At 71.4% G+C, this 56,078-nt stretch carries 53 protein-coding genes and 1 pseudogene (2 of these 54 running past the window's edge); 35 read left to right on the top strand and 19 right to left on the bottom strand.

Annotation, left to right across the window (positions count from 1 at the left end; translation table 11 throughout):
• The 8 genes from ald to IE226_RS20630 form a co-directional block, all read left to right on the top strand.
• On the top strand, positions 1–154 hold the 3' end of the coding sequence (ald, locus tag IE226_RS20665; RefSeq protein ID WP_190082815.1) for an alanine dehydrogenase. Its footprint begins 962 nt before the window's first position; only the last 154 of its 1,116 coding nucleotides appear in the window; its start codon lies off the left edge, out of view; the stop codon is at positions 152–154.
• A gap of 366 nt (positions 155–520) precedes the next feature.
• Positions 521–1,663, top strand: coding sequence for a ParA family protein (locus IE226_RS20660; protein WP_190082769.1), 1,143 nt, complete (start codon positions 521–523; stop codon positions 1,661–1,663).
• Complete coding sequence (locus IE226_RS20655) at positions 1,648–2,259, top strand: hypothetical protein (RefSeq protein WP_190082768.1); 612 nt, start codon at positions 1,648–1,650, stop codon at positions 2,257–2,259. The genes IE226_RS20660 and IE226_RS20655 overlap by 16 nt, the downstream gene beginning before the upstream one ends.
• A 17-nt stretch (positions 2,260–2,276) precedes the next feature.
• Positions 2,277–3,278 carry a segregation and condensation protein A gene (locus IE226_RS20650; protein WP_190082767.1) on the top strand — a complete coding sequence of 334 codons (1,002 nt, stop codon included), beginning with the start codon at positions 2,277–2,279 and terminating at the stop codon, positions 3,276–3,278.
• Positions 3,275–3,931, top strand: coding sequence for an SMC-Scp complex subunit ScpB (gene scpB / locus IE226_RS20645; RefSeq protein WP_190082766.1), 657 nt, complete (start codon positions 3,275–3,277; stop codon positions 3,929–3,931). Before IE226_RS20650 ends, scpB begins: the two co-directional genes overlap by 4 nt.
• 10 nt (positions 3,932–3,941) lie before the next feature.
• The gene (locus IE226_RS20640) at positions 3,942–5,162 is read left to right on the top strand and encodes a pseudouridine synthase (protein WP_190082765.1); all 1,221 of its coding nucleotides are present in this window, start codon (positions 3,942–3,944) and stop codon (positions 5,160–5,162) included.
• Between the two features lie 126 nt (positions 5,163–5,288).
• Entirely contained in the window at positions 5,289–6,026 is a 738-nt protein-coding gene (locus IE226_RS20635; RefSeq protein ID WP_190082764.1) for an NUDIX hydrolase, read from the top strand.
• The gene (locus IE226_RS20630) at positions 6,023–7,024 is read left to right on the top strand and encodes an ADP-ribosylglycohydrolase family protein (RefSeq protein ID WP_190082763.1); all 1,002 of its coding nucleotides are present in this window, start codon (positions 6,023–6,025) and stop codon (positions 7,022–7,024) included. Before IE226_RS20635 ends, IE226_RS20630 begins: the two co-directional genes overlap by 4 nt.
• 65 nt (positions 7,025–7,089) lie before the next feature.
• Here IE226_RS20630 and IE226_RS20625 read toward each other — a convergent pair whose 3' ends face one another.
• From IE226_RS20625 to IE226_RS20610, 4 genes are read right to left on the bottom strand one after another with little or no spacing between them, the layout of a single operon-like run.
• Positions 7,090–7,842 carry a nucleotidyltransferase domain-containing protein gene (locus IE226_RS20625; RefSeq protein WP_190082762.1) on the bottom strand — a complete coding sequence of 251 codons (753 nt, stop codon included), beginning with the start codon at positions 7,840–7,842 and terminating at the stop codon, positions 7,090–7,092.
• A gap of 22 nt (positions 7,843–7,864) precedes the next feature.
• Positions 7,865–8,347 carry a Rieske (2Fe-2S) protein gene (locus IE226_RS20620; protein ID WP_229871318.1) on the bottom strand — a complete coding sequence of 161 codons (483 nt, stop codon included), beginning with the start codon at positions 8,345–8,347 and terminating at the stop codon, positions 7,865–7,867.
• Complete coding sequence (locus IE226_RS20615) at positions 8,344–8,937, bottom strand: DUF6529 family protein (protein WP_190082761.1); 594 nt, start codon at positions 8,935–8,937, stop codon at positions 8,344–8,346. Before IE226_RS20615 ends, IE226_RS20620 begins: the two co-directional genes overlap by 4 nt.
• 29 nt (positions 8,938–8,966) lie before the next feature.
• A complete protein-coding gene (locus IE226_RS20610; RefSeq protein ID WP_190082760.1) occupies positions 8,967–9,665 on the bottom strand; it encodes a hypothetical protein in 699 nt (232 codons plus the stop codon).
• Positions 9,666–9,866: 201 nt separating this feature from the next.
• On the opposite strand from IE226_RS20610, the gene IE226_RS20605 reads away from it, so the two are divergent.
• The 6 genes from IE226_RS20605 (at position 9,867) to der (ending at position 14,920) form a co-directional block, all read left to right on the top strand.
• Positions 9,867–10,334, top strand: a complete 468-nt coding sequence (locus tag IE226_RS20605) for a YidB family protein (RefSeq protein ID WP_190082759.1) — start codon at positions 9,867–9,869, stop codon at positions 10,332–10,334.
• A 131-nt stretch (positions 10,335–10,465) separates the two neighbouring features.
• Positions 10,466–10,828 carry a chorismate mutase gene (gene aroH / locus IE226_RS20600; protein ID WP_190082758.1) on the top strand — a complete coding sequence of 121 codons (363 nt, stop codon included), beginning with the start codon at positions 10,466–10,468 and terminating at the stop codon, positions 10,826–10,828.
• Positions 10,825–11,910 (top strand): prephenate dehydrogenase, encoded by a 1,086-nt coding sequence (locus tag IE226_RS20595; RefSeq protein ID WP_190082757.1) that lies wholly within the window; start codon positions 10,825–10,827, stop codon positions 11,908–11,910. The genes aroH and IE226_RS20595 overlap by 4 nt, the downstream gene beginning before the upstream one ends.
• Before the next feature lie 112 nt (positions 11,911–12,022).
• Entirely contained in the window at positions 12,023–12,724 is a 702-nt protein-coding gene (gene cmk / locus IE226_RS20590) for a (d)CMP kinase (protein WP_190082756.1), read from the top strand.
• A 56-nt stretch (positions 12,725–12,780) separates the two neighbouring features.
• The gene (locus IE226_RS20585) at positions 12,781–13,368 is read left to right on the top strand and encodes a lysophospholipid acyltransferase family protein (protein WP_190082813.1); all 588 of its coding nucleotides are present in this window, start codon (positions 12,781–12,783) and stop codon (positions 13,366–13,368) included.
• A 70-nt stretch (positions 13,369–13,438) separates the two neighbouring features.
• Positions 13,439–14,920 carry a ribosome biogenesis GTPase Der gene (gene der, locus IE226_RS20580; RefSeq protein ID WP_190082755.1) on the top strand — a complete coding sequence of 494 codons (1,482 nt, stop codon included), beginning with the start codon at positions 13,439–13,441 and terminating at the stop codon, positions 14,918–14,920.
• Between the two features lie 74 nt (positions 14,921–14,994).
• Here the strand turns inward: der and IE226_RS45080 are convergent, their stop codons facing one another.
• Both IE226_RS45080 and IE226_RS20570 read right to left on the bottom strand, forming a co-directional pair.
• A complete protein-coding gene (locus IE226_RS45080) occupies positions 14,995–15,246 on the bottom strand; it encodes a hypothetical protein (protein ID WP_308429501.1) in 252 nt (83 codons plus the stop codon).
• Positions 15,247–15,424: 178 nt separating this feature from the next.
• Positions 15,425–16,228 (bottom strand): DUF8842 C-terminal domain-containing protein, encoded by an 804-nt coding sequence (locus IE226_RS20570; RefSeq protein WP_190082754.1) that lies wholly within the window; start codon positions 16,226–16,228, stop codon positions 15,425–15,427.
• Positions 16,229–16,750: 522 nt separating this feature from the next.
• Here IE226_RS20570 and IE226_RS20565 point away from each other — a divergent pair.
• Both IE226_RS20565 and IE226_RS45075 read left to right on the top strand, forming a co-directional pair.
• Entirely contained in the window at positions 16,751–17,368 is a 618-nt protein-coding gene (locus IE226_RS20565; RefSeq protein WP_190082753.1) for a LysM peptidoglycan-binding domain-containing protein, read from the top strand.
• Positions 17,369–17,495: 127 nt separating this feature from the next.
• The gene (locus tag IE226_RS45075; protein WP_308429500.1) at positions 17,496–18,410 is read left to right on the top strand and encodes a LysM peptidoglycan-binding domain-containing protein; all 915 of its coding nucleotides are present in this window, start codon (positions 17,496–17,498) and stop codon (positions 18,408–18,410) included.
• Here IE226_RS45075 and IE226_RS20555 read toward each other — a convergent pair.
• The 3 genes from IE226_RS20555 to IE226_RS20545 are packed head-to-tail and all read right to left on the bottom strand — an operon-like array spanning position 18,397 to position 22,248.
• Positions 18,397–19,104, bottom strand: coding sequence for an ATP-binding cassette domain-containing protein (locus IE226_RS20555; RefSeq protein WP_190082752.1), 708 nt, complete (start codon positions 19,102–19,104; stop codon positions 18,397–18,399). The two genes, IE226_RS45075 and IE226_RS20555, sit on opposite strands and share 14 nt — an antisense overlap.
• Positions 19,101–21,719 carry an ABC transporter permease subunit gene (locus IE226_RS20550; RefSeq protein ID WP_190082751.1) on the bottom strand — a complete coding sequence of 873 codons (2,619 nt, stop codon included), beginning with the start codon at positions 21,717–21,719 and terminating at the stop codon, positions 19,101–19,103. Before IE226_RS20550 ends, IE226_RS20555 begins: the two co-directional genes overlap by 4 nt.
• A gap of 4 nt (positions 21,720–21,723) precedes the next feature.
• Positions 21,724–22,248: a hypothetical protein gene (locus IE226_RS20545; protein ID WP_190082812.1), complete on the bottom strand. Its 525-nt coding sequence runs from the start codon at positions 22,246–22,248 to the stop codon at positions 21,724–21,726.
• Positions 22,249–22,383: 135 nt separating this feature from the next.
• Here IE226_RS20545 and IE226_RS20540 point away from each other — a divergent pair, with 135 nt between their 5' ends.
• From IE226_RS20540 to IE226_RS20520, 5 genes are all read left to right on the top strand, one after another.
• The gene (locus tag IE226_RS20540) at positions 22,384–22,992 is read left to right on the top strand and encodes an MTB12 C-terminal domain-containing protein (protein ID WP_190082750.1); all 609 of its coding nucleotides are present in this window, start codon (positions 22,384–22,386) and stop codon (positions 22,990–22,992) included.
• Positions 22,967–24,253 (top strand): ABC transporter substrate-binding protein, encoded by a 1,287-nt coding sequence (locus IE226_RS20535; protein WP_190082749.1) that lies wholly within the window; start codon positions 22,967–22,969, stop codon positions 24,251–24,253. Before IE226_RS20540 ends, IE226_RS20535 begins: the two co-directional genes overlap by 26 nt.
• A gap of 164 nt (positions 24,254–24,417) precedes the next feature.
• The gene (locus tag IE226_RS20530) at positions 24,418–25,698 is read left to right on the top strand and encodes a glycosyltransferase family 4 protein (RefSeq protein WP_190082748.1); all 1,281 of its coding nucleotides are present in this window, start codon (positions 24,418–24,420) and stop codon (positions 25,696–25,698) included.
• Positions 25,695–26,567, top strand: a complete 873-nt coding sequence (locus tag IE226_RS20525) for a FixH family protein (RefSeq protein WP_229871311.1) — start codon at positions 25,695–25,697, stop codon at positions 26,565–26,567. The genes IE226_RS20530 and IE226_RS20525 overlap by 4 nt, the downstream gene beginning before the upstream one ends.
• Positions 26,568–26,669: 102 nt before the next feature.
• Positions 26,670–27,740, top strand: a complete 1,071-nt coding sequence (locus IE226_RS20520) for a helix-turn-helix transcriptional regulator (RefSeq protein WP_190082747.1) — start codon at positions 26,670–26,672, stop codon at positions 27,738–27,740.
• A 1-nt stretch (position 27,741) separates the two neighbouring features.
• Here the strand turns inward: IE226_RS20520 and ctaD are convergent.
• Positions 27,742–29,313, bottom strand: a pseudogene (gene ctaD, locus IE226_RS20515) (aa3-type cytochrome oxidase subunit I); the annotation flags it as partial.
• Positions 29,314–29,728: 415 nt separating this feature from the next.
• Between ctaD and IE226_RS20510 the strand changes: the two are divergent.
• Positions 29,729–29,944, top strand: coding sequence for an I78 family peptidase inhibitor (locus IE226_RS20510; protein WP_190082746.1), 216 nt, complete (start codon positions 29,729–29,731; stop codon positions 29,942–29,944).
• 101 nt (positions 29,945–30,045) lie between these two features.
• Here IE226_RS20510 and IE226_RS20505 read toward each other — a convergent pair whose 3' ends face one another.
• Both IE226_RS20505 and IE226_RS20500 read right to left on the bottom strand, forming a co-directional pair.
• Entirely contained in the window at positions 30,046–31,065 is a 1,020-nt protein-coding gene (locus IE226_RS20505) for a phosphatase PAP2 family protein (protein WP_190082745.1), read from the bottom strand.
• Between the two features lie 237 nt (positions 31,066–31,302).
• Positions 31,303–32,463 carry a glycosyltransferase family 39 protein gene (locus IE226_RS20500; protein WP_190082744.1) on the bottom strand — a complete coding sequence of 387 codons (1,161 nt, stop codon included), beginning with the start codon at positions 32,461–32,463 and terminating at the stop codon, positions 31,303–31,305.
• Positions 32,464–32,693: 230 nt separating this feature from the next.
• Here IE226_RS20500 and IE226_RS20495 point away from each other — a divergent pair, with 230 nt between their 5' ends.
• Both IE226_RS20495 and IE226_RS20490 read left to right on the top strand, forming a co-directional pair.
• Positions 32,694–34,319: an MFS transporter gene (locus IE226_RS20495; protein WP_190082743.1), complete on the top strand. Its 1,626-nt coding sequence runs from the start codon at positions 32,694–32,696 to the stop codon at positions 34,317–34,319.
• Positions 34,320–34,450: 131 nt separating this feature from the next.
• A complete protein-coding gene (locus tag IE226_RS20490; protein ID WP_190082742.1) occupies positions 34,451–35,647 on the top strand; it encodes an acyl-CoA dehydrogenase family protein in 1,197 nt (398 codons plus the stop codon).
• Between the two features lie 13 nt (positions 35,648–35,660).
• Here the strand turns inward: IE226_RS20490 and IE226_RS20485 are convergent, their stop codons facing one another.
• A complete protein-coding gene (locus IE226_RS20485; protein WP_190082741.1) occupies positions 35,661–36,104 on the bottom strand; it encodes a cell division protein SepF in 444 nt (147 codons plus the stop codon).
• A 288-nt stretch (positions 36,105–36,392) separates the two neighbouring features.
• On the opposite strand from IE226_RS20485, the gene IE226_RS20480 reads away from it, so the two are divergent.
• The 5 genes from IE226_RS20480 to IE226_RS20460 all read left to right on the top strand — a co-directional run bounded on the left by IE226_RS20480 (position 36,393) and on the right by IE226_RS20460 (position 42,221).
• Positions 36,393–37,691, top strand: a complete 1,299-nt coding sequence (locus tag IE226_RS20480; protein ID WP_190082740.1) for a DUF5685 family protein — start codon at positions 36,393–36,395, stop codon at positions 37,689–37,691.
• A gap of 79 nt (positions 37,692–37,770) precedes the next feature.
• The gene (locus tag IE226_RS20475; protein ID WP_190082739.1) at positions 37,771–38,598 is read left to right on the top strand and encodes a DUF1684 domain-containing protein; all 828 of its coding nucleotides are present in this window, start codon (positions 37,771–37,773) and stop codon (positions 38,596–38,598) included.
• 248 nt (positions 38,599–38,846) lie between these two features.
• Entirely contained in the window at positions 38,847–39,740 is an 894-nt protein-coding gene (locus IE226_RS20470) for a S1 family peptidase (protein WP_190082738.1), read from the top strand.
• 172 nt (positions 39,741–39,912) lie between these two features.
• Positions 39,913–40,860, top strand: a complete 948-nt coding sequence (locus IE226_RS20465; RefSeq protein ID WP_229871292.1) for a slipin family protein — start codon at positions 39,913–39,915, stop codon at positions 40,858–40,860.
• A 275-nt stretch (positions 40,861–41,135) separates the two neighbouring features.
• Positions 41,136–42,221: a S1 family peptidase gene (locus tag IE226_RS20460; RefSeq protein WP_190082737.1), complete on the top strand. Its 1,086-nt coding sequence runs from the start codon at positions 41,136–41,138 to the stop codon at positions 42,219–42,221.
• Positions 42,222–42,366: 145 nt separating this feature from the next.
• Here IE226_RS20460 and IE226_RS20455 read toward each other — a convergent pair whose 3' ends face one another.
• Both IE226_RS20455 and IE226_RS20450 read right to left on the bottom strand, forming a co-directional pair.
• Positions 42,367–43,554, bottom strand: a complete 1,188-nt coding sequence (locus IE226_RS20455) for an AAA family ATPase (RefSeq protein ID WP_190082736.1) — start codon at positions 43,552–43,554, stop codon at positions 42,367–42,369.
• A gap of 67 nt (positions 43,555–43,621) precedes the next feature.
• Positions 43,622–44,668 carry a DUF3533 domain-containing protein gene (locus IE226_RS20450; RefSeq protein ID WP_190082735.1) on the bottom strand — a complete coding sequence of 349 codons (1,047 nt, stop codon included), beginning with the start codon at positions 44,666–44,668 and terminating at the stop codon, positions 43,622–43,624.
• 164 nt (positions 44,669–44,832) lie between these two features.
• Here IE226_RS20450 and IE226_RS20445 point away from each other — a divergent pair, with 164 nt between their 5' ends.
• Entirely contained in the window at positions 44,833–48,288 is a 3,456-nt protein-coding gene (locus IE226_RS20445) for a DNA polymerase III subunit alpha (RefSeq protein WP_190082734.1), read from the top strand.
• Positions 48,285–49,259 (top strand): DNA polymerase Y family protein, encoded by a 975-nt coding sequence (locus IE226_RS20440; protein WP_190082733.1) that lies wholly within the window; start codon positions 48,285–48,287, stop codon positions 49,257–49,259. The genes IE226_RS20445 and IE226_RS20440 overlap by 4 nt, the downstream gene beginning before the upstream one ends.
• An 18-nt stretch (positions 49,260–49,277) precedes the next feature.
• Here the strand turns inward: IE226_RS20440 and IE226_RS20435 are convergent, their stop codons facing one another.
• Together IE226_RS20435 and IE226_RS20430 are read right to left on the bottom strand one after the other, a co-directional pair.
• Positions 49,278–50,141, bottom strand: coding sequence for an ABC transporter permease (locus tag IE226_RS20435; protein ID WP_190082732.1), 864 nt, complete (start codon positions 50,139–50,141; stop codon positions 49,278–49,280).
• Positions 50,138–51,046 carry an ABC transporter ATP-binding protein gene (locus IE226_RS20430; protein ID WP_190082731.1) on the bottom strand — a complete coding sequence of 303 codons (909 nt, stop codon included), beginning with the start codon at positions 51,044–51,046 and terminating at the stop codon, positions 50,138–50,140. The genes IE226_RS20435 and IE226_RS20430 overlap by 4 nt, the downstream gene beginning before the upstream one ends.
• A gap of 133 nt (positions 51,047–51,179) precedes the next feature.
• On the opposite strand from IE226_RS20430, the gene IE226_RS20425 reads away from it, so the two are divergent.
• Positions 51,180–52,469, top strand: coding sequence for a sensor histidine kinase (locus IE226_RS20425; RefSeq protein WP_190082730.1), 1,290 nt, complete (start codon positions 51,180–51,182; stop codon positions 52,467–52,469).
• Positions 52,466–53,179, top strand: coding sequence for a response regulator (locus IE226_RS20420; RefSeq protein ID WP_190082729.1), 714 nt, complete (start codon positions 52,466–52,468; stop codon positions 53,177–53,179). The genes IE226_RS20425 and IE226_RS20420 overlap by 4 nt, the downstream gene beginning before the upstream one ends.
• Positions 53,180–53,270: 91 nt before the next feature.
• Here IE226_RS20420 and IE226_RS20415 read toward each other — a convergent pair whose 3' ends face one another.
• Positions 53,271–54,299: a lytic polysaccharide monooxygenase auxiliary activity family 9 protein gene (locus IE226_RS20415; RefSeq protein ID WP_190082728.1), complete on the bottom strand. Its 1,029-nt coding sequence runs from the start codon at positions 54,297–54,299 to the stop codon at positions 53,271–53,273.
• A gap of 322 nt (positions 54,300–54,621) precedes the next feature.
• On the opposite strand from IE226_RS20415, the gene IE226_RS20410 reads away from it, so the two are divergent.
• Positions 54,622–54,903, top strand: a complete 282-nt coding sequence (locus tag IE226_RS20410) for a hypothetical protein (protein ID WP_190082727.1) — start codon at positions 54,622–54,624, stop codon at positions 54,901–54,903.
• Between the two features lie 48 nt (positions 54,904–54,951).
• Here IE226_RS20410 and IE226_RS20405 read toward each other — a convergent pair whose 3' ends face one another.
• Complete coding sequence (locus IE226_RS20405; protein WP_190082726.1) at positions 54,952–55,638, bottom strand: response regulator; 687 nt, start codon at positions 55,636–55,638, stop codon at positions 54,952–54,954.
• A gap of 230 nt (positions 55,639–55,868) precedes the next feature.
• On the opposite strand from IE226_RS20405, the gene IE226_RS20400 reads away from it, so the two are divergent.
• A protein-coding gene (locus IE226_RS20400) for a Bug family tripartite tricarboxylate transporter substrate binding protein (RefSeq protein ID WP_190082809.1) crosses the window boundary here: on the top strand, positions 55,869–56,078 show its start. 774 nt of this gene lie beyond the right edge of the window; the window shows 210 of its 984 coding nt (coding positions 1–210); it begins with the start codon at positions 55,869–55,871; its stop codon lies off the right edge, out of view.

Genomic DNA, 56,078 nt, shown 5'->3' with positions numbered 1-56,078 from the left:
CGTCGAGCTGGCGAACCGCGGCTGGGCCGAGGCGCTGCGCCGTGACAAGGCCCTTGCCCTGGGCCTCAACACCCATGACGGCAAGGTCGTTTACAAGGAGGTCGCCGAGGCGCACGGTCTCGACCACGTCGAGCTCGAGGCGCTCATCGGCTGAACCGGACCTCTTTCGTCAACGAAAGTCGTCAATCTCACGCCACCGGCCGGACCTTGAGAGGGGTCCGGCCGTATGCGTATGTCCATGGACATGGTCAACTCGCCTTGAACGTAACCCTTTAACCGATTCGCGCCCCCCGGAATTATGCCGACGGCACGCCGCACACCCTTGACACGGGGGCGTTCGATTGCCGACACATCGGGCCGGGTCCGGCGGATTGTGTTGCTGCGGAGCGGTGACACGCCATAGAGTCGCCAACCGTCGGCATGGTGCCACGCTGACCTATCGAGAAATTTCCTGGTCACCAAGGAGGTAAGACGACTTGTGAATGAGTCGACATTTGCTCCCGGGGGTGGTCAACCAGGAATGTCTGAGCGGGGCCAAGGACCCGTGGGGCTCGAGGTTGTCGGCTCCGTCGCTGTCCGCACCTTCGAAGCCCGTCAGGGAACCCAGTCGACGCTGACGACACCGTCTGCACCCCAGAGCATGGATGGCCATCACGTGAACGCCATGGCCGGCGACCGGAGTGGCGAGAACACCACCCACACCCAACTCGCCGACTACGAGGAACTGCCCCAGGGGCACTTCTACGACCCTGACGCCGAGTACGAGCCCGATCCCGAGTACGCGGCCACGCTGGCCCCGGACGCGGCCCGTCAGCGCCGTGAGCGCATCGGTCCCACGGGACGCCCGCTGCCGTACTTCCCGATCCCGGGTCCGCTGACCGATCACGGTCCCGCGAAGATCATCGCGATGTGCAACCAGAAGGGCGGCGTGGGCAAGACGACGTCGACCATCAACCTGGGTGCCGCCCTCGCGGAGTACGGACGCCGGGTCCTGCTCGTCGACTTCGACCCGCAGGGTGCCCTCTCCGTGGGCCTCGGGGTGAACCCGATGGAGCTGGACCTCACGGTCTACAACCTGCTCATGGAGCGGGGCATGTCGGCGGACGAGGTGCTGCTGAAGACGGCTGTCCCGAACATGGACCTGCTGCCCAGCAACATCGACCTCTCCGCCGCCGAAGTGCAGTTGGTGAGCGAGGTCGCGCGCGAGTCCACGCTGCAGCGGGCGCTGAAGCCGCTGATGCAGGACTACGACTACATCGTGATCGACTGCCAGCCCTCGCTCGGCCTGCTCACCGTGAACGCCCTGACGGCGGCCCACAAGGTGATAGTGCCGCTCGAGTGCGAGTTCTTCGCGCTGCGCGGTGTGGCCCTGCTGACGGAGACCATCGAGAAGGTCCAGGAGCGGCTCAACCCCGACCTGGAGCTCGACGGCATCCTGGCCACCATGTACGACTCCCGCACGGTGCACAGCCGTGAGGTGCTCGCGCGGGTGGTCGAGGCCTTCGACGATCACGTGTACCACACGGTGATCGGACGCACGGTCCGCTTCCCGGAGACCACGGTCGCCGGTGAGCCGATCACGACGTACGCATCGAACTCGGTCGGCGCGGCCGCTTATCGCCAGCTCGCCAGGGAGGTGCTCGCCCGGTGTCACGCCGAGTGAGTCTGCCGGGGGCCGACGAACTGTTCCGCACGACCGGGGGGATGGCGCTGCAGTCGTCGTCCCCGCGACGCCAGGCCAACGGCGAGACGCGGGTGCCCGCGCCCGCTGGCGAGAGTGACGAGGCCGCTGCCGTCGACGCGCACGGCAGCGTCTCCTCGACGGACGCGACGGACGGCGGTGACACCGCCGAACACGGCGCCGCCGACGCGGAGTCGGGCGAGTCCCGCAGCCGGTCGGCCGCCGCCGAAGGCGAGAAGGACGGGCGCGGTCCGGCCCGGGGCCAGGAAGGCGCCGCGGCACAGAGCGGCGGCCGGTCCGCGAACTCGAACTCCTCCTCCACGGCACAGGCGCGGCGGCGCGCGCGGGCGGCCAACCGGCGGCCCAGCGGGCGCGAGCGGCACGACGAGAAGATCACTGTCTACGTCTCCGCCGAGGAGCTGATGGACCTGGAGCACGCCCGTCTCGTGCTGCGGGGCGAGCACGGCCTCGCGGTCGACCGCGGGCGCATCGTGCGTGAGGCGGTGGCCGTCGTTCTCGCGGATCTCGAGTCGCGCGGGGACGCGAGCATTCTCGTACGACGGCTTCGCGGGCGGTAGCGGTAGCGTTCCCGCCGATGCCCCTGAACGACGAATCCGCACCGGCCACCCGTCGGCGTGCGCTGGGGCGCGGCCCCGGGGCGGCTCCCGCGGAGCCCGCGCCGGAGCTGGAGTCCGCGTCGCCGGAGGCGGTCCCGGAGCCCGAGTCCGAGCCTGTGCCGCAAGCGCCGGCCGAGCCGGAAGCGGCGCCCGAGCCGGACGACGGGCGGTTCAAGGTCCGGCTCGCGAACTTCGAGGGTCCCTTCGATCTGCTGCTTCAGCTCATCTCGAAGCACAAGATGGACGTCACCGAAGTCGCGCTGTCCACGGTGACCGACGAGTTCATGGCGCACATCCGTGCCATGGGACCCGACTGGGACCTGGATCAGACCACCGAGTTCCTCGTGGTCGCCGCAACCCTGCTCGACCTCAAGGCGGCCCGGCTCCTGCCCTCCGCCGAGGTGGAGGACGAGGCGGATCTGGCGCTGCTCGAAGCGCGGGACCTGCTCTTCGCGCGGCTGCTGCAGTACCGCGCGTACAAGGAGATCGCCGACATCTTCAGCGGACGCCTCGACGAGGAGGCGCGGCGCTACCCGCGCACGGTGGGCCTTGAGGCCCACCACGCCGAGCTGCTGCCCGAGGTCGTCATCAGCATCGGCGCCGCGGGATTCGCCGCGCTGGCCGTGAAGGCGATGCAGCCGCGGGCGAAGCCCCAGGTGTACGTCGACCACATCCACGCCCCGCTGGTCTCCGTGCAGGAGCAGGCCGGAGTGGTCGTGGCCCGGCTCAGGGAACAGGGCGAGGCCAGCTTCCAGGTGCTCGTCGAGGACGCGGGGGACACCCTCACCGTCGTCGCCCGCTTCCTGGCGCTCCTGGAGCTGTACCGCGAGAAGGCCGTCGAGCTTGACCAGGACGAGGCCCTCGGCGAGCTGATGGTGCGGTGGACCGGCGGGGACGGCGACGGGCAGCCGACGGTGACGGACGAGTTCGACCGCGCACCCGATGCGCCGGGTGCGACGAGTGAGGAGAAGGTCACATGAGTGCGGAGAGCCCTGCCGGTGATCTGGTGGGTGCCGTCGCCGATCTGGAGCTGCGGCCCGCCCTGGAGGCCGTACTCATGGTGGTCGACGAACCGGCGACCGAGGAGCACCTCGCCAAGGTCCTCGACCGGCCCCGGCGGCAGATCGCCGACGCGGTGCGGGAGCTCGCCGACGAGTACACCGTGCAGCGCAGGGGCTTCGAGCTGCGGCTCGTGGCGGGCGGCTGGCGGTTCTACACGCGCCCCGAGTACTCCGCCGCCGTCGAGCGCTTCGTGCTGGACGGGCAGCAGGCACGGCTCACCCAGGCGGCCCTGGAGACCCTCGCGGTCGTCGCGTACCGCCAGCCGGTCAGCCGATCGCGGGTCTCCGCGGTGCGCGGAGTGAACTGTGACGGGGTGATGCGCACGCTTCTCCAGCGGGGTCTGGTGGAGGAGGCGGGCGCGGAACCCGAAACAGGTGCGATCCTGTACAGGACGACGAACTACTTTCTGGAGCGGATGGGCCTGCGCGGCCTGGACGAGCTCCCGGAGCTCGCGCCCTTCCTCCCCGAGGCGGAGGCGATCGAGGCCGAGACGCTGGAAGGCGTTCCGTCGTTCGATCCGGACGCACCCGATGCGCCGGGTTACGAGTACACCGAGGACAAAGCCGACTAACGGAAATTTGATGCGAAGCAGCAACGGCAGGAACAGCAGCGGAAACAACGGCGGGAGCCGTGGTGGCAACAGCGGCAGCCGTGGCAGCAGCGGTGGTCGCGGCAGCGGAGGCGCCCGCGGCAGCGGTGGCGGTGGCGGTCGCGGGAACTACCGCGGTGCCGGCAACAGCCGGGACGACCGTCGTGACGACCGTCGTGACGACCGGCGCGACGACAAGCGGGATGACAGGCCGAGCAGGCCGAAGAACCCGCGCCCCGAGGAGCGTCGCTACGACGTGGGCCCCGGCGGCAACCAGGACGGCCCGAAGTCCGGACGCGGTGCCTCCGCGCGCGGAGGCGCCAAGGGCGGCCCCAGGGCGCCCCAGGGCCAGGCGCGGGGCAACAACCGGCGCGGCGCGGGAGTCCCCGCGACGTCCCGTGAGTACGACGCACGGCAGGAAGAGCGCAACCGCGAGCGCTACGCGGGCAAGCCGAAGGTGAGCACGCCCAAGACCTTCCCCGGTGCCGAGCAGGAGGGCGAGCGCCTGCAGAAGATCCTCGCCCGTGCGGGCTACGGCTCGCGCCGCGCCTGCGAGGAGCTGGTCGACGAGGCGCGTGTCGAGGTCAACGGCGAGATCGTCATGGAGCAGGGCCTGCGCGTCGACCCCGAGAAGGACGAGATCAAGGTCGACGGCCTGACGGTCGCCACCCAGTCGTACCAGTTCTTCTCGCTGAACAAGCCCGCCGGTGTCGTCTCCACCATGGAGGACAACGAGGGCCGCCAGTGCCTGGGCGACTACGTGACCAACCGCGAGACGCGGCTCTTCCACGTGGGTCGGCTCGACACCGAGACCGAGGGTGTCATCCTGCTCACCAACCACGGTGAGCTGGCCCACCGCCTCACGCACCCGAAGTACGGCGTGAAGAAGGTCTACCTCGCGCACATCGTCGGCCCGATCCCGCGTGACCTGGGCAAGCAGCTCAAGGACGGCATCCAGCTCGAGGACGGGTACGCCCGCGCGGACCACTTCCGCGTCGTCGAGCAGACCGGCAAGAACTACCTCGTCGAGGTAACGCTGCACGAGGGCCGCAAGCACATCGTGCGGCGCATGCTCGCGGAGGCGGGTTTCCCGGTCGACAAGCTGGTGCGGACGTCCTTCGGGCCGATCACGCTGGGCGACCAGAAGTCGGGATGGCTGCGCAGGCTGTCCAACACCGAGGTCGGCATGCTGATGCAGGAGGTCGACCTCTAGGCGAGTCCGGTTTCGGCGAAGGCGGCCGGTCCCTGCGGAAGCGGGGGCCGGCCGCCTTTTTGCGCCTTGCGGAGCTCACCTCACCACCTTTATAGTCGCACTGACCATAAATGGAAGGGGGGAGTCATGCAGGGCTACGACAAGTACGCGTTCGAACCGTTCGCCGTCACCGTCGACCTCGCCGTCTTCACCGTCCGCGCGGGCCGCCTGCACGTATTGCTCGTCGAGCGCGGCCAGGAGCCGTACGCGGGACAGTGGGCACTGCCCGGCGGATTCGTGCTGCCGGACGAGTCCGCAGAGACCGCGGCCGGACGCGAGCTCGCCGAGGAGACCGGCCTCGCCGACAGCACCGGCAGCGTGGGGCTGCACCTGGAGCAGCTGCGCACCTACAGCGAACCGGACCGTGATCCGCGGATGCGGGTCGTCTCGGTCGCCTTCGCGGCACTCGTCCCCGATCCGCCCGCCGTGCACGCGGGCAGCGACGCCGCCCGCGCGGAATGGCTGCCGTACGGCACGCCGGGGCCGCTCGCATTCGACCACGACCGGATCCTCGCCGACGCCCACGACCGCGTGTGCGCCAAGTTCGAGTACACCGGCCTCGCCACCGCCTTCTGCCCGCCCGAGTTCACGCTCGGCGAGCTGCGGCAGGTCTACGAGACGGTGTGGGCCGCCGAACTCGACCCGGCCAACTTCCGCCGCAAGGTGCTCGGCACGACCGGCTTCGTCGAGGCGATCCCGGGCGCCGCGCGCCTGACCGGCGGCCGGGGCAAACCGGCCGCCCTCTACCGCGCCGGTCCTGCCACCTCCCTGCACCCGCCCCTGCTGCGCCCCACGACCGTTTCCCCGGAAGGAAAGCCCTCATGAAGCGTGCCGCCACCGGATCCCTGATCGGCCTCGCACTCGGGGACGCGCTCGGTTTCCCGACCGAGTTCAACGACGTGCCGTCGATCCTGGCCAAGTGCGGGCCCTGGCGGGACATGGAGCTGCCCCGGCCCGCGATCGTCACGGACGACACGCAGATGACGCTGGCCCTTGCCCGCGGCCTGCGTACCGCCATGGACCGCGGCCTGCTCGTGCCGAAGCGGATGGAGCGGCCGGTGCGCGAGGAGTTCGTGGAGTGGTACCAGTCGCCGGAGAACAACCGTGCGCCCGGCAACACCTGCCTGAAGGCCTGCTACCTCCTCAAGACCGGCAAGCCCTGGGAGGAGGCCAGCCAGGTGCACTCCAAGGGCTGCGGCGCCAACATGCGCGTCGCGCCCGTCGGGCTCGTCCCCGGTCTCAGCGCCGGGCAGCGGGCCGGCGCCGCCCAGCTCCAGTCCGCCCTGACCCACGGCCACCCCACCGCGCTCGCCGCCGGCGACCTCACCGCGTACGCGGTCAAGCTGCTCGCCGAGGGCGCGGAACCGATGGGCCTGGTCGGCCTGCTCCGCTCGTACGCCCTCGACAATCGCGCCCACTACCGGCACGACTGGCTCGGCGACCTGTGGACCCGCTCCCAGGACCCGACCCCCGAGCACTTCATCACGCGCGGCTGGGACGAGTGCCTCGCCGTCCTGGAACGCCTCGCGACAGCGCTGCGCGACGCCAACCCGGAGACCGATCCCTGCCTGGCCACCGGCGCGGGCTGGATAGCCGAAGAGGCGCTCGCCACCGGCCTGCTCTGTTTCCTGATGTTCCCCGACGAGCCCCTCACCGCCCTGCGCCGGGCGGCCTGCACCTCGGGCGACTCCGACTCGATCGCCTGCCTGACCGGCGCGTTCGCGGGCGCCCACCTGGGCGCGGACGCCTGGCCCGCCGAGTGGGCCGAGCGGATCGAGTACCGGGACGAGCTCCTTGCGCTCGGCGCGCTCTGGGACTCCTGAGCCGCGACTGCCGGCCCCGGCCCCGACCTCTACGCCGGTCCCGCCTCCGTCTGCTCCGACATGTTCTACGCGTGCGGCTCCAATGCTGACGCCCGCCGTACGCGGAACAGGAAGTCCGCCACCCGCTCACGGTCCGGCTCGGCGGGAAGCGGGCTGCGGGCGGCCGCCCCTTCCGCCTCTTCCGCGAGGCGCCGCATCCAGGACTCGACCTCGGGCCAGGACACCTCACCGCGTCTGACCGCGAGCAGCGGCTCGCGCCGGTCGCCGACGTCGATCGTCAGGCTGCCGGTGCGCAGGAGGTCGCGGCAGCTGGTCAGGAGGCGCAGGAGGTGCATGGCGTGCTTCCAGCGGGGCGCGCCGTGCAGTCGTACGTCGTCCTTGAGCTTCTTGTGCTGGCCCAGGGCGTAGCGCGCGAACGTGTCGTGGGCGTGGCGGGAGAGGAACGCGTCCCGCAGGGCGAGGAGTTCACGGCCGGTGTCCGTGACGTGTTCCACCAAGGGGGAGTGCAGGCACTCCAGGATGTTCGGGTTGGCGCGCAGGGCCAGCTCACAGAAGCGCTCCACCTCCCAGCTGAATTGTTCCTCCGCCGGTCCGTCCACGTGCGTGGGCGGCTTCTCGAAACGCCAGAAGAGCGGTGTGGGGGCCAGGAAGACGCCCCGGCGGTCGGTGTCGCTGCCGTCCGTGGCCAGTCCGAAGGCGCGCGAGCCCATCACGCAGGCGTAGATGGTGTGGTTGCCTACGAGGTCCAGGGCTGGGCCCTCGGCGTTCTTGGTGTCCTTGGCGTCCTTGGCGTCCTTGGCGTCCGTGGGGCTGTGCATGCGGGGAGCGTACGGCCAGGGGCTAGGCGAGGGTGATCGAATTTCCGGTGACCGTGATGTTCTGCGGGGGGAGCGGGCGTGGCGCGGGGCCGCCCGCCACCGAGGCGTCCGCCACGTTGTACTTGCTGCCGTGGCAGGGACAGTTGATCGTGCCGCCCGCGACCTCGCCGACCAGGCAGCCCGAGTGGGTGCAGACCGCGGAGAAGGCCTTGAAGTCACCCTTCTCGGGCTGGGTCACGACGACCTTCTCGTCCTTGAAGATCTTGCCGCCGCCGACCGGTATGTCGGATGTCCTGGCCAACTCGTCGCCCTTGGGCGGCGGTTGCTTCTTCCCGTCGGATTCCGACGGCGCGGCCGAGGTGGGCTGCGACTTCGGCGGCGGCGCGGGGTCCGCGCCCTCGTCGCCGTACTTGCTGCACCCCGCGGTCAGCGCGACCGCGCCGCCCGCAAAGCCCGCGGCGCCCGCGGCGAGGACAACGCGCCGACACGGCCGTGTGCCGCTCATGTCGTCACCCCGAACGTACGGAAGAACCACAGCGCCGATGTCCACCAGACCACCGTGAGGACCACGAAGACCAGGCCGCCGACCACCGGAAGCAGCCAGCCGGGCAGCTTCTCCGAGCGGAGCAGCAGCATCTTGGCGCTGAACGCGCCGAAGAAGAAACACCCGAGCAGCGAGTGCCACATGACCCGCGTCGAGTACGTCTGGTAGCCGAGGGCGTAGAGACAGTGGACCGCCACGGGAACCGAGACCAGGAACGCGATCCGGCCCGACCAGCGGTGCAGCACCGAGGCCCAGGACGGCCCCGGCAGACGTCCGTACACCATGAGCGCCGAGACGATCTGGAGGAGCGCGAAGGCGAACGCCGTCGTGCCCAGCCAGGCCTTGACCGCGCTCGTGCTGCTGAACCCGGCGAGGTTGAAGGCCGTGCCCGCGGGGTCGTGCGACTTGCCGTACACCCCGAGGCCCACCGCGACGGCCGAGGCGACCAGGGCGGGGACGAGATAGCGGGCGGGGTGCGGGCGGCGGTGCTCGCCCGCACCGGGGGGCGGGCCGAATCCGCCCTGTGTGGCGGCGTTCGGATCGACGCTCATGGCGGCTCCCTGGTCGGGGCGGAGCGGGGTCAGGGCACGACGGGACGGGCGGTGAGTTCGCCGCCGTCGTACGGGACGGCGCCGGTCTCCGGGTCGAGGCGCGGGGCCGGCCGCGGCTTGCCGTCCGCCTTGAGGATCCCGACCTGCCGACCGTCGGGCAGGACGATCCAGCCGCCGTCGATCTCGGCGCCGCGCACCTCGGTGGTCGCGCGGTACAGGCCGGAGGGCTTCTTCGCCCTGGCGGCGGTGAAGTCCCGCGGCTGTTCGTTGATCTCGACCTTGCCGCGCACCGCGTTGTCGGCGAGCGTGGCGTCCAGCTTCGCGCCGTTCTTGCCGGTGAGGCGCATGGAGCCGTCGTCCTCGACGTCGCCCTTCAGCCAGGACTCGGCGTCACGGCCGTTGCAGTAGTACGCGATGGCCTTGTCGTCGCGGATCGAGACGGAGACCGCTGCGGCGTCGTCGGCCGTGCGGCCCGCGTACTCGGACTTCCCGGCAGGCCTCTTGGACGGGCTCTGGGACGGGCTCTCGGACGCCCTCTCGGACGGGCTCTTGGTGGGCGCGGGCGTGCTTCCGGTGGGCTTCGCGGACGAGGGGGCCGGCGACGCGGCGCCGGGTGAGTCGTTTCCGTACGACGAATTGCCCTCCCCTGTCGTCGCGTTGAGCGACAGCATGAACAGGGCGAGCAGCAGTCCCCCCAGAAGCGTGTACAGCGGTCCCGAGCGCTTCATGCGGCCTCCCCCGAGGCGTGGGCCGTGACGGCCCCTCCATGCAAGCGGACCCGTGCCCCGGCGTCCATAGTTGAACGCCCACCAATCGGCCCAAGTGGCGACAGAGGGCGATTCGGGTGACATTGACAGGGTCTGAGGCCCGCGCCCCCGGCGAGCGGGATCCGGTGCGCGGGACCGGCCACTCACTCGAAAGGCGCGACCATGGCGGGCAATGATCTGGGAAGCCTTCTCGGCGGTCTCCTCGGCGGTCGGGGAGGCCAGGGAGACCTGGGGAGCTCCGAGGGCGGCAACATCCTCGGCTCGCTCCTCGGCGGTCTGCTCGGCGGCGCGGGCGGCGTCGCCGGGGCGAACGGCGGTCAGGCCGGTTCCGTGGGCAGTAATCCGCTGGGCGGCCTCCTCGACATGATCACGAAGTCCGGCCTGGTCAGCCAGGAGCAGCTCGACTCCTGGGTCGGCAAGGGCGACAACCAGCCGCTGAGCCCGGACCATGTCAAACAGGCCGTCCCCGGCGAAACCCTCGAGAAGGTCGCCGAGGAAGCGGGCGTCAGCCGTGACGAGGCCGCCGACCGGATCGCGCGGCAGCTGCCGCAGGCCGTCGACCAGCTGACCCCGCAAGGGCAGGTCCCGTCCGGGTCGCTGGAGGACATCATCAAGGACCAGCGGCTCTGACCCCTCCGTGACCCCACCCCGGCGGGGCACGCGGCGTCCGTCTCGGCAGGCGGGCGCCGCGCACTCGTCCCCGGGGCCCTGACTACCCTTGTCGGTACATCAGTCGACGTACGCGAGCGAGGAGCAGCACTGTGGCGGTACGAGCGGTCCGGGGCGCCGTCCAACTGGAGCGGGACGCGGCCGACCACATGGACGAGCAGGTCAGCGAGCTGCTCACCGCCATCATCGAGCGGAACGGACTGACGCAGGAGGACCTGATCAGTATCTGGTTCACCGCGACGCCCGACCTGCACAGCGACTTCCCCGCGGCGGCGGCGCGCCGGCTCGGCATCGTGGACGTCCCGCTGATCTGCGCCCAGGAGCTGCAGATCGAGGGCGCCATGCCGCGGGTCGTCCGCGTCCTCGCGCACATCGAGTCCGACAAGCCCCGCGCCGACATCACGCACGTCTACCTCGGCGCCGCGGCCACCCTGCGCAAGGACATCGCCCAGTGAGAACCGCCCTCGTCATCGGCACCGGCCTGATCGGCACCTCCGCCGCCCTGGCCCTGTCCTCGCGCGGCGTGGTCGTGCACCTCGCCGACCACGACCCCGGCCAGGCCCGTACGGCCGCCGCCCTCGGCGCGGGCACCGACGAAGCGCCCGAGGGACGGGTCGACCTCTGCGTCGTCGCCGTACCGCCCGCGCACGTCGCCGGAACGCTGGCCGACGTGATGCGGCGCGACGTTGCCCGCGGCTACCTCGACGTGGCGAGCGTCAAGGGCGGCCCGCGCCGGGAACTGGAGGCCCTCGGCCTCGACCTCACCCCGTACATCGGCACGCACCCCATGTCCGGGCGCGAGCGCAGCGGCCCCCTCGCCGGCACCGCCGACCTCTTCGAGGGCCGGCCCTGGGTCCTGACGCCCACCCGCGACACCGACACCGAGGTCCTCAACCTCGCCCTGGAGCTTGTCGCCCTCTGCCGCGCCGTGCCGGTCGTCATGGACGCGGACGCCCACGACCGCGCGGTCGCCCTCGTCTCGCACATGCCGCACCTGGTCTCCAGCATGGTCGCGGCCCGTCTGGAGAACGCCGAGGAGACGGCGGTGCGCCTGTGCGGGCAGGGCATCCGGGACGTCACGCGCATCGCCGCGTCGGACCCGCGGATGTGGATCGACATCCTGTCGGCCAACCCCGGCCCGGTCGCCGACCTCCTTTCCGCCGTCGCCGGCGACCTCGACGAGACGGTGACGGCGCTGCGGGCCCTGCAGTCGGCCGACGAAGCGAAGCGGCACGAGGGCGCCGCCGGGGTCGAGAGCATGCTGCGGCGCGGGAACGCGGGACAGACCCGGGTGCCCGGCAAGCACGGGGCCGCGCCGACGACGTACGAGGTCGTCGCGGTGCTCATCGACGATCAGCCGGGACAGCTGGCCAGGATCTTCGCCGACGCGGACCGGGCCGGCGTGAACATCGAGGACGTGCGCATCGAGCACGCGACCGGCCAGCAGGCGGGCCTCGTCCAGCTCACGGTGGAGCCCAAGGCGGTCCCGGTGCTCACGGCGGCGCTGCGGGAGCGCGGCTGGGCGATCCGGCAGTAAAGGCCCGGGGCATCCGGCAGTAAGAGGTGCGCGCGGGAGCCAGTAACCTTGTGCGGGGCGTGTCCGCGCCCCGCACCCCTGCCCCGCGTCCTGAGAAAGGTGTCCGCACCCCGTGGAAACCGTGGAAACCGCCGGTTCGGCGCCCGCAGCAGTGATCGTCGCCATCGACGGGCCCTCCGGCACGGGCAAGTCGAGCACCTCGAAGGCCGTCGCCGCCCAGCTCGGCCTCAGCTACCTGGACACCGGCGCCCAGTACCGCGCGATCACCTGGTGGATGGTCCACAACGGCATAGAGCTGTCGGACCCCACCGCCATCGCCGCCGTCGCGGGCAAGCCCGAGATCGTCTCCGGCACCGACCCGCTGTCCCCGACCATCACGGTCGACGGCACGGACGTCGCCGGGCCGATCCGCACCACCGAGGTCACCTCCAAGGTCAGCGCCGTCAGCGCCGTCCCCGAGGTGCGCGCCCGCATCACGGAGCTGCAGCGCACGATCGCCGCGTCCGCCGAGAAGGGCATCGTCGTCGAGGGGCGCGACATCGGTACGACCGTGCTGCCCGACGCCGACCTGAAGATCTTCCTCACGGCTTCGCCCGAGGCCCGCGCCGCCCGCCGCAGCGGGGAGCTCAAGGGCGCGGACGTCGCCGCCACGCGTGAGGCGCTCATCAAGCGGGACGCGGCCGACTCCAGCCGCAAGACGTCGCCGCTGGCCAAGGCCGGCGACGCCGTCGAGGTGGACACCACCGAGCTCACGCTGCAGCAGGTCATCGAGTGCGTCGTCACCCTCGTCGAGGAGAAGCGGGCGGGTAAGTGACCGCGGCGCCGTCGGAACGGGGTGCGGAGGTCGGCCGCCGCATCGGCGTCGGCCTCATGTACGGCCTGTGGAAGCCCCGCGTCCTCGGCGCCTGGAAGGTCCCCGCGACCGGCCCGGTGATCCTGGCCGTGAACCACGCGCACAACGTCGACGGCCCGATGGTGATGGGGACGGCACCGCGGCCGACGCACTTCCTCATCAAGAAGGAAGCGTTCATCGGGCCCCTCGACCGCTTCCTGCACGCCATCGGCCAGGTCAAGGTGGACCGGGAGATCGCCGACCGCACGGCGATCACCAAGGCCCTCGGCGTCCTCGCCGACGGCGGCGTCCTCGGCATCTTCCCGGAGGGCACCAGAGGCGAGGGCGACTTCGCCTCGCTGCGCTCCGGCCTCGCCTATTTCGCCGTACGCAGCGGAGCGCCGATCGTGCCCGTCGCGGTTCTGGGAAGCACGGAGAGGCGCGGACGGTTGATAAAGGGGCTGCCCCCGCTGCGCAGCAGGGTCGACGTCGTCTTCGGAGATCCCTTCGAGGCGGGCGACGACAGCGGACGGCGTACGCGCAAGGCGCTCGACGAGGCGACCGTGCGCATCCAGGAACGGCTCACCGCCCACCTGGAGAACGCCAGGCGCCTGACCGGGCACTGAGCGAGACTTTCAGTAGTGGATCGTCGCGAGACAATCCACCGATCACGAATACGACAGAGGTACGGACTTCATGAACGACCAGATCCAGCCCGAAGGCTCGGCTGAGCCGGAGCACGGGGCGCTTGGCGACGCTGATGCCACCGAGTATGCAGCGTTCATGGAGCTCGCCGCGGAAGAGGGCTTCGACGCCGAGGAAGTCGAAGGCGCCATCGGCGAGGCGGGCCACGGCCCGCTGCCCGTCCTCGCGGTGATCGGCCGCCCCAATGTCGGCAAGTCGACCCTCGTCAACCGCATCATCGGCCGCCGCGAGGCCGTCGTCGAGGACCGCCCCGGCGTCACCCGCGACCGCGTGACGTACGAGGCCGAGTGGGCGGGCCGCCGCTTCAAGCTCGTCGACACCGGTGGCTGGGAGCAGGACGTCCTCGGCATCGACGCCTCCGTGGCCGCCCAGGCGGAGTACGCGATCGACGCGGCCGACGCGGTCGTCTTCGTCGTGGACGCCACGGTCGGCGCCACCGACACGGACGAAGCGGTCGTACGGCTGCTCCGCAAGTCCGGCAAGCCGGTCGTCCTGTGCGCCAACAAGGTCGACGGCCCGTCCGGCGAGGCCGACGCCACCGCCCTGTGGGCTCTCGGCCTCGGCGAGCCGTACCCCGTCTCCGCGCTGCACGGCCGCGGCACCGGCGACATGCTGGACGCCGTCCTCGACGCCCTCCCCGAGGCGCCCGAGCAGTCCTTCGGCACCGCCATCGGCGGCCCGCGCCGCATCGCGCTCATCGGCCGCCCGAACGTCGGCAAGTCGTCGCTGCTCAACAAGGTGGCGAACGAGGACCGCGTGGTCGTCAACGAGATCGCGGGCACCACCCGCGACCCGGTCGACGAGCTGATCGAGCTCGGCGGCGTCGTGTGGAAGTTCGTGGACACCGCCGGCATCCGCAAGCGCGTCCACCTCCAGCAGGGCGCCGACTACTACGCCTCGCTGCGTACGGCCGCCGCCGTCGAGAAGGCGGAGGTCGCGGTCATCCTGATCGACGCGAGCGAGTCGATCAGCGTCCAGGACCAGCGCATCGTCACGATGGCCGTCGAGGCGGGCCGCGCCATCGTCATGGCGTACAACAAGTGGGACACCCTCGACGAGGAGCGCCGCTACTACCTGGAGCGGGAGATCGACACCGAGCTCCTCCAGGTCGCGTGGGCCCCGCGGGTCAACGTCTCCGCCGCCACGGGCCGCCACATGGAGAAGCTCGTCCCGGCGATCGAGACCGCCCTCGCGGGCTGGGAGACGCGCGTACCGACCGGGCGGCTCAACGCCTTCCTCGGCGAGCTCGTGGCCTCCCACCCGCACCCGATCCGGGGCGGCAAGCAGCCCCGCATCCTCTTCGGCACGCAGGCGGGCACGAAGCCGCCGCGGTTCGTGCTCTTCTCCTCCGGCTTCATCGAGCACGGCTACCGCCGCTTCGTGGAGCGCAGGCTCCGTGAGGAGTTCGGCTTCGAGGGCACGCCGATCCACATCTCGGTGCGGGTGCGCGAGAAGCGCGGCCGCAAGAAGTAGGCACGGACGGACCAAAGGGCCGGGGCCCGCCTCCTTTCAAGGAGGCGGGCCCCGGCCCTTTCCGCGGCGGACTCTCAGTGTCCTCGGCGTGGCCCCGGCGGCAGCGCGGCCGGGAACTGCTGGTGTCCGTAGCGGGAGACGTGCAACTGGCCGAAGGTGTAGGACGCGCTGCCGTACGGCGTGCTGCCGAATGAGGTGAAGCCCAGATCCTCCTCGCCGGTCCGGTCTCCCGGGAGGGCCTTGAACGACCTGCGCCACTCCGCGTAGAGAGCGTCGTAGATCGGCGTGGCCGAGCGTTCGGTCCCGGTGTCCTGCGACGAGCGCATGGAGGGGATGGGGGTCTGGTACGCCGGCCGGGGGCGGGAGGGGTCGTATGTGTGCACGTATGTGCCAACGACCCCGTGCGCATACGGATGCGGGGGCCGCGCCGCTTTCACGGGGCGCCGGGGGAATGACCCGCGCGGCCGGGAACCGGGGCGTCCGTACGGCGCGGCCCGCACGGGCTCAGGTGCCGGCGAGCGGCATCGCCGCCGCGACCAGGCGCCCGTGTGCCGCCGCCTTGTCCAGGGCCCCGCGCAGCAGGTCCTCGCGCGGCTGGCGGCCGATGGAGCCGACCGGCGCCGCGAACAGGAGCACCGTCTGCAGCTTGTTGGCCGCGGTCCGCCAGGCCTCGGTGACCTGGAGCGGGTGATGGGCCTGCCACCAGGCGACGGGGGAGCCGCCGTCGGGGCCGGGCTGGAGCACCGCGTGCAGCTGACCCGCGGCGAGCAGCACCGACCAGCCGTGCAGCACCGGCGGCACGCCGTCGAGGGAGGCCACCGGGGTGAAGCCCTGCTCGACGAGGAGCTGCAGGAAGTTGTCGCCGCCGGGCTCGGAGCCGGGACGCGCGATGGCGCCGGTCGGTTCGACGACGAGCGCGGGCCGCAGCTCGCCTTCGATGAGGACGAGACCGCTGGTCACGCCGAGGACCGCCTGGTCGGGCGCTGCTTCGCCGGGGCCGGGCGCCGGGACACCGGCCGGGCCGCTGCCGTCCTCGCCGGTGATCGAGCGCACGGCGCCCTGCAACTGCTCCTCGGAGACCTGGACGATCTGGGAGGGCAGGCAGCTGGCGTGGGCGAAGGCGAGCACGGCGGTTTCGTCGCCGATGAACAGGACCGTGCTGGTGCGTTCCTGCTCCGTGTCGCCGGGGGTGCGGCAGGAGGTGCAGTCGTAGCTGCCCGGAGCGTTCTCTCCGGCCAGCAGCCGGTCGGCTTCTTCGTCGCCGATCTCGGCGCGGACGTCGTCACCGACTTCGAGCATGCGCGGCACGGGGGGCTCCTCGGATTCGTTGCGTGCGGGCCGGGGGTGCCCGGCTCATAAGAAGACAACGGGCGATCAGTGGCGCAAGTCACGCGCGAAGGCGAACGGAATCGAACCATCCACAGCGGAGGGTGAGTTGCCCGGTGGAATCCGTCACTCCGCGCCAACGCCTTCTGCGTACAGGCAAGTTGCTTCGGTGAGCTGGGTCACAGATCGCCGTGGCGGCAGGTAGACAAATACGGAAATCAGCGAATTAAGTGGTTGGCTTGAAATGGCTGATACTCCGGGTAACGGCTAACTGGCCTGGAATGACAAGGAGTTGGTTGATATCGGGGCGAGCAGGCACCTAGATTCCACCGCCGTGTGCAGCGAGCACCGCTCGGGTACGTCCGCCGGCCGCACCCGTCAGCCCCAGCACCACGGCACGGGAGTGCCGGACTCCGGCGGACGGGGTGAGCGGACCTCCGGCGCCAGACGCGCAGGGAGGTCCGGAACACCCGGGGGACCCCGGGTCCTTCGAGAGGGATATTCATGTCCGCACGTCCCAAGTGCGTTCGCAGGACAGCAGTGATCGGCGGAGCGGCGTTGCTCGCCCCGCTGGGACTGCTCACCGCCACCGGCCAGGCCGGAGCGGCGGACAGCGGAGTGTGGGATCGCATCGCGCAGTGCGAGAGCGGCGGAAACTGGAGCATCAACACCGGGAACGGCTACTACGGAGGACTGCAGTTCTCCGCTTCCACCTGGCGCGCGTACGGCGGAGGAGCCTATGCGCCGACCGCCGACAGGGCGTCCAAGGCGCAGCAGATCGCTGTCGCCTCGAAGGTCCAGCGCGCTCAGGGATGGGGTGCCTGGCCGAGCTGTTCGGCGCGGGCGGGTGCGTCGGGCAGCGCACCGGGGGCGGCAGCCGCTCCGGCGGCCCCCAAGGCTCCCAAGGCGGTCAAGCAGCAGCCCGCCGCGCCGCGGCAGCAGACGCCGGGGCACGCCGACCGGGGTTCCGGGCGCGGTGACTACACCGTGCGGCAGGGGGACACCCTGAGCCGGATCGCGGCGGCGCACGGCGTCAGCTGGCAGAAGGTGTTCGCCGCGAACAAGGCGGTGATCGGAGCGGATCCGAACATGATCATGCCCGGCCAGCGGCTGGATCTCTGAGTTCGTGCTCCGGGGCGCGGTCCAGCCCGGTCATCCGATCGTCCGACCGGGTGGGGCCGCGCCCCTGTGGCGGCGCGGCTCGGCTCCCTGGCGTGATGCCGCTGCCTAGCTTGGCCGGATGTATCCGATGTCGATCAAGAGTCTCCGGTCGCTGTGGCCTGCTGGTCTGGTCGTCGCGGCTGTCTCCTCGCTGATGCTGCCGATGTCCGCGTCCGCGGCGCCGCCGCCCTCCCTGCCGGGGCGCGGACCCACCGTCCTGGCGGGCGAGTGCTCCCGCTCCGAGGGCCCCTGGAACTGCCTCGCGAAGTGCGAGAGCGGAGGCCGGTGGCATGTGAACACCGGGAACGGCTTCTACGGAGGGTTGCAGTTCCACCAGCCCACCTGGGTGGCGTACGGCGGGCTCAAGTACGCGCCGCGCGCCGACCTCGCCACCAAGAAGGAGCAGATCAAGGTCGCCGAGAAGGTGCTGCGTACCCAGGGGTGGAAGGCCTGGCCCACGTGCTCGAAGAAGATCCCCAGGGAGATCCGGGAGGGTCGGGGAGAGGGGCAGGCACAGGGGCAGAAGCAGGGGCAGGGCAACCTCGTCGTGCACGTCGTCAAGGCGGGCGAGACCCTGAGCTCCGTCGCCCGGCAATACAAGATCAAGGGCGGTTGGGAAGCGCTGTATCGAGCCAACCGCGGAGAGGTGGGGAGCCGGCCCGACGTGCTCGGCATCGGCACGGAGCTGGTCATCCGGAAGAAGACCAGTTCGAAGGAGAACGCTCCGGAGAAGGACGCGACCGGGAAGGACGCTCCGAAGGAGACGGCGCCGAAGGAGAGCGCTGTCCCGGAGGAGGCGGCTCCGGAGACCGGCACCGGCGCTTCGGAGGAAGCCGTTCCCGGGGAGGAAGCGCCGAAGACCGACGCCCCGCAGACCGACACCCCGAGCCCTGACGCCCCGAGCCCTGACGCTCCGAGCCCCGAGGCCCCGAACACCGATGCTCCGGAGAAGACGGCCCCGAAGGAGGAAGCTTCGGAGTCGGAGGAGGTCACCTCGGAGTAGGCCGTCCGGGGCGGCCCCGTCGGCTCAGTTCGCTCGCCTCCCCGCTGAACACGACCGCGCCACGGCGCAGTTCGTGCACCACCACTGCCGTCCGGCTCGCGTGCTCACGCAGGCCGGGCGGCAGCCGCTGTTCCGCGGTCAGGACGCAGGAGCGCGCGCTCAGACCGACGAGGAGGCCGTACGTCCGGGACGCGACGGCGGGCGACATGCCCTGGGTGGGTTCGTCGACGAGGATCACCCGCGCGTCCGTCGCCAGAAGGGCGCGGGAGAGGGCGAGCATGCGCTGCTCGCCGCCGGAGAGGGTGCCTGCCCGGCGCGACAGGAGCGGGCGCAGTTCGGGGAACGCTTCCAGGGCGGGGGTGATGTCGGTCCTGGCCCCCGAGCCGGAGAGGCCGAGGTTCTCGTCGACGGTGAGGTGGCCGAACACGGCGGGGCCGTCCGGTACGAAGCACAGGCCCCGCTCCGCGCGTGCGTGCGCGGTGAGCCGGGTGACGTCCGTGCCGTCCCAGGCGACGGTGCCGGTGGTGAGGGGGACCGTGCCGGCCAGGGCGCGCAGTGTCGTGGTGCGGCCGGATCCGTTGCGGCCGAGGAGCACGGTGAGGCCGGGGGCCGGGGCGGCGAGGGTCACGCCGTGCAGGGCTTCCAGGGGGCCGTAGCGCACGCGGGCCTCGCGGAGTTGGATGCCGTTTCTCATGGGGCCGCCCTCTGCAGGACTTCGGTGGGCGGGCCCGATGTGACGATGCGGCCCGCTGCCATGACGTGAACGGTGTCGGCCAGGTTCGCGACCAGGTCGATGTCGTGCTCGACCACCAGGAGCGCCATGCCGTCGGCCGCGAGGGCACGCAGGACGCGGGCCAGCGCGGCCACTTCGGCGGAGTCCAGGCCGGCCGCCGGTTCGTCCAGGAGCAGGGTGTGGGGCCGGCCGGCCAGGGCTCGGGCTAGTTCTACGCGTCTGAGGGTGCCGGTGGGGAGATTCGCGGCGGGGTGGTGGCGGGTCGTGCCGTCGTGGAGGGAGAGGAGGCGCAGGGCCTGTTCGGCGGCCTCGGGGTGCCTGAGCCGTCCCTGTTCGCTGCCGACGCGGACGTTCTCCGTGATGGTCAGCGAGGGGAAGACGGCCAGCTGCTGGAACGTACGGGCCACGCCCAGGCGGGTGCGGGCGTGGGCGGGGCTGCGGGTGATGTCCCGGCCGCCGAGGGTGATGCGGCCGGACGCGGGTCGCAGGGTGCCGGCCAGGCAGTGGAAGAGGGTGCTCTTGCCTGCGCCGTTGGGACCTACCACCGCGGTGATGCGGCCGGGAGGCACGGTCAGATCGACTCCGTCGAGAGCGGTGAATCCGTCGTAGACGGCGGTGAGTCCGTGAGCGGCGAGCGGCCGAGGAACCACCCCGGTAACCATGCGGGGCACTCGGGCGGGTGGGTGGGGGAGTTCGTCCGCGGAGTCAAGACCCCGCGAGGAAGAAACGCCCCCGGCCACCGCCCTGCGGACCCGCTCCCCCAGCGGCGTCAGGAAGGCCCGCCGTAAAACCCCCGAAGCAGCGGCCCGCAGGGCCTCGTACGGCCCACCGGAGTAGCGCCCCACCAAAAGCGCGAGGACGCCGATCAAGGCGGCAGCCACCCCACCCCGCGCCCCCGCGTCAAGCCCCACGAGCAGCGCCGCCGCAACCAACGCCCCCAGCAGACTGTCCGCGCCCAGAACCACCACCGCCGCGAACCACAGCAGCCCCCGCACGGGGTCGTACGCGGCGGGATCGAAGGCCCGTAACCCCATGCCCAGCATCCCGCCCCCCAGGGCGGCCAGCGCCGCACCCGCGACGAAGGCGGTCAGTTTCAGGGAGCGCACCGGCACCCCCGCGGCCGCCGCGCCCGCCTCGTGATCCCGCATCGCGGCCAGCGCACGCCCCATCCGGCCCCGGCGCATACCGGCCGCGAAAAGCAACGCCGCGGCCAGCAGGACCAGTTCGAGGACGTAGAACGCGCGGTCGCCCTCGAAGCCCGCCGGGCGGTCAAGGCCGAGCCCCGACGTCGCGTACGGCTGGGCGAAGACGAAGCGGCTGACCCCGACGCCGACGGCGAACGTGGCCAGGGCGAGCGCGAGGCCGCGGCGGCTGATCGCGGGCCAGCCGGTCAGCAGGCCGAGCGGGGCCACGAGCAGGACGGCCACGGCCAGGGCGGGGAGGTGGGGGAGTTCGGGCAGGCCGGGGAAGCGGCCCGCCACCAGGAGCGCGGTGAAGAGCGCGCCCAGACCCGCGTACGCCGCCTGGCCCAGGGAGATCTGGCCGCCTCTGCCGGTGACGATCACCAGGGAGAGGAGGATGACGGCCAGAGCGGGGACCTGGACCGCCGTGGTCAGGTCCGAGCCCGCGAAGCCCAGCGGGATGAGGAAGAGGACCGCCGCCACGATCCACGCGCCCGGCGGCGTCGGAACCCGCGCCGTGGCCGTACGGGGGAGCGTGTTCTGCGAGCCGATGCCCGGCAGCACGAGGGCCGCGACCAGCAGGGCCACCACGAAGAGGTTCGCGCCCAGCGCCTGGACGAGCGGTTCCGCCCAGCCGGAAGGATGCAGGCGGGTCAGCTGGCTCTGGGCCACGCCGAGTCCGAGGGCCACCGATATCGCGACGAACAGGCTGCGCATACGGGCCGCCACCGCTACCGCCACCACCTCCATCACGAGGAGCGGCATCCCGTACGGGTCGAGGCGTACGAAGGGGGCGAGCAGCGCACCGGTGAGGCCCGCCGTGAAAGCGCCGAACGCCCAGCCCGCCGAGGCCACCCGGTCCGCGTCGATGCCGCTGAGGACCGCGAGGGGCCGGTTGTCGACCACGGCCCGCAGTTCGCCGCCGAAGCGGGTCCAGCGGATGACCGCCCAGACCGCCGCCGCGAGAGCGACCGTCACCGCCAACTGGGCCCAGGGGTCCCCCGACACGAGCGTGGGAGCGTCCGCCTTGGCTCCCGGGCCCCAGATCAGGGCCGCGCCCCCGACCAGGAGGATGAACACGCCGATGGACGCCACCAGGGTCCTGGCCGGGTCGCTGCCGAGGACCGACAGGGGGCGGAAGACGGCCTTCTCCAGGAGCAGGCCGATGGCCGGGGCGACGAGGAGGAGCGTGACCGCCGCGGCCAGGGGCAGGGGCCAGTTCCACTCCACCGTCAACTGGCGCAGAACGTACGCGCAGACCATCGCGATCGCGCCGTGCGCGAAGTTGAGGACGCCGGTCGCGCGGTACGTGACGATCAGGCCGATGCCGGTGAGCGCCGCCGCGCTGCCGACCGCGAGCCCGGCCAGCGTCAGGTCGTAGCTCAGGGAGGACACCGGGTCATCGCTCCGGGGACGGGGGCGGGGAGGAGGACGGGGCCGCCGGCTCCGGCTCGCAGATCGGGCACGGGCTCAGATCACCGCTCGCGAGGATGCGTGCGTCGGCCGGGACCGCCTTCGGCTTCCCCGCCACCAGGGGGCAGTCCGCCCGGTGCCAGAGGGTCCCGCCGGGAATCATCAGCAGGTCACCGCTGGTCGCCACCGGTTCGGCCCGCCCCGTGTCGGCGGGGGGTGTGCCCGCCGACACCAGAAGCTCGTAGAGCTCCTCGACGCGTGCCGAGGCCAGGGTGCTCCTGCCGTGGGCGAGGAGCACCGCCCCGGCGACGATCAGGGCCGCGCCCGGCACCGTGCACGAGGCCAGGTAGGGGAGTTGCCGCTCGGCGAAGCGTTCGCCCGACATGCCGTACCAGCCGAAAACGCAGAGCACCGCACCGACGGCGAGAGCGGCGACGGCCGCCCAGAGGACGGGACGCACGGCACGCAGCCGGGCCGAACGAGCTGTCTGATCCGGTCGAGCCGCCCGCATATGGGCCCCCTGGAACACGTCAGTCACGTCGATGGGCTGTCCATGTCAGTCAATGGATTGCACTATGCCTTCTGGAAGCCGACCCTGAAAGCTCCGGGCCGTGACGGCTCGGACCGACACCCGGTGGTGAACCAGATGGTTCTGACCAGCCCCAGGCAGGGGAGCGATCTCAAGCGGGGAAGGGTGCGGAGCGCGGCGATGGCGGCAGCCGCGGTCCTGCTCGTCGCTCCGGCCGCCGTGGCATGCGGCGACGACAGCGGCGGGGGCGGCGAGAGCGATCCGCCCAAGCCGTCCGTGGAGAAGTCCACGCAGGACGCCCCTTCCGAAGACCAGGACGCGCCATCGGACGACCAGGAAGCTCCATCGGACGGCGCGTCCGCGCCCGCTGATCCGGCGGCGGCCGAGAAAGAGGTCAAGGAGAACTTCGAGAAGTTCTTCGACCCGGCCGTCTCCATGAAGGACAAGGAGGCCGTCCTTGAGGACGGGCCGAAGATGCGGGCCGTCCTGAAGAGCTTCAGCGGCGACGAGCGCGGCAAGCAGGTCAGCGCCGACGTCAACAAGGTCGAGTTCAGCTCGGCGACCGAGGCGGACGTGACGTACGCCCTCACCCTGAAAGGCGCCACCGCGCTGCCCGACGCCTCGGGCACCTCCGTCAACCAGGACGACACCTGGAAGGTGTCCGTCAAGACCCTCTGCGCGCTGGTGAAGCTGAGCGGCAATGCGTCGCCCGGTCCGGGCTGCTGAGACCCTCGCCGTGGCCGCGCTGCTCGTCGCGGCGGCGGGATGCGGCAGCCGGCTCCCCGAGAGCGACTTCGAGGACCGGGGCCGCGGCACGGCGCCCGCCCCGGCGGGGGCGCCGGTCCGCGTCGGCATCATCACCAGCGCGACCAGCCCGGTCGGCGGCTCCGCGTTCACGGGGCCGCGGGACGGTGCCAAGGCCTACTTCGAGCGGCTGAACGCGCGGGGCGGCATCGGCGGGCGCAAGGTCGAGGTGCGCACCTGCGACGACGGCGGCAGCGGCGTCGGCAACAGCGCCTGCGTGCGCAAGCTGATCGACGAGGAACGCGTCGTCGCGCTCGTCGCGACCAGCTCCCTGGACTACGCCGGTGCCTCCCGGGTCTCCGGCGCGGGCGTGCCCGACGTCGGAGGGCAGCCGATCGGGTCCGCGTACGACACCTATCCGCATCTGTACGGGATCTACGGAAGCCTCGCTCCGCGGGACGGCGAGCCAGGCTGGGGCGGCGAGCTGATCGGCGGGACCGAGGTCTACCGCTACTTCAAGCGGGAGCAGGGCGCGCGGACCGCCGCCGTCGTCTCCTACAACCAGGCCTCGTCCGCCGCCTACGCCCGTCTGGTCACCCGCGGCCTGAAGGCCGAGGGGTACAAGGTGATCACCGAGCAGGTCGACTTCGCGCTGCCCAACTTCCGCGCGGCGGCGGCCGACCTGAAGGAGCAGGGCGCCGACCTCGTCTTCGACGCGATGGACACCCACGGGAACGCCCGGCTGTGCGAGGCCATGGACGAGGTGGGAGCGAACGTCACGGCCAAGGTCACCAACGTCCAGAACTGGACCTCCTCCGTGGCGGAGGACTACAAGGACGCACCGCGCTGCCGTAACGCACTGTGGGCCACCGGAGCCAGCCGCAACTACGAGGACACCGATCATCCGGCCGTACGCGAGTTCCGCGACGCCATGAAGGGGCACAAGGATCTCGGTCAGTGGCAACTGGAGGGATGGGCCGCCGCCATGTGGTTCACCGACGCGGCGAAGTCGTGCCGGGGAGACGTCACGCGCGCGTGCGTCGACCGCTTTATGAACCGGGGCAAGTCGTACACCGCGCGGGGGCTGCTGCTTCCGGTGACGTACGAGGAACGGGCCGAACCGCCCGAGACCCGTATGACCTGTGTGTCGGTGGCCCGCTGGAAAGACAGTGAGGGCTGGGTCACACAAGGCGACATGAACAAGAACTGCTTCGACGTACCGCAGCTCTCCTACCAGCCATGATGCGTGTAAACGGCAGGAAAGTTCCCGAAGCCGCGTACCGAAGGCACAACTGTTCCGGAACAAGATGATGATGAAACCCAACCCTCTGGCCGTAATACCCGTCTAACCCTGCGGTAGGCGGACGAGAAGGACTGTCCGCGGGGAAGCGTGGGATACGGGGACGCATGCACATCTCTTTCCTTATTCACAACGCGTACGGCATCGGCGGGACGATCCGGACGACGTACAACTTGGCGAACACCCTCGCCGAGCAGCACGACGTCGAGATCGTCTCCGTCTTCCGGCACCGCGACGACCCCGTGTTCTCGCCCGGCTCCCGCGTCCGGCTGAGTCACCTCGTCGACATGCGCAAGGAAAGCCCCCACTACGAAGGGGACACCCCCGACGCGCTGCGACCCGCACGGGCGTTCCCGAGCGCGGAAGGCCGCTACCGGCAGTACAGCGCGCTCACCGACCGGCGCATCGCCGAGCACCTCTCCTCGGTCAGCGCCGACGTGGTCGTGGGTACCCGCCCCGGTCTGAACGTGCACCTGGCCCGCGAGACCGCGCGCGGCCCGCTGCGGGTCGGCCAGGAGCACCTCACCCTCGACAGCCACTCCAAGGAACTGCGCCGCCAGCTGCGCAGCGTCTACCCGCGCCTCGACGTCCTGACCACGACGACCGAGGCCGACGCCCGCGCCTACCGCCGCAAGATGCGCCTGCCCGGAGTCCACGTCCAGGCCGTGCCCAACCCCGTCCCCGCGCCCGGCATCGAGCCCGCGGACGGCTCGCAGAAGTGGGTCGTGGCGGCGGGGCGCCTCGCCCCCGTCAAGCGGTACGACCTGCTGATACGGGCCTTCGACCAGGTGCGCGCCGAGCGCCCGGACTGGCGCCTGCGGATCTACGGCGGCGGCAAGCAGAAGGACAAGCTGCGCGCCCTGATCGACGAGCTCGGTCTCTACAACCACGTCTTCCTGATGGGGCCCGCCCACCCCATCGAGCCCGAGTGGGCCAAGGGCTCCATCGCGGCGGTCACCTCCAGCCTGGAGTCCTTCGGCATGACGATCGTCGAGGCCATGCGCTGCGGCCTGCCCGTCGTCGCCACCGACTGCCCGCACGGACCCGGCGAGATCATCGACAACGGAGTGGACGGACGCCTCGTCGAGGTCGGCAACCCCGACGCGATAGCGGGCGGCCTGCTCGAACTGATCAACAACGACACGCTGCGCAGGCAGATGGCGGGCGCCGCGCTCGAGGACTCCGAGCGCTTCGACCCGGCCCGCATCGCCGAGCGCTACGACTCGATGTTCAGCGGGATGCTCACCCGCGGCAGCTCCTTCGGCGGCCGGGTGCGCGGCACGCTGCACCGCACCCGCGGCGCGCTCCTGAACGGCGCGTACGCGGTGCGGGACATCGGACACGGGGCACCGACCAGCGGCATACAGACGAAAGGATCCACCGCATGACGGCCTTGGCCACCTCGGACGCCTCATCGCCCTGCGACGCCGGTTCCGATCAGGACGTCGCCGCGGCACCGCGCGCCGACTGCATAGCCGACTCCGCGGGCGGACTCACCTTCGACGTGACCGACCCCGGCGGCGAGGGCGCCGCCTACCTCCTGCTGCGCCGCCGCGACGCGGCCTCCGCCGACGAGGACGTGCGCCTGCCGCTGTCCCCGGCTGCCGACGGCAGGCTGCGGGCCGCGCTGCCCAGCAGCGTCGAGCTGGCCGAGGGACGCTGGAACGCCTACGCGGAGGTCGGCGGCACCCCGCGCCGCCTCGCGCCCGGCGTGAACGACCTGCGCTCCCTCGTCGACCGCGCCCCCAGCGGGGCCCGCGGCTACATCGCCGTCCGTATTCCGTACGCCACCAAGCAGGGAAACCTTTCTGTACGCAGCTGGCTGCGCGCCCCGCACGCCGAGATCGGCGAGCTGGACATCGCCGGCACCTCGGTGACCGCGCACGGCCGCGTGTACGGCACCGTGCTGACCGGCGCCGCCTTCGCCGAAGCCTCCCGCCGCGCCGAGCCCGAGCGCGTCGAGCGCTACGAAGTGACCGCCGACGGCGTGGAGTTCAGCTTCGGCCTGCGCTGCGACGTGCTCGCCGAAAGCGGCCCCGGCCCCTGGGACCTCTGGCTGCGCCCGGCGGGGGAGAGCGGGCCGCGGATCCGCCTCGCCCGGCTCCTGGACGACGTGGCGGACAAGAAGCAGATCTTCACCTACCCGTCCGTACGGCTCGACACCGCGGCGCACGGCCCGCTGGACGCGGGGCCGTACTACACGAACGACAACGACCTCTCAGTACGCATCCGTGAGGCGAGCGCGGTCGAGGGCTGAGGCCGGCGTCGAGGGCTGACGTCGGCGGGGGACTGGGCGAGCCGCACGGGGTGAGGCCATCGCGGACCGTGGCTGTCCGCGACGCCGGGCACAATCGCCTCCATGTTGGAGACTTCCGCACGACTGCTCCGCCTGCTCTCGCTGCTGCAGGCCCACCGCGACTGGTCGGGCGCGGACCTGGCCGACCGGCTCGGCGTCACCCCGCGCACCGTGCGGCGTGACGTGGACCGGCTCCGCGAGCTCGGCTACCCCGTCAACGCGAGCCCCGGCACGGGCGGCGGCTACCAGCTCGGAGCGGGCGCGGAGCTGCCGCCGCTGCTCCTGGACGACGACGAGGCGGTCGCGGTGGCCGTCGGGCTGCGCACCGCCGCCGGACAGGGCATCGAAGGCATCGGCGAGACCTCCGTACGCGCCCTGACCAAGCTGGAGCAGGTGCTGCCGAGCAGGCTGCGGCGCCGGGTCGGCGCGCTGACGGCGTTCACCGTGCCGATGCTGAGGACCCCGCGGCAGCAGACCGTCGACCCCTCGGTACTGACCGAACTGGCGCACGCCTGCCGTGACTCGGAGCGCCTGCGCTTCGACTACCGCGACCACGGCGGCAGTTTGACCCGCCGCACCGTCGAACCGCACCGCCTCGTCTGCACCGAACGCCGCTGGTATCTGGTCGCCTGGGACGTCGAGCGTGACGACTGGCGCACCTTCCGCGCGGACCGCGTCGAACCCCGGCCGCCGCACGGACCCCGTTTCGCGCCGCGCACCCCGCCCGCCGACGATCTCGCCGCGTACGTCTCCAAGGGCGTCTCCACGCGTGCGTACGCCGCACAGGCGGTGTTCCGGCTCCTGGTGCCGCTTGAGGAGGCGGCCGAGCGGGTCACCCCGTCGGACGGCACGCTGGAGGCGGAGACCGAGCACAGCTGCCTGCTGCGCACGGGCGCCACGAGCCTGGACGTCATGGTCATCCATGTGCTGCTGATGGGTTTCGAGTTCCAGGTCGTCGAGCCGGCGGACTTCACCGAGCGGCTCAGCTCGGCGAGGGACCTCCTGAGCCGGGCCCTGGACCGGGGTGTTCGGTCTGCGGATCCGGATACTGCGCCTGCGGCGGATGGAACGCCGCGTACTCCGGATGGTGCAGGTCGAACGCCGGGGACTCGGAGCGGATCCGGGGCAGCGTGACGAAGTTGTGGCGCGGGGCGGGGCAGGCGGTGGCCCATTCCAGGGAGCGGCCGAAGCCCCACGGGTCGTCGGCGTCGACCTTCTTGCCGTACTTGGCGGTCTTCCAGACGTTGTAGAGGAACGGCAGCGTGGACATGCCGAGCAGGAACGCCCCGATGGACGAGATGGTGTTGAGGACCGTGAAGCCGTCCGCCGCGAGGTAGTCGGCGTACCGCCGCGGCATGCCCTCCGCGCCCAGCCAGTGCTGGACGAGGAACGTCACGTGGAATCCGATGAAGAGCGTCCAGAAGTGGATCTTGCCGAGCGTCTCGTCGAGCATCTTCCCGGTCAGCTTCGGCCACCAGAAGTAGAAGCCGCCGAAGGTCGCGAAGACGACGGTGCCGAACACCACGTAGTGGAAGTGGGCCACGACGAAGTACGTGTCGGTGACGTGGAAGTCCAGCGGCGGCGAGGCCAGGATGACGCCGGTGAGGCCGCCGAAGAGGAAGCTCACCAGGAACCCGACCGACCACAGCATCGGCGTCTCGAACGACAGCGAGCCCCTGAGCATCGTCCCCGTCCAGTTGAAGAACTTCACGCCCGTGGGGACCGCGATGAGGAAGGACATGAAGGAGAAGAAGGGCAGCAGGACCGCGCCCGTCGCGAACATGTGGTGCGCCCACACGACGACCGAGAGCCCGGTGATGGTCATCGTCGCGCCGACCAGCGGCAGATAGCCGAAGATCGGCTTCCGGCTGAAGACCGGAATGATCTCCGTGATGATCCCGAAGAACGGCAGCGCGATGATGTAGACCTCGGGATGCCCGAAGAACCAGAAGAGGTGCTGCCACAGCAGCGCACCGCCGTTCTCCGGGGCGAACACCATGGATCCGAAGCGCCGGTCCGCCTCCAGGACGAGCAGCGCTGCCGCCAGTACGGGGAAGGCGAGCAGGACCAGGATGGAGGTGAACAGGACGTTCCAGGTGAAAATGGGCATCCGGAACATCGTCATTCCCGGCGCCCGCATCCCGATGATGGTCGTCAGGAAGTTCACCGAACCGAGGATCGTGCCGAACCCGGAGAGCGCGAGCCCCATGATCCACAGGTCGGCGCCGATCCCCGGCGAGCGCTCCATGCTGTTGAGCGGCGCGTAGGCGAACCAGCCGAAGTTCGCAGGACCGCCGGGCACCAGGAACGAGCCGAGCACCATCAGGCCGCCGAAGAGGAACAGCCAGTACGACAGCATGTTGAGCCGCGGGAAGGCGACGTCGGGGGCGCCGATCTGCAACGGCATGATCTCGTTGGCGAAACCCGCGAAGGTCGGCGTCGCGAAGAGCAGCAGCATGATCGTGCCGTGCATGGTGAACGCCTGGTTGAACTCGTTGTTCGACATCAGCTGGAGGCCGGGGCGGGCCAGTTCGGCCCGCATCATCAGCGCCATCAGCCCCGCGACGAGGAAGAACACGAAGGACGTGATCAGGTACAGGTGGCCGATCTTCTTGTGGTCGGTGGTGGTCAGCCAGTCCACGAGGAGCCGGCCGGGCGTCCGCTGCCGGACGGGTCGCGCCTGCGCCGCTGCTGTCTCGGTCCCCATACGCTCGCCCCTTCGCCGTCGCGCATCCGGGCATACCGGCCGGGGCCATGATGCTCGCGTCGCACCGACTCCGACAGGGGGCGTACGAGAACGCTGTGCCGGAACCGTGAATTCCCCATGCGCCGTCACATCCCGTCGCGTGCCCGGAATCGGGAAATCGCGGAGGGTTGCGCAAAAACGTCTTGCCTCTTTTTCCGCCGTGCTATTGCCGTTGTTTCCGGGCGCCGCGAGGGAGTTGGCGGTGAATGCGGGATTCACGTCGGAACTACTCCGGAACCGCCCGTACGTGTGACGGAGTTAAGAGGAAACGGGTGTCGTGATCCTGTGACAAAAGCGTGACCGGAGGGGGACCGGTGACCCATGGTGTGCGGCTACGGCCTTCCCCGGCCGGGCCGCGCCGCCTAACGTGGCGGCCATGGCACCTATTCCGACCCCTCCCACCGAACCCCGGGACAACCTGGACGCCTACGTCGGCCTCGCGGCCGAGAGCGCCGAGCAGCAGGCAGGCGCGCGCGGCTGGTCCCCCGTCAGGTCGTTGCCGCCGGGCGCGATCATCACGATGGAGTACCTCGCCGGGCGGCTCAACTTCGAGGTCAAGGAAGGCGTCGTGGTCCGCTGCTGGAAGGGCTGACCCCTCCGCACACAGGCGAAAGGCCCCGGTTCCGAGACGGAACCGGGGCCTTCGCGATGCGGGGGATGGTTGTGCGTACCGACCCCCGCTGCTTTCGCGGCCTAGCCGCCCGCCACCGGCCGCGGCGACGTGGCGGCGCGTGAGGCGCGCTCGGAGTGCGGCGGGCGGCGGCTGCCCGCCGGGGTGACCGGGCTGCGCTCGGAGCGCGGTGTGTGCGGGCCCGGCGCGAGGTAGGCCGGGCTGCGGGCGGGGCGCGCGGCGCCGACCGGCTCGCGGTGCGGGGGCTCGTCGGCCTGCGCGGTGGCGGGCTGCGGGACCATCGCGGGCACCGGGGCGGCCGGGGTCGGGACGGCGGCGCCGGCACGGCGGGAGCGCCAGAGCTCGCGCAGATCGAAGATCCAGCCCTCGACGCGGGTGAGCAGCGGCTCCACCCAGGGCAGTGCGAGCAGGACGAGGAGACCCGCGGCCCAGCCGAGGAAGACGTCGCTCAGCCAGTGCGTGCCGAGGTACACGGTGGTCAGGCCGACGCTGAGGGAGACCACGGCGGAGAGCGCCGAAAGATAGCGGCGGGTGCGCGGGGTGGAGGCCATATAGGCGAGGATTCCCCAGGTCACCACGGCATTGGCGGTATGCCCGGAGGGGAATATATCGCCGCCGAGCCACATCTCGTTGGCGCCGATCGTGGTGGCGTAGTGCGGGCCGAGACGGCCCATGCCGATCTTGGCGGCGCCGACCGTGACGTTGAGCAGGAGCAGGGCCGCGCCGAACGTCAGGAGCGGGCGGATCGTGTGCTGGCGCCAGGAGCGCCAGCCCAGCCAGGCCGCGACCATCACCGCCGTCGGGCCGCGCTGGCCGAGGACCACCCAGTAGTCGAGGAAGGCGTGGATCTCGGGCCACTGCTGGTAGGGCCGGAAGAACATGACCTGCCAGTCGAACCGCACCAGCCACGAAGTGGTCAGCACGGCGACCACGATGGCGAGGTAGAAGGCCAGGGTCGCGCTGAAGAGCACGATCCGGTGCCTGCTCATCCTCGGTACATCGAGGCCGGCCGGTCGTTCCGGCTCACGGTCGAGCCGGGCGAAGACCCGGTCCAGACGGGTGAGGTTTCGTTCGGTACGCACCCAATCGACGTTACAGCGAGTGAGTGCGCGACTAGGCCGAATCGGTGGCTTTGTGATGACGATGTGATGTGGCATTCATCTCAGACGGAGGTTTATTCCTGCGCTTTCCCTATTCACCCGGGAGTCCCCGTACGCAATTCGTTGATCATTTCTGTGGCCGTTTTATGCCGCTTATTAATTCGTTCACCGCGGCCTGGCGTGGAATTTCCCGGGCGGTCACCGGGGCCGCCGAAATGATCATGGCGGACCCGAGCCGTTCAGCCAGAACGCCCCGTACACGGCGCTCGCCGCCGCCACACCCCCCAGGACAAGGACTGACCTGGACGTACGCAGCCGGGCGAGCGCCACCGCGAGCGGCAGGAGCAGGGGGAAGGCGGGCAGCAGGAGGCGCGGCTTCGAGCCGAAATAGCCGGCCGCGCACAGGGCGAGCGCCATGACGATCCCGCTGTAGACGAGCAGGGGCAGCGGTTGCCTCGCGCGTACGCCGACGACGTACAGCCAGATCGCCAGGGCGACCCCGACGATCAGGCCGGCTCCCGCGAGGGCCGCGGGAAAGGCGGTGAACTTCTCGCCGACGAAGCGGGCGAAGGCGTAGCCGAAGTCGAAGCCGTTCCCCCAGCCGGCCTGGACGTCGAGATAGCCCAGGAGGCCGTCACCGGTGCGCCTGCCGACCCACAGGACGTAGCCCGCCGCGCCGAGCGGGGCGAGCACCACCCCGAGGATCATGCGCCGGTCGGCCGTCCCCTCCCGGCGGACGCGCAGGGCGGCCGTCACCCAGATCGCCGCGACGACCGCGGCGCCCACGGGACGGGTCAGGCCCGCGCCGGAGGCGAGCACGCCCGCCCACACCCAGCGGTCGGTGAGCACCGCGTACAGCGACCAGGCCGCGAGCGCCGTGAAGAGGGACTCGCTGTACGCCATCGACTGCACGATCCCCACGGGCAGGACCGCCCACAGCGCGACCGCGCAGATCCCCGCACGTCGCCCGTAGAGGTGATCGGCGATCGCGAAGATCCCCGCGGCGGCGCAGAGCGAGGCGAGCCAGCTCACCACCAGGCCCGCGTCGGCGTAGGACAGCGGACTGATCGCCGAGACGAGCCGCTCCAGCCAGGGAAGGAGCGGGAAGAACGCGAGGTTCGAGTGCACGCTGCCGTCCGGGAGCCGCACCTCCCAGCCATAGCCGAACTCGGCGACGCGGGTGTACCAGAGCGAGTCCCAGCGCGCGGTGAGCAGCGTGTGCGCGCTCTTGCCCGCCGCCGCGCTCCACACCGCGAGGACCGCGACCCCCAGGGCACGCACTCCCGCGTAGGCCAGGAGCGCGGGCGCCGCGCGGCGTAGCGCGGCGCCGATGCGGGCACCATACGAGGGCAGCGGCAGGCGTTGTTCGAGGTCGTTCACGGGCTCGATTATCGGCGCAGGCGGGAACCGGCCACCCGGTCGGGTGCGTGGTCCAGAGGTGGGCAGCGTGGCGTACGCCACACGGTCTCCGCTCAACCATGAGAGGTCCGCCACGCGCCACAGCCGTGAACTCGCGTACTCTGACGGCTCACTCGCCTTTCGTTGCCGCCAGCTGGGAGATCACGTCCCGCGGGGCCGCCGATGCGAGGGATCACTGGGAGGTATCGCACATGTCGGGTTCAACCACGGCCACCGCTCCTTCCGGCCGTCGGGTACCCGGGTCGCAGGGTGGCGCCAACCGCTGGCTGGTGCTCGTCGTTCTCTGCGTAAGCCTGCTGCTCGTCGCCGTTGACGCCACCGTTCTGCACGTGGCGGTTCCCGCGGTCACGGAGGACCTGAAGCCCGGCGGCATCGAGCTGCTGTGGATCGTGGACGTCTATCCGCTGGTCTGCGCCTCGCTGCTGATCCTCTTCGGCACCCTCGGTGACCGGGTGGGCCGCAGACGCGTGCTGCTGCTCGGCTACGCCCTCTTCGGAGTGGCCTCGGCCGTGGCCGCCACGGCGGACAACGCCCAGGTCCTGATCGCGGCCCGCGCCCTGCTCGGCATCGGCGGCGCGATGATCATGCCCGCGACCCTCTCGATCCTGCGCCAGGTCTTCCCCGACCGGCGTGAGCGCGCCGTCGCCATCGGTGTGTGGAGCGCGGTGGCCGGAATCGGCGCGGCGGGCGGACCGCTGCTCGGCGGTTTCCTCCTGGAGCACTTCTGGTGGGGCTCGGTCTTCCTGATAAACATCCCGTTGATGCTGGTCAGCCTGCCCATCGGGCGGCTGCTCCTGCCCGAGTCGACGGGGGATCGCAACGGGCCCTGGGACGTGGTCGGCGCGCTGATGGCCGCGGGCGGTCTCTTCGGCATCGTGTTCGCGGTGAAGCGGGCCGGCAGCGGAGAGTCGCCGTTCGGCATGACGACCCTCCTCTCGTTCTTCGTCGGCGTGGCCCTCCTGATCGGCTTCGTCCGCAGGCAGCGGCGGCGCAAGCACCCGCTCATAGACCTGTCGATGTTCGCGCGGCCAGCGTTCAGCACCTCGCTCGGCTGCATCGTCCTCGCGATGCTCGCGCTGGTGGGCCTCGAACTGGTCGCCGCGCAGTATCTGCAGCTGGTGCTCGGCCTCTCCCCGCTGGAGACCGGTATGCGGCTCGTGCCGCTCACCGTCGCCGCGATGGTCGCGGGCCTCGCCGGAACGAAGTTCCTGCACCGTTTCGGGCCGCGCGCGATGGTCGCCTCCGGCTTCACGCTGACCGCGGTGGCCGTGGTGATCCTCACCGGGATGGGTGACCGGATCAACGACCCGTTGATGATCACCAGCTTCGTGCTGCTCGGCCTCGGCCTGCAGACCACGCTCTTCGGCAGCTACGAGTCGATGCTCAGCGAGGCGCCCCAGGCGCAGGCGGGCGGCGCCGCCGCGATCGGCGAGACCTCCTACCAGCTGGGCGCCGGCATCGGCATCGCGCTGCTCGGCAGCGTCATGAACGCCGCGTACGCGCCAGGCCTCTCGTCCGTGCAGGGCGTCCCGGCCAGGGAGAGCGCCGCCGCGAGCCACTCGCTCGGCGAGGCGTACGAGGTCGCCAGGGGGCTCGGCGGCGGGGCGGGCGAGGCGCTGCGCACCGCGGCGCGCGAGTCCTTCGTGCACGGACTGCACGTGACCTTGCTGGTCAGCGCGGGCCTGCTGCTGCTCGGCGCGCTGATGGCGCTGAAGCTGCCGCGGACGATGGAGTGCGGGACGCCCGCGGCGCTGCCCGAGCAGGGAGTACCGGCACCCCGCAGCGAGGCGGAGGTCCCCGCGGAGTCCGTCCGCTGACGTGCTTTTGGCCCTCGGCCGGGGGAGTCTTTGACCCGTCCGCCCTTGTTCCTGCGCGACCCCGCGTCGTAACGTCAGCGCGAGCCGTAAGTAACTAACACTGCTAGTTTTTGCGCCGCCGGAGGCCCGAGATGTCCGCACGCAGCCGCACGCCCCTGCCGCCCTTCGACCCCGCCGACCCCCTCGGCATCGACGACCTCCTGGACCCGGAGGACCTCGCGATCCGGGAGACCGTCCGCAGCTGGGCGGCCGACCGCGTCCTGCCGCACATCGCCGACTGGTACGAGAAGGGCGAGCTGCCCGGCATCCGCGACCTCGCCCGCGAGCTCGGCTCGATCGGCGCGCTCGGCATGTCCCTGGAGGGCTACGGCTGCGCCGGTGCCAGCTCCGTCCAGTACGGGCTCGCCTGCCTGGAGCTGGAGGCCGCCGACTCCGGCATCCGCTCGCTCGTCTCCGTGCAGGGCTCCCTGGCCATGTACGCCATCCACCGCTTCGGCTCCGAGGAGCAGAAGCGGCAGTGGCTGCCCGGCATGGCCGCGGGCGAGATCATCGGCTGCTTCGGCCTGACCGAGCCCGACCACGGCTCCGACCCGGCGTCCATGCGCACGTTCGCGAAGAAGGACGGCAGCGACTGGGTGCTCACCGGGCGCAAGATGTGGATCACCAACGGATCGGTGGCCGGCGTCGCCGTGGTCTGGGCGCACACCGACGACGGGATCAGGGGCTTCGTCGTCCCGACCGGGACCCCCGGCTTCTCGGCGCCGGAGATCAAGCACAAGTGGTCGCTGCGCGCGAGCGTCACCAGCGAACTGGTCCTCGACGAGGTGCGGCTGCCGGCCGACGCCGTGCTTCCCGGAGTCACCGGACTCAAGGGCCCCCTGAGCTGTCTCTCCCACGCGCGCTACGGCATCGTCTGGGGAGCCATGGGCGCCGCCCGCTCCTCCTTCGAGGCGGCCGTGGAGTACTCCAAGTCGCGCGAGCAGTTCGGCAGGCCCATCGGCGGCTTCCAGCTCACCCAGGCCAAGCTCGCCGACATGGCGGTCGAACTGCACAAGGGCATCCTGCTCGCCCACCACCTCGGCCGGCGTCTCGACGCGGGCAGGCTCCGTCCCGAGCAGGTCAGCTTCGGCAAGCTCAACAACGTACGAGAAGCGATCGAGATCTGCCGCACGTCCCGGACGATCCTCGGCGCGAACGGGATCTCGCTGGAGTACCCCGTGATGCGGCACGCGACGAACCTCGAATCGGTGCTCACCTATGAGGGCACCGTGGAAATGCATCAACTCGTGTTGGGCAAGGCGCTCACCGGTCTTGACGCCTTCCGGTGAGCGGCCTTGCCCGCTAGCTCTGGTTGAAGAAACCGTCCGTCGGACGGCTCGTGGCCTCCCCGTTGACGATGTGCGTGTCGGCGGGGGTCAGCAGGAAGACCCGCGTCGCCACGCGCTCGATGGAACCGCGCAGACCGAAGGTGAGGCCCGCGGCGAAGTCCACGACGCGCTTGGCGTCGCCGGGCTCCATCGACGTGAGGTTCATGATGACCGGCACGCCGGACCGGAAGAGCTCGCCGATGCCGCGCGCGTCCCGGAAACTGTCCGGGGTCACGGTCCCGATCCGGCGCCCTTCCTCCTCGGCGGTTTCGCTCGCCACCCGCACGCGCGGGTCGGTCACCCAGGCATCGCCGGGTCCCTCGGCTCCGTCGTCGTCATAGCCGTCGTAGTAACGCTCGTCGTTGTTGTTGTCGTCGACGAGGCCAAGCCAGGCACTCGCCTTGCGCACCGATCCCATGGACGCCTCCTCTCACAGCGGGCTTTCTGCGTTCCGCATCCCCATGTTCGTCCATGATGCGGATAGTGCGCCAAGTGGATAGTCGCCGCGCGGGGTTTTCGTGACGGGACTGGTGCAGAGTCAACACGCTGTTTCACATGCTCCTCAAGGGTCCTGCTGTGTACGGCTGCTGACTGGGAGTGAAATATGATTCTTCACGGCGTACGGGTGACGGGCGGGGCGTCCGGGTGAACGTCCCCCTCGATACGATGCCCCGGTTGATCGCAAACAGGCTCACGGGGGAGTCGTATGTTCGGAATCGTCAGGCCCTGCAGCCATCGTCTCGGCGAGAGTCTCAAGACGCAGTGGATGGCGCATCTGTGCGGGCTCTGCCTCGCGCTGCGCGGTGACCACGGGCAGTTCGCCCGCGTCGTGACCAACTACGACGGCCTGATCATCTCGGTCCTGACGGAGGCTCAGGCCGAGCGGTCCACCGGGTGGCGTCGCACCGCGGGCCCCTGCCCGCTGCGTGGTATGCGCACCGCCTCCGTGGCGCAGGGCGAGGGCGCGCGGCTCGCCGCGGCCGTCTCGCTGGTGCTCGCGTCGGCCAAGGTGCGCGACCACGTCGTCGACGGGGACGGCATCCTGGCGCGCAGGCCGGTGGCCGCCGCCGCCCGCAAGGTCGCCCGGAGCTGGGACCGGGCGGGCGCCCGCACCGGCGCCGACGTGGGCTTCGACACGGCGGTCCTGCTCGACGCCGTCGAACGGCAGGTCGGCATCGAGGGCTTGGCGGGTCCCGGTACCTCCCTGCTCACGGTCACCGAGCCGACCGAGACCGCCACCGCGGCGGCCTTCGCGCACACCGCCGTCATCGCGGGCAGGCCCGGCAACGCCGAACCGCTCGCCGAGGCGGGGCGGCTCTTCGGCAGGCTCGCGCACCTCCTGGATGCCGTGGAGGACAGGGAAGCTGACGCCGCGTCGGGTGCCTGGAACCCGCTGACGGCCACGGGCACCGGTCTCGCCGAGGCCCGGCGCCTCGCCGACGACGCACTGCACGGCATCCGGCTCGCGCTGCGCGACGCCGAATTCACCGACGGCAAGCTCGCCCACAAGCTGCTCGCGCACGAACTCGGGCGTTCGGTGGACCGCGCCTTCGGGACCGACGCGTGCGGACACACGCACGAGGTGACGGCACATCAGGGCGGCTCCTTCGGGCCGCCGCCGGGCCAGGGCGGGCCGTACGGGCCTCCCCCCGGCGGTCCGTACGGCCCGCAGCCCCCGTACGGAGACGGCAATCCGTACGGCGGCGGGAATCCGTACGGAGGCGGGGTGCCCGGTGGTCCCGGTGGGTCGGGCGGTCCCGGCGGCCCGGGTGGTTTCGGTGGCGGGCCCGGGTTCGAGCCGCAGCCGCCGAAGCCGGGCAAGCGGGGGTTCTGGGCGGGGTGCGCGGTCGCCATCGGGCTGTGCTGCACCTGCAAGCTGTGCTGCGCCGATTCCTACGAGGGGCCCTGGTCCCGCAAGAAGCGCGAGGGCTGCTGCACCAACTGCGGCGACAGCGGGTGCTGCTCGTGCTGCGAGTGCTGCTCCTGCTGCGACTGCGGCCTCTAGGGATCTCCCTGCCCCCGGTCAGTCCTTGATTCCAGGCGGGAAGACGCCTGCCCGGCACCGGTATGCAAGGGTTGATCACATGATGACGGACGGATCGACGGACGCGGTACGCGACTGGAAGCGCTGGCACGAGCAGCGGGTGGAGACGGTGTCGGCGTCCTACGGCCCCCTCTCCCTCACCGGCACCCACTGGCTCGCGGACCACCCGGATGGTTCGCTTCCGGACATCCCCGGGCGCTGGACCGAGGCGGGCGACGAGATCGTCCTGACCGCGGCGGCCGGCGCCGGGCTCACCCTCGACGGACAGCCCTTCGACGGCGAGGCCCGCCTCGGCGCCGACCCCGGCCCGGTCGCCGCGGCCCGCGTCGGGCTGGGCGAGCGCCGCCTGGTCGTGCTGCGGCGCGAAGGGCAGTGGGCGGTACGCGACTTCGACCCGGAGTCCGCCACGCGCCGCGCGTTCGCGGGCATCGAGGCCACCGGGTACGACGCGCGCTGGGCGGTGCCGGGGCGCTTCACTCCGTACGCCGCCGACAGCACGGTGGACGGGGTGCGCACCGTCAGGGTCGGCAACGCGGACGGGGTGGAGCGGGGGCTCGGTCTCGGGGGTGAGCTGGCCTTCCGCCTGGCCGGAAAGGACCACACGCTCCAGGTGTCGGTGGAGGAGAACGGCTCCCTGTGGGCGGTGTTCGGCGACGCGACCAGCGGGGTGTCCAGCTACCGGTTCAGGTTCCTGCGGCCCGCCGCGCCGGACGCCGAGGGGCGCACGACGGTCGACTTCAACCGCGCGCTGCTTCCGCCGTGCGCCTTCGCCGACCACTTCATCTGCCCCTTCCCGCCGCCGGGCAACACCCTTGACGTCGAGATCGCCGCCGGAGAGCGGAACCTGATCGACCGGCGGCTCGTCTGAAACAGAGCCGATGACCCAAGCCCCGGCGGGCGTACGACAGGTACCACAGCCGCCGGGGCCGGTCGCCGTGTATACGGCCGACGGCCGAAAGGTGCCCTTGTGCGCGGTGTCCCCGGCCCGAATACTCCCGAGCAGCGCTTGTCAGGGGCACGGCATATCCGGAATCCGGCTTGCCTTTTGCCCATTGGCTGCGCCTCACGGGCCCCAACCCACCGGGCCCACTGACTTCCCCCCGGGAGGAACAACAAGTGAGGAACAAGCGCACCACCCCCCGCAGCGGCATAGCGAGACGTACTCGTCTGCTCGCCGTGGCCACCGGACTTGTGGCCGCCGGCGCGCTCGCCGTCCCCGCTGCGAACGCCAATGACGTCACCACCTTCAGCTCGGCGCAGCTCACCAAGGCGAGCGACGCGGTACTCGACGCGGATGTCGCAGGCACCGCGTGGAGCGTCGACAAGGCGACGAACCGTCTTGTCGTCACCGCCGACAGCACCGTCTCCAAGGCCGAGATCGCCAAGATCAGGGAGGCGGCGGGCAGCAATGCGGGCGCCCTCAAGGTCGAGCGCACTCCCGGCAAGTTCAGCAAGCTGATCTCCGGCGGCGACGCGATCTACGCGTCCAGCTGGCGCTGCTCGCTCGGCTTCAACGTCCGCAGCGGCAGCACCTACTACTTCCTCACCGCCGGTCACTGCACCGACGGAGCCGGCACCTGGTGGTCCAACTCCGGGCGCACCACCGTGGTCGGGTCCACGACGGGATCAAGCTTCCCGACGAACGACTACGGCATCGTCAAGTACTCCTCGACCAACCACCCCGGCACGGTCGGCGGCCAGGACATCACCAGCGCGGGCAACCCCACCGTGGGGCAGACCGTCACCCGGCGCGGCTCGACCACCGGTACCCACAGCGGCAGGGTCACCGGCCTGAACGCGACCGTCAACTACGGCGGCGGCGACGTCGTCTACGGCATGATCAAGACCACGGTCTGCGCGGAGCCCGGCGACAGCGGCGGCCCGCTCTACGCGGGGACCAAGGCGCTCGGTCTCACCTCGGGCGGCAGCGGCAACTGCTCCTCGGGCGGCACGACCTTCTTCCAGCCGGTCACCGAGGCGCTGAGCGCGTACGGCGTGAGCGTCTACTGATCCACGTACGACCGGTCTGCAGCCAGCAGCGCAGGAGCCCTCGTCCGGGAACCCGGGCGGGGGCTCCGTCCTGTCTCCCGTCTCCCCTTGCGCGCGTCTCCCTTTGCGCGCCGTGCGGCGCTACCTTCGAAGGGCACGCCCAACACGCTCAATTCGGACCCCGGGGGCCGGCATGGTCGAGGAGCTGGTGGCGGCGGGAGTGGCCGTCGGATGTGCCGGAGCGGTCTATGTGATGGCCGCGGCGCGTGTCGTCAAACAGTACGAACGGGGCGTGGTGCTCCGGCTCGGCAAGCTGCAGCGCTCGGTGCGCGGCCCGGGGTTCACGATGATCGTGCCGTTCGTCGACCGGCTCCGTAAGGTGAACATGCAGATCGTGACGATGCCGGTCCCGGCGCAGGACGGCATCACGCGGGACAACGTCACGGTGCGCGTCGACGCGGTCATCTACTTCAAGGTGATCGACGCGACCGAGGCCGTCATCCAGGTGGAGGACTACCGCTTCGCGGTCTCGCAGATGGCGCAGACCTCGCTGCGCTCCATCATCGGCAAGAGCGACCTGGACGATCTGCTCTCCAACCGCGAGAAGCTCAACCAGGGCCTGGAGCTGATGATCGACTCTCCCGCCGTGGGGTGGGGGGTGCAGATCGACCGGGTCGAGATCAAGGACGTGTCGCTCCCGGAGACGATGAAGCGGTCCATGGCCCGGCAGGCCGAGGCCGACCGCGAGCGGCGGGCCCGGGTGATCAACGCGGACGCCGAACTGCAGGCCTCCAAGAAGCTGGCCGAGGCCGCGCACGAGATGGCGGAGGAGCCGGCCGCGCTCCAGCTGCGGCTGTTGCAGACCGTGGTGGCGGTCGCCGCCGAGAAGAACTCCACCCTCGTGCTGCCCTTCCCCGTCGAGCTGTTGCGCTTCCTGGAGCGGTCCACGCAGGCCCAGCAGCCGTCGGCCGAGACGTCCGGACCGCCCGCTGCCGCCGCTCCCGGACCGCCCGCCGCCGTGCCCGAACCGCCTGCCGCCGTGTCCGGTTCGTCCGTTCCCGCGCTGCCGGAATTCGGTACGGCGGATTCGGAAGCCGGAGACCCGGCCGCTCCGGGAGCATCGAAAACCGGACAGGACTAGTCCTTACCCGCTGCCGATCACTCGCTCGCACGGGGTGTTTGCAGCGGGGACCGACGTGGCGGGACCGGCGTCCGTGAAGACACAGAGGGCGCACAGTGATTGTCGCGTGCGCGTCCTGAAGTAGACCTTGTGTGCTACCAGACGGTATCGGGATAGTGGGCCGCACCATTTGGCATGGACGCGGCTTTCCCAGCGTGTGCGACTCCGTGCCGGTACGCCTTCCGGTCCCCAGGTCCCCACACCGAACGGGCCGACCCCCCACAGGAGGACGTGAGTTGAAGCACCGACGCATATCCAAGCGACGTGCCACCGTGGCAGGTGCGGGCATCACCGCGCTGATCGCCGCCGGAATCACCTTCCAGACTGCGAACGCGAGTGAGAGTGCCCCGACCCCCACGCCGGACACCCTCTCGGTCGCGAAGGCCGGAAAGCTCGCCTCGTCGCTCGGAAAGGACCTCGGCCTCGACGCGGCCGGAACGTACTACGACGCCAAGGCCAAGAACCTCGTCGTGAACGTCCTCGACAAGAGTGCGGCCGAGACGGTTCAGTCGGCGGGAGCCAAGGCGAGAATCGTCGAGCACTCCCTCGCCGAGCTGAAGAGCGCCCGTTCGACGCTCAGCGACAAGGCGTCCATCCCCGGCACCTCGTGGGCGGTCGACCCGGCCACCAACAAGGTCGTCGTCACGGCGGACCGTACGGTCAAGGGCGCCTCGCTCGACAAGCTCGGCGCGGTCGTGAAGAAGCTCGGCTCGAAGGCCGAACTGAAGCACAGCAAGGGGGAGTTCAAGCCCTTCATCGCGGGTGGCGACGCCATCTGGGGCGGTGGCAGCCGCTGCTCGCTCGGCTTCAACGTGGTCAAGGACGGCGCTCCGCACTTCCTGACCGCCGGCCACTGCACCGAGGCCGTGACCAGCTGGTCGGAGGAGCAGGGCGGTCCGGCCATCGGTGAGAACGCGGGCTCCAGCTTCCCCGAGAACGACTACGGCATCGTCAAGTACAGCGGCGACACCGCGCACCCGAGCGAGGTGAACCTCTACAACGGCTCGACGCAGGCCATCACCAAGGCGGGCGACGCGACGGTGGGCCAGAAGGTGCAGCGCAGCGGCTCGACCACGCAGCTGCACGACGGCACGGTCACCGGTCTCGACGCCACCGTGAACTACGGCAACGGCGACGTCGTCAACGGACTCATCCAGACCGACGTCTGCGCCGAACCCGGTGACAGCGGCGGCGCGCTCTTCGCGGGCGACACCGCGCTGGGTCTGACCTCCGGTGGCAGCGGTGACTGCAGTGCCGGCGGGGAGACGTTCTTCCAGCCGGTGCCTGAGGCGCTCAGCGCTTTTGGGGCGGAGATCGGTTGAATCCCGGCCGGGATTAATGGGCAGGGTCGGGGCCGGACCTCTTCGGGGGTCCGGCCCCTCTGCGTTGCCCCTCTGCGTTGCCCGTCTGGAGCCGCGGGTCGTACGTGGCTGGGCGCGCGGTTCCTCGCGCCCCTTGCGGGTGCTGCTAGCGCTTGGGCCAGTGCCAGAGGGGTTCGTCGAGGAGGCTTTCCCTGCCTGACACCGTCGTCTGGCCGAACTCCTTCACCAGTTCTATGGAGTTCACGTCGAGGCGGTGGCGCGGGGCGCCCTTCTCGATGGCGTCCGCCAGTGGCCGGGCGTGGGTCACCAGGACGATCTGCGTGTCCTTCGTCGCGGTGAGGATCAGCTCGGCGAGGGGGCGCAGGAGATCGGGGTGCAGGCTCGTCTCCGGCTCGTTCAGGACCAGGAGCGAGGGCGGCCGGGGAGTGAGGAGGGCCGCCGTCCACAGCAGATAGCGCAGGGTGCCGTCGGACAGCTCGGCGGCGCCGAGGGGTCGCAGCAGTCCGTGCTGGTGCAGCAGCAGCTCGAACCGTCCGCCGTGGTCGGCCACGTCGATTCGGCTGCCGGGGAAGGCGTCGTCCACCGCGGCGTCGAGCGCCGCGTGGTCGCCGGTCTCGCGGATGGTCTGGAGCGCGGCCGCGAGGTCCGAGCCGTCGCCGCTGAGCACCGGGGTGCGGGTGCCGACCCGGGCGGCGCGGGCGGGTGCTTCGGCGTCCGTGCGCACGTGGTCGTAGAAGCGCCAGGATCTGATCAGCTCGCGCAGGCGGAGCAGGTCCGGGGCCAGCTGCGGGTCGGCGAGCTCGCTGAGCATGCTGTCGTACGGACGGATCTCGTTCACGGAGCGGTGCCAGCCGCCGTCGGCGGTGCGGGTGCGCACGGCGGGCCCCGCGCGGTCGGAGAGCAGCGCGGCCGGGCGGAGCACCGGGCCGGCCCAGGTGGCCTCGCGCTTGATCTCGGGATCGAGGTTGAACAGGGAGGCGGGGCCGCTGGACTGGGGGTGGCCGAAGTCGACCGCGTACCCGAAGTCGTCGCCGGCGAAGCCGAGGCGCAGGCTGACGGGCTCGGTGCGGACCGTGCCCTGGACGGCATGGCGTCCCTCGCGGACGGCGCGGCCCAGCTTCCCCGGACCCGCCCACAGGGTGGAGGGCAGGCCCCCTTCGTGGGCCAGTGCCGAGATCGCCCCGCCCCGCGCGGACTCGGCGAGCAGCCGCAACGCGCGATACAGGCTGGACTTGCCGGTGCCGTTCGCGCCCGTGACCACGTTCAGCCGGTCCAGGGGGACGATGAGTTTGCGCAGGGAGCGGTAGTTCTCGACCGCCAGGGTGGTGATCATCGCTCCAGCCTCGCACCCGGGTCTGACAACGGCCCCGGCGAGCGGCCTTCCGGGCGGCCCGCCCGGCTCACCGGCGGTGGGAGCCGGTGTCCTCCTCCATGGCGGGCCGCTGCCCCGGCTGGCGGTCCCCGCGCAGCGCGGACATGACCAGGGTGATGACGGTGCCGAGGACCGCCCAGGCGGCGAGCACCAGCATCGGTCCGGTGATCGCGTTGCCCTTGAAGTACGCGATCGAGCGCGCCACCCAGGTGCCCGCGCCCGGCGGCAGCCAGGGGCCGATCGCCTTCCAGAACGGCGGCAGCATCGGCAGCGGGAAGGCGCCGCCCGCGCTCGGGTTGCCCGCGATCACGACGAGCAGGACGGCGAGGCCGATGCCCACGATGCCGGTGAGTGACTGCAGGGCGAGCGTGATCATGCCGACCGAGAAGACGACGAGCGAGCCGAGGCCCCACAGGCCCATGATGCTGCCGGGAAGGGCGTCCAGGACCGGCCCGATGATGAGCGCGCCGCCCAGACCGCCCGCGATCGAGTAGAGCGCCATGACGCCGGTCCTGATCAGGGCGCGCTGCCGGTTGGTGGCCCGGGCGCCCGCGCTGATCGCCAGGATCGAGGCGCACAGATAGCCGCCGACGCACCAGCCGACGACCAGGTAGAAGGACGAGAGGCCGTCGAAGTCCCTGGGGGAGGCCGGTGCCACGTCCACGGCCTTGACCGTCCGCTTCTCGGCGCCGTCGACCTGGGTGGCGATCTTCTCCAGGGCGGTGGCGAGTACGGTGCCGCCGCCCGAGCCGACCAGGAGGGTGTCGTCGGTGCCCTTGGGGTCGACGAGCAGGGCGCCGTCGATGTCGCGGTTCATGATCTGGTGCCGGGCCGCGGCCTCGTCCTTGACCACACGCGGGTCGAGCGGGTCGCCGGGGAGCTTCGCGAGCTTGTCCGACGTCTCCTTCGCCGCCGGGCCCGGAGCGACGACCCCGAAGGGCACGTCTTTGGGTTTCGGGTCGTGCAGGGCCCCTACGTAGGAGGCGATGAACAGCAGCTGCAGGGCCAGTACACCGATGACCAGCAGGGCTGCTCGCGGGGTGACGGCGCTCTTCAACTCATCGGTGAAACTCATGCCTCCCACGCTCCGTGGCCCCCGGTGTTCTCGCAGGTGGGCGGGGCCGAATGGGCGAAGAGGGGTGCGGTTCGACTCGGGTGTCGTACGTACGTTCGAAACTTGGTCTATGGTGGAGGCGGGGGATGTGAGATCGGATCGGTTCAGGGTTTCAGGAGGTGCGTGTGCCAGGGTTCACGCATCTGCACACCGTCTCCGGATTCTCCCCGCGGTACGGGGCCTCGCACCCGGAGCGGCTCGCCGAGCGCGCCGCCGAGCGGGGCATGGACGCCCTCGCCCTCACCGACCGGGACACCCTCGCGGGAGCCGTCCGGTTCGCCAAGGCCTGCGCGAAAGCGGGGGTGCGGCCGCTGTTCGGGACCGAGCTCGCGGTGGGGGAGCCGGCCTCGGTGCCCGGTGCGCGGCGGCGGACCCCGGTGCGCGGCGGCGCCTTCATCGACGAGTCGACCCCGCGCGTGACCTTCCTCGCCCGCGACGGCGCCACCGGCTGGGCCGCGCTCTGCCGCCTGATCACCGCCGCGCACCGCGGCGGCGAGGGGCAGCCCGTCCTGCCGTGGGAGGAGAACCACGGCGACGGCATGACCGTGCTGCTCGGTCCCGCCTCCGACGTGGGGCGCGCGCTCGCCGCCGGGCGCCCCGACCGGGCCGCCCGCCTCCTCGCCCCCTGGCGCGAGCGCTACGGCGACGCCCTGCGCCTGGAATCCGTGTGGCACGGCCGCGAGGGCACGGGCCCCGGCTCCCTGCGCCTGGCCGCGCGCACCGTCGGCTTCGCCGCCGAGCAGGGCGTCCGCCCCGTCCTGAGCAACGCCGTCCGCTACGCCGACCCGGGCATGGGACCGGTCGCCGACGTGCTCGACGCCGCGCGCCGCCTCGTACCCGTCGACCCGGCCGGGAAGCTCGACAGCGGGGAGCGCTGGCTGAAGGGCGCCGACGCCATGCTGGGCAACGCCGAGCGGATCGTGGAGGCCGCCGGTTTCCGCCGTGACACCGCCCGCCGGCTCATCGAACAGACCCGGTCGGTCGCCGACGAGTGCCTGGTCGACCCCGAGGACGACATCGGCATCGGCTCCGTGCGCTTCCCCGAACCGCACCTGGTGGGCGCGGGGCGCCGCAGCGCGCAGCGCGTGCTCGCCTCGCGGGCCGCGGCGGGCATGGTGCTGCGGGGATACGACCGCGGTCCCCGGGCCCGCGGCTACTGGGAGCGGATGCACCACGAGCTGGACATCATCGCGTACCACGGCTTCGCCTCCTACTTCCTCACCGTGGCCCAAGTGGTCGACGATGTACGCGACTTGGGGATCCGCGTCGCGGCGCGCGGCTCCGGCGCCGGGTCGCTGGTCAACCACCTCATCGGCATCGCGCACGCCGACCCCGTCGAGCACGGGCTGCTCATGGAGCGGTTCTTGTCCACACGCCGGGCCGTCCTGCCGGACATCGACATCGACGTGGAGTCGGCCCGCCGCATCGAGGTCTACCGCGCGATCATCGACCGCTTCGGCACCGACCGGGTCGCGACCGTCGCCATGCCCGAGACCTACCGCGTCCGCCACGCCATCCGTGACGTGGGCGCCGCCCTCTCCATGGACCCCGCCGAGATCGACAAGATCGCCAAGTCCTTCCCGCACATCCGCGCGCGGGACGCGCGCTCGGCGATGGAGGAACTGCCCGAACTGCGCGCGGTCGCGGGGGAGGCGCACAAACACGGCCGCCTGTGGGAGCTGGTCGAGGCCCTGGACGCGCTGCCGCGCGGGGTCGCCATGCACCCGTGCGGGGTGCTGCTCTCCGACGCCTCGCTGCTCGCGCGTACGCCCGTCGTGCCCACCAGCGGCGAGAACCTGCCCATGTCCCAGTTCGACAAGGAGGACGTGGAGGACCTCGGGCTGCTCAAGCTCGACGTGCTCGGCGTGCGGATGCAGTCGGCGATGGCGCACGCGGTGGGGGAGGTCGAGCGGGCCACGGGCGAGCGGGTGGACGTGGACGCGGTAGCGCCGGGGGACCCGGCGACGTATCAACTCATCAAGTCCACCGAGACGCTGGGCTGCTTCCAGATCGAGTCGCCGGGCCAGCGCGACCTGGTCGGGCGGTTGCAGCCCGAGACCTTCCACGACCTGGTCGTCGACATCTCGCTCTTCCGTCCCGGACCGGTCGCCGCCGACATGGTGCGGCCGTTCATCGAGGCGAGGCACGGCCGCGCGCCCATCCGCTATCCGCACCCGGATCTGGCGGGCCCGCTCAAGGAGACGTACGGCGTCGTCGTCTTCCACGAGCAGATCATCGAGATCGTGGACATCATGACCGGCTGCGGGCGCGACGAGGCGGACCGGGTGCGGCGCGGGCTCTCCGATCCCGAGTCGCAGGGGCGGATCCGGTTCTGGTTCGCGCAGCAGGCGGCGGCGAAGGGGTACGACGCCGAGACGATCGGCCGGACCTGGGAGATCATCGAGGCCTTCGGCTCGTACGGTTTCTGCAAGGCGCACGCGGTCGCCTTCGCCGTGCCCACCTATCAGTCGGCGTGGCTGAAGGCCCATCACCCGGCGGCTTTCTACGCGGGGTTGCTCACGCACGACCCCGGCATGTACCCCAAGCGGCTGCTGCTCGCGGACGCGCGGCGGCGGGGGGTGCCGATCCTGCCCCTGGACGTGAACCGGTCGGCGGTCGCTCACCGTATCGAACTGGTGTCTGATAAAGTGTCTGATAAACCTGGGTCCCCGGAGGTCTGGGGCCTGCGCCTCGCGCTTTCCGACGTCCACGGCATCAGCGAGACCGAGGCCGAACGGATCGCGGAGGGGCAGCCGTACGCCTCGCTCCTCGACTTCTGGGAACGGGCACGGCCGGGCAAGCCCGTCGCGCAGCGGCTCGCGCAGGTCGGCGCGCTCGACGCGTTCGGCGCCAACCGCCGCGACCTCCAGCTGCACCTGACGGAGCTGCGGCGGGGCGCGCGCGGCTCGTCCGGTGCCCAACTCCCCTTGTCCGGCGGGCGGAAGACGGCCCCCGCGGGACTGCCCGACCTGGACGACGCCGAACGGCTCAGCGCCGAACTCGGCGTCCTCGGCATGGACTCCTCGCGCCACCTCATGGGCGATCACGCGGAGTTCCTCCGGGAGCTCGGCGTGCTGAACGCCCGTCGCCTGCGGGAGGCCGAACACGGGGCGACCGTCCTGGTCGCGGGCGCCAAGGCGGCCACCCAGACCCCGCCGATCCGCTCCGGCAAGCGGGTCATCTTCACCACCCTGGACGACGGCACCGGCCTGGTCGACCTGGCCTTCTTCGACGACGCCCACGAACGGTGCGCGCACACCGTCTTCCACTCCTGGCTGCTGCTCGTGCGCGGAGTGGTGCAGCGGCGCGGGCCGCGCAGCCTCAGCGTGGTCGGCGAGGCGGCATGGAACCTCGCGGAACTCGTGGAGCTGCGTCAGGAGGGCGGTCTCGAAGCGGTGGGGGCACGCCTTGCCGAGCCCGAACCGGACGAAGCGTCCGACGGAACCCCGGCGGACGGTGGCCGTCGCATCCGGATGTCCACGGGGTACGAGATGCACCCCTGGGCCGACCTCCGGCCGCCCGGCGAACGGGCGGCGACCGGACGGAAGTTGTGGCACCAGAGCTCCGGGAGCGCGGGATGAGCACCCTCTGCGTACGGTTCCTGCTGCCGCCGATGTACGAGGCCGCCGTACCCCGGCTGCTCGCGCTGCTCGGCGAGTTCAGCCCGGTCGTCGAGGCCCTGCCGCCCGACGCCGCGCTCGTCGACGTGCGGGGAGCGATGCGCTACTTCCGGCGTGACGCCGTCGAACTCGCCTCCGTGATCAGGGTGCGCGCGCTCGCCCACCACGGCGTGGACTGCGTGATCGGCGCCGGGCCGGGTCCGATGCTGGCGCGGATGGCCGTGCGGGGCGCCGCACCGGGAGTGACCCTGGCCGTGGGCTCCGGGCCCGACGCCGTCGCGGAGTTCCTCGGGCCGAAGCCGGTCGCCGAACTGCCGGGGGTCGGCCGCGCCACCGCCCGCACCCTCTGCGAGTACGGGCTCGACTCCATCGGCAAGGTGGCCGCCGCGCCGCTGTCCACACTGCAGCGCCTCGTCGGCGCCCGTGCGGGACGGGAGCTGCACGAGGCGGCGAACGGCATCGACCGTACGCGCGTCGTACCGAACGCGGCGGCCCGCTCTCTCGCCGCCGAAAGACCCTTCCCCCGCGACGAGTTGAACCCCGCCCGGCACCGCAGGGCACTGCTCTCGCTCACCGAGGAACTCGGCGCCCGGATGCGCGACGAGGACCAGGTGTGCCGCTCCCTGACCCTCACCGTGCGGTACGCGGACCGCTCCACGACCACCCGCACCCGTACGCTGCCCGAACCGACCGCCCACTCCTGCGCGCTGACCGGCTCGGCGTACCGGATGTACGAGGCACTGGGCCTCCAGCGGGCCAGGGTGCGGGGCATCTCGCTGCGCGCCGAAGGGCTCGGACCCGCCGAACAAGCCGCCCACCAGCTGATGTTCGACCCGGTGGACGACAGGGCCCGCCGGATCGAGGCGGTGGCCGACCGGGCGCGGGCGAAGTTCGGGCCGGGCGCGATCGTGCCGGGGACGCTGGCGGCGTAGCACCGGGCCCGGACCGCCTCACAGGTCCCGGCGGCGCACGGCGGTCACCAGGACGGCCACCGCGACCAGCGGCCACACCGCGAACACGATCCACGCCTCGGTGACCGACGACGCGTACTTGACCGGCGCGAAGTCCATCGCGGGATTCTCGGTCAGGGTGCTCCACGCCGTCACCGGCATCGTGTTGCCGAGCTCCTTCACCCACCGGTACGTGTCGCCCTGGAGGAAGGCGGGGGCCAGGATCAGCGTCACGAGGGTCGTGACGATGCTGCCCGTGGCGTGCCGGACCAGCGCGCCGACGGCCATGCCGACCAGCGCGCTCAGCGGCACGAGCAGCGCGGACGCCGCGACGGCCCGCAGCGCGCCCGGATCGCCGATCGACAGACCACCGTGCTCCCGCAGGATCGCCTGCGTCACGCCGAACGAGGCCACGGAGACGACCGCGCCGAGCACGAGCGTCACCGCCGACACGACGGCCGCCTTGGCCGCCATCACCGCACCCCGGTCGGGGACGGCCGTGAACGTCGTACGGATCAGGCCGCTGGTGTACTCGCCGAAAACCGCGAGAGCGCCCACGCTGCCCGCGACGACCATGAGGAGCTGCCAGGCGGGGTCGACGAACGCGCTCGACATCGCGTCGTACACGGGCCCTGTCCCGGCGCCCGGACCCTCCCCGGCGGCGACCCGATCCTGGTGCGTCAGCCAGTCGAGGTTGACCCGGGCGGAGTTCGCGTTGATCCCGACGACGATCAGCGCGCCGGCCGCGAGGACCCAGTAGGTGGAGCGCAGCGACCACAGCTTGATCCACTCGGCGGCGACGAGGTGACGGAAGCGGGCCCGGGGTCCGGCGGCGGTGACGAAGGGAGGGGTGACGGTCGTCATCGGGCGTCTCCCGCGAGGTATTCGACGCTGTCGGCGGTGAGTTCCATGAACGCCTCTTCCAGGGACGCGGAGCGGGTGGCGAGTTCGTGGAGCCGTATCCCGTGCCGGAAGGCGAGGTCGCCGATCGGGGCCGCGGGCAGGCCGGTGACGGTGAGGGCTTCGCCGTCCGCCTCGACACAGGCGCCCTCGGCCGTCAGGAGCTCCGTCAGGGCGGGGGCGTCGGGCGTGCGGACCGTGACGCTCAGACGGGTGCCGCGAGCGGCGAAGTCGGTGACGCTCTCGGCGGCGATGAGTTCGCCGCGCCCGATGACGACGAGCTGGTCGGCGGTGTTCTCCATCTCCGACATGAGATGGCTGGACACGAACACGGTGCGCCCTTCGGCGGCCAGCCGCCGGAACAGCCTGCGCACCCAGAGCACGCCTTCCGGGTCGAGGCCGTTGAGGGGTTCGTCGAAGAGGAGTACCGGCGGGTCGCCGAGCAGCGCGGTGGCGATCCCCAGGCGTTGCCGCATGCCCAGCGAGAAGCCGCCCACGCGCCGGTGTGCCACGTCCGTGAGGCCGACTTCGCCGAGGACCTCGGCCACCCGCCCCCGGGGGATGTCGTTGCCGTGGGCCAGGGCGCGCAGATGGGCGCGGGCGGTGCGGCCGCCGTGCACGTCGCCCGCGTCGAGCAGCGCGCCGACATGACGCAGGCCGCGCGGCCGGGACGCGAAGGCGCGGCCGTCGATGGTGGCGGTGCCTGCGGTGGGTCCGACCAGGCCGAGCAGCATCCGCAGCGTCGTGGTCTTGCCCGCCCCGTTCGGGCCGAGGAACCCCGTGACCCGGCCGGGGCGCACGGTGAAGCTCAGGCGGTCGACGGCAGTGGTGTCTCCGTACCGCTTTGTCAGCTCAGTGACTTCGATCATGTGCTCCACGGTGTCGCGGGCCGGGGCCCCTCGGCATCGGGCCGTCGGCCACACCCGAGGTGGCTTCAACAGCCCCCGGGCGTACGACCGCAGGCCAATACCCCCGCGGGGGTCTGCCGCATACGATCGGCGCATGAACGTCACGCCAGGTCAGCCGCAGCCCGCGAAGGGCGCGGGCACAAGCGGCGCGCGCCCGGGCCTGCGCAAGGCCGTGCGCGCGGGCCTGGCCTGGAGCGGGGCCGTCGTCTTCCCCGCCGTCACGTATGTCACGTTCTCCGACGGGCGGCAGGGCTTCGACCTCCTGATGGTCCTCGCGTCGATCGTGCTCGCGGCCGTGGTCGCCTCGCTGCTGCGGCGCAGACCGCTGCCCGCCCTGTTCCTGCTGCTCCTCGGCGGGGTCACGGCCACGATGGAGATGAGCACGACGGAGGTCAGTTACTTGCAGGTCCTCGCCGGGGTCTGCGCCGTCGGGTACATCGCGGCCACCCGCCGGCGCCGTACGTCGGTGATCGCCGCCCTGATGGCCTTCACGGCACAGATGGGCTCCCTCTTCGGCTTCCCGCCGGACCGGGGCTGTTCTCCTCCGTACTCCCCGCAGGGGTGCGCGCCCTCCGGGTGGGCGAGCAGCAGTGACCAGAGCGCCCTGCTCGTCGCCGTCCTCCTCGTCACGGCCTGGACGGCGGGGAATTCGCTCCGTGAGCGCCGCACACACGCCGAGGCCCTGCGCGCCCAGGCGACGGCCCGCGCCATCACCGCCGAACGGCTGCGTATCGCACGGGAGTTGCACGACATGATCGCGCACAGCATCGGCGTCATAGCGATCCAGGCGGGCGTGGGCAGCCGGGTCATCGACACCCAGCCCGCCGAGGCCCGCAACGCGCTCACCACCATCGAGAACACCAGCAGGGAGACCCTCGCAGGGCTCCGCCGGACGCTGGTCGCGTTGCGCAGGCCGGAGGCAGAGGCGGGGTCGGAGCCGGGGCCAGGCGTGACCTCGACAGCTGCCGAGGGGGCGGCGCCGCCCCGCGAACCGGCCCCCGGCCTCGGCGACATCGACCGGCTGGCCGCCGCGACGCGGGACGCCGGGGTCCGTGCGGAGATCCGCCGGGTGGGGGACGGCGGCCCGCTGCCGCCCGACATCGATCTGGCCGCGTTCCGCATACTCCAGGAGGCTCTGACCAATGTCGTACGGCACGCGGGAACGGACACCTGCAGGGTGACCGTCGAGAGGCGGGACGGCGAGCTGTCCCTGGAGGTCGAGGACGGGGGGCGGGGCGGGCTGCCCGCGGGTACGGGGTTCGGTCTGGTCGGCATGCGGGAACGGGTCGCCCTGCTGCACGGCCGGTTCACCGCGGGGCCGCGCCCCGAAGGCGGCTTCCGGGTGGCGGCGCTGCTGCCGCTGCCGCCGGGGGAGGCACGATGACCGGCCCCACGAGTTCCACGAATCCGGTCGGCCCCACCGGCCCCACCGGTCCCGTCGTCCGGGTCGTCCTCGCCGACGACCAGCCCCTCGTCCGCGCGGGCCTGCGCGTCCTGATGGCCGACACACCCGGTCTTGAGGTCGTGGGGGAGGCCGGGACGGGCGCCGAAGCGGTACAACTGGCCCGCGACATCCGCCCCGACGTCGTCGTGATGGACATCCGCATGCCCGGCATGGACGGCATCGAGGCGACCCGCCTGATCACCGCCGAGGTGGCGGCGACGCGCGTCCTCGTCCTCACCACCTTCGACGACGACGATTACGTGTACGGCGCGCTCCGCGCCGGTGCGAGCGGGTTCCTCGTCAAGGACATGGCGCTGGAGGCCATCCTCGACGCGATCCAGGTGGTGGCCGCCGGGGACGGCCTGATCGCGCCGAGCGTAACCCGGCGCCTGATCGCGGAGTTCGCCGCGCGTCCCGACCCCTCGTCGCGGGGACGGCGGACCCTCGACGGGATCACCGACCGCGAGTGCGAGGTGCTCACGCTGATCGGCCGCGGGTTCTCCAACGGGGAGATCGCGGCCGAGCTCGTCATCACCGTGGCCACGGTCAAGGCGCATGTGGCGCGGCTCTTCACCAAGCTGGACTCCCGCGACCGGGTCCAACTGGTCATCATCGCCTACGAGGTGGGGCTGGTGTCGCCTTCGCGGTAAGCGCTCAGGGGTTCCGTTCCCGGGCCCTTCCCTCCTGAGCAGGGAGCCGCCGCTGACCCCGTCAGCGGCGGCTCAGTACGTCCTGCCTGGTTCAGCGGCCGTGGCGCGCCGTGCGGCGGCGGGCCGTGCCGAACATGGCGGCGGCGCCGACGGCGAGCGCGGCGGCGCCGCCGATCGCGATGTACGGGGTGGTGCTGTCGCCGCCGGTCTCGGCGAGGTTCTCGTCGGCGGCGACGGGCTTCGCGTCGCCGCCGTTCACCTCGGGCCGGTTGGCGGCGGCGTCGTCACCCGCGGCGGTGTCATCGCCCGCTCCGGTGTCGCCACCCGCGGCCGGGGCCGCCTCGGTGGCCTCGGCGCCCGTCTTGGCGTCGCCGTCACCGTGGCCGTGGTGCTCGACGGTGGACTTCTCGGCGCCCGCGGCGATGTCCTGCTCGGAGGGTGCCGAGGCGGTCGGGGCGGGAGCGGCGGCCTCGCCACCGCCGCTGTCCTTGCCGAAGACGACGTCGGAGCAGGTGTAGAAGGCCTCGGGGGAGTCCGAGCGCTGCCAGATCGAGTAGATCAGGTGGCGGCCCGACTTGGCCGGGACCTTGCCGTCGAAGACGTAGTCACCGTTCTCCATCTTCGGGTCGGCCACGTCGACGAAGGGCTTCTCCTCCAGGTCCGACCACTTCAGCGGCTTGGACGGGTCGTACGAGTCCTTCGTGATGTACAGCTCGAAGGAGCCCTTGTGCGGGGCGGTGCCCTTGTAGTGGAAGGTGTGGTTGCCGCCGGACATCTTGCTGGACGGCCAGTCGGCCCGCGGCAGGTCGAGACCCTTGTACTTGTCGTTGCCCGCGCTGCACAGCTTGCCGTCGGGGATGATCTCCTTCGACTTGCCCGCGGCGTTGGCGATGTTCACGCCGTTCCAGTCGTAGAAGGCCTGCGCGCCACTGGCGGCGACGGCGGCCTTGCACGCGGCCGACTTCGGCGACTCCGGGCCCTCCTGGAAGCACGCGGAGACACGGCTCACCGGGTCCGTCATCGAACCGTGCGCGGCGGCCGGCGCGGCCGACAGGGCGGTCAGGGCGAGCGGGGCGATGCCGACGGCGGCGATCGCGACGACCTTGCGGCGTGCAGTCATGAGTGGTTCTCCTCAGCGGCGTTTCTTGGGGGGTGGGGGACACGAGCCGGATGCGAACGGCCGGTGCCGCCCCCCGATCACGTGCGGCGCCGACGGTTCGCAACCGGCCCGGCGACGAGAAAACTAACCGCTGAAATCCCTGAATTCGCCTGCTGGGAGGGGGTGATGGCGATCTTTATGGTGGGTTTAAGGGAGGGCTAACCGGGGGCTGAGGCTGGGGCGTCGCGAGGGGCGTCGCGAGGGGCCGTGGGAGGGGCGGGGGAGTGCGTGAAAGGCGTGATCCACTCTTGTCGCGCATGATGCCCGGCGGAAGCATGAGGGCATGGCGGACAAGAGATGCGTTCACGAAATGCTGGTCGAGCAGTGCACGGAGTGCGCGCCGCCTCCCGACGGACTGCCCTCCCATGTCTTCGTCACCGCCGGCGGATCGGTCTTCCACCGCACGACGCGCTGTGCCGGGCTGCTCGACGGACAGCGGCAGGCCGGCCGCCAGGGCAAGGAGATCCACACGCCCGAACGCAAACCGCTGGCCGAGGCGAGGGGCAGGTTCGGCGCCTGTCTGATCTGCTGTCAGGGCTACCGCCCCGGTACGGCCCGCCGTTGACCTCCGCGGGCCGGGACGGCACATGCCCCTCTCCGTGGGCGGTACGGCTCACCGCACCCACCGGTACCGCCGCTCCGGCCGCCCCGTCCCCCCGTACCGCAGCGTCACCTCGACCCGCCCCGTGTCCGCGAAGAACTCCAGGTAGCGGCGGGCGCTGACCCGGGAGAGCGTGCCCTCCTGCGCGCACTCCGAGGCGGACAGGCCCTCGGGGTGGCCCCGCAGCGTCTGCTCGACCAGGTCCGCCGTGTGTGCCGCGAGGCCCTTGGGCAGCTCGCGGGAGCCGGGCGGGCGGGGGCCGAAGATCTGGTCGACGTCCTCCTGGCGTGCCTCGTCCAGACCGTCGAGGCGGGCCCGCAACGCCGCCACGTGCAGCAACTGCTCGCGCAGCGCCGCCTGGTTGAACGGCTTGATCAAATAGTGCAGCGCTCCGGCCCGCAGCGCCGCCCGCACGATCTCCGCGTCCCGCGCCGCCGTGATGAACAGCGCGTCCAGCGGCTGCCTGCCCCGGTCGCGCTCCTCGAAGGAACGCAGCTCCCGTAGCACCGCGATGCCATCCATATCGGGCAGATAGACGTCGAGGAGCACCAGATCGGGGCGCAGCCGCTCCACCGCCGCCAGCGCCTCCGCGCCGCTGTGCGCCACTCCCACCACCGAGAATCCGTCCACCGCGGACACATATCGGCTGTGCAGCTTGGCGACCATGAAGTCGTCGTCCACGACCAGCACCCTTGTCATCGCCGCAGGCTATGGGCGCGACCACAACGACCACAACGTCCGTTGATTCCGGAAGAGAGACAGCTTCTTAACGCCCAGGCAACATGTGGGCCACCTCACAGATATCCCCGTCCCCGCGGACAGCGGCCGGGTTCCCTTCCCCCACGGGGAGCCCGGCCGCGCCCATTCCCCCGTACGACCGACTACGTACTGACTACGTACCGACTAAGTACCGACAGGTGGTGGCACCGTTGCGTCTGCGCACACCCCTTGCCCTGCTCGGGGCCGCGCTGCTCGTGCTCGCCGGGCCGCCGCTGCTCTCCACGGGCAGCGGCGCCGAGACCGGCACACAGATCCCCGGCCTGCGCTTCATGGTCCCCAACACGCCCGGCGGCGGCTACGACATCACCGCCCGCACCGCGGCGAAGAACGCCGAGGACGCCGGACTCACCCACAACATC

This window comes from Streptomyces longisporoflavus, assembly GCF_014649775.1.
Taxonomy (GTDB): Bacteria; Actinomycetota; Actinomycetes; order Streptomycetales; family Streptomycetaceae; genus Streptomyces; species Streptomyces longisporoflavus.
The sequence above is the reverse complement of the archived record's forward strand: the minus strand, read 5'-3'. Positions and strand labels throughout refer to the sequence as shown.

Bases quoted from the DNA above. Each gene is read 5' to 3' on its own strand.
- IE226_RS20615 (WP_190082761.1), bottom strand. From the start codon at position 8,937: ATGAGCGTCGATCCGAACGCCGCCACACAGGGCGGATTCGGCCCGCCC.
- IE226_RS20425 (WP_190082730.1), top strand. From the start codon at position 51,180: ATGAACGTCACGCCAGGTCAGCCGCAGCCCGCGAAGGGCGCGGGCACA.
- IE226_RS20405 (WP_190082726.1), bottom strand. From the start codon at position 55,638: ATGACAAGGGTGCTGGTCGTGGACGACGACTTCATGGTCGCCAAGCTG.
- IE226_RS20420 (WP_190082729.1), top strand. From the start codon at position 52,466: ATGACCGGCCCCACGAGTTCCACGAATCCGGTCGGCCCCACCGGCCCC.
- IE226_RS20510 (WP_190082746.1), top strand. From the start codon at position 29,729: ATGGCACCTATTCCGACCCCTCCCACCGAACCCCGGGACAACCTGGAC.
- IE226_RS20620 (WP_229871318.1), bottom strand. From the start codon at position 8,347: ATGAGCGGCACACGGCCGTGTCGGCGCGTTGTCCTCGCCGCGGGCGCC.
- IE226_RS20555 (WP_190082752.1), bottom strand. From the start codon at position 19,104: ATGAGAAACGGCATCCAACTCCGCGAGGCCCGCGTGCGCTACGGCCCC.
- IE226_RS20415 (WP_190082728.1), bottom strand. From the start codon at position 54,299: ATGACTGCACGCCGCAAGGTCGTCGCGATCGCCGCCGTCGGCATCGCC.
- IE226_RS20530 (WP_190082748.1), top strand. From the start codon at position 24,418: ATGCACATCTCTTTCCTTATTCACAACGCGTACGGCATCGGCGGGACG.
- IE226_RS20635 (WP_190082764.1), top strand. From the start codon at position 5,289: ATGCAGGGCTACGACAAGTACGCGTTCGAACCGTTCGCCGTCACCGTC.
- der (WP_190082755.1), top strand. From the start codon at position 13,439: ATGAACGACCAGATCCAGCCCGAAGGCTCGGCTGAGCCGGAGCACGGG.
- IE226_RS20640 (WP_190082765.1), top strand. From the start codon at position 3,942: ATGCGAAGCAGCAACGGCAGGAACAGCAGCGGAAACAACGGCGGGAGC.
- IE226_RS20660 (WP_190082769.1), top strand. From the start codon at position 521: ATGTCTGAGCGGGGCCAAGGACCCGTGGGGCTCGAGGTTGTCGGCTCC.
- IE226_RS20440 (WP_190082733.1), top strand. From the start codon at position 48,285: ATGAGCACCCTCTGCGTACGGTTCCTGCTGCCGCCGATGTACGAGGCC.
- IE226_RS20435 (WP_190082732.1), bottom strand. From the start codon at position 50,141: ATGACGACCGTCACCCCTCCCTTCGTCACCGCCGCCGGACCCCGGGCC.
- IE226_RS20525 (WP_229871311.1), top strand. From the start codon at position 25,695: ATGACGGCCTTGGCCACCTCGGACGCCTCATCGCCCTGCGACGCCGGT.
- IE226_RS20565 (WP_190082753.1), top strand. From the start codon at position 16,751: ATGTCCGCACGTCCCAAGTGCGTTCGCAGGACAGCAGTGATCGGCGGA.
- IE226_RS20650 (WP_190082767.1), top strand. From the start codon at position 2,277: ATGCCCCTGAACGACGAATCCGCACCGGCCACCCGTCGGCGTGCGCTG.
- IE226_RS20630 (WP_190082763.1), top strand. From the start codon at position 6,023: ATGAAGCGTGCCGCCACCGGATCCCTGATCGGCCTCGCACTCGGGGAC.
- IE226_RS20455 (WP_190082736.1), bottom strand. From the start codon at position 43,554: ATGATCACCACCCTGGCGGTCGAGAACTACCGCTCCCTGCGCAAACTC.
- IE226_RS20475 (WP_190082739.1), top strand. From the start codon at position 37,771: ATGATGACGGACGGATCGACGGACGCGGTACGCGACTGGAAGCGCTGG.
- IE226_RS20520 (WP_190082747.1), top strand. From the start codon at position 26,670: ATGTTGGAGACTTCCGCACGACTGCTCCGCCTGCTCTCGCTGCTGCAG.
- IE226_RS20480 (WP_190082740.1), top strand. From the start codon at position 36,393: ATGTTCGGAATCGTCAGGCCCTGCAGCCATCGTCTCGGCGAGAGTCTC.
- IE226_RS20545 (WP_190082812.1), bottom strand. From the start codon at position 22,248: ATGCGGGCGGCTCGACCGGATCAGACAGCTCGTTCGGCCCGGCTGCGT.
- IE226_RS20485 (WP_190082741.1), bottom strand. From the start codon at position 36,104: ATGGGATCGGTGCGCAAGGCGAGTGCCTGGCTTGGCCTCGTCGACGAC.
- IE226_RS20605 (WP_190082759.1), top strand. From the start codon at position 9,867: ATGGCGGGCAATGATCTGGGAAGCCTTCTCGGCGGTCTCCTCGGCGGT.
- IE226_RS20430 (WP_190082731.1), bottom strand. From the start codon at position 51,046: ATGATCGAAGTCACTGAGCTGACAAAGCGGTACGGAGACACCACTGCC.
- IE226_RS20490 (WP_190082742.1), top strand. From the start codon at position 34,451: ATGTCCGCACGCAGCCGCACGCCCCTGCCGCCCTTCGACCCCGCCGAC.
- IE226_RS20585 (WP_190082813.1), top strand. From the start codon at position 12,781: ATGTACGGCCTGTGGAAGCCCCGCGTCCTCGGCGCCTGGAAGGTCCCC.
- scpB (WP_190082766.1), top strand. From the start codon at position 3,275: ATGAGTGCGGAGAGCCCTGCCGGTGATCTGGTGGGTGCCGTCGCCGAT.
- IE226_RS20610 (WP_190082760.1), bottom strand. From the start codon at position 9,665: ATGAAGCGCTCGGGACCGCTGTACACGCTTCTGGGGGGACTGCTGCTC.
- IE226_RS45075 (WP_308429500.1), top strand. From the start codon at position 17,496: ATGTCGATCAAGAGTCTCCGGTCGCTGTGGCCTGCTGGTCTGGTCGTC.
- IE226_RS20410 (WP_190082727.1), top strand. From the start codon at position 54,622: ATGGCGGACAAGAGATGCGTTCACGAAATGCTGGTCGAGCAGTGCACG.
- IE226_RS20465 (WP_229871292.1), top strand. From the start codon at position 39,913: ATGGTCGAGGAGCTGGTGGCGGCGGGAGTGGCCGTCGGATGTGCCGGA.
- IE226_RS20495 (WP_190082743.1), top strand. From the start codon at position 32,694: ATGTCGGGTTCAACCACGGCCACCGCTCCTTCCGGCCGTCGGGTACCC.
- IE226_RS20450 (WP_190082735.1), bottom strand. From the start codon at position 44,668: ATGAGTTTCACCGATGAGTTGAAGAGCGCCGTCACCCCGCGAGCAGCC.
- IE226_RS20625 (WP_190082762.1), bottom strand. From the start codon at position 7,842: ATGCACAGCCCCACGGACGCCAAGGACGCCAAGGACGCCAAGGACACC.
- IE226_RS45080 (WP_308429501.1), bottom strand. From the start codon at position 15,246: ATGCGCTCGTCGCAGGACACCGGGACCGAACGCTCGGCCACGCCGATC.
- IE226_RS20535 (WP_190082749.1), top strand. From the start codon at position 22,967: ATGCGTCGCCCGGTCCGGGCTGCTGAGACCCTCGCCGTGGCCGCGCTG.
- IE226_RS20540 (WP_190082750.1), top strand. From the start codon at position 22,384: ATGGTTCTGACCAGCCCCAGGCAGGGGAGCGATCTCAAGCGGGGAAGG.